Source organism: Sorangium sp. So ce834 (assembly GCF_051521425.1).
GTDB classification, from domain to species: Bacteria; Myxococcota_A; Polyangia; order Polyangiales; family Polyangiaceae; genus Sorangium; species Sorangium cellulosum_D.
Genome location: NZ_CP150351.1, coordinates 5,694,415 through 5,752,085, shown reverse-complemented (window position 1 = coordinate 5,752,085; position 57,671 = coordinate 5,694,415). Strand labels below are relative to the sequence as shown.

The following is a 57,671-nucleotide window of genomic DNA, read 5'->3' as shown; positions in this document are numbered from 1 at the left end:
CGCCCGCGCGATCTCGCTGGTCGCCAAGGCCTACGAGGAGTGCCGCCGCGCCGTCGCCTACCTGCGCTGGCACGAGGGCGGCGACGGCGACCTGGCCCCGTCGCTCCTGCAGAAGCCGCGCGGCCGCCCGCGGAACGCCGAGAAGGCCGCCGCGGCCGCGAGCGGCGCGGCCGCCGAGGCGCCGGCGAAGGCGCCGGCCGACGAGGCGGCCGCCGCGGACGGCGGCGAGCTGCCCGCCCCCGAGCCGGCGAACGACGCATCGCCCGTCGCCAGCGCCTGATCCTCGGCGCCTCGCGCGAACCCACGAGACGAGGCGCGGACGCCGCGGAGGCCCTCGAGCCTCCGCCCCGCGCCGCGCCCTCTCCGGTCTGGCGCTCTCTCCTCGACCTCGCCTCGACCTCGGCCTGCCGGCCTCGATCGTCGGGCTACCGGTTGAGGCTCGACTCCTCGATGAGCTCGACCTTGTAGCCGTCCGGATCCTCGACGAACGCGATCACCGTCTTGCCGTGCTTCATCGGGCCCGGCTCGCGCGTGATCTTCCCGCCCGCCGCGCGGATGCGGTCGCACGCCGCGTAGATGTCGTCCACCCCCAGCGCGACGTGCCCGTACGCCGTGCCGAGCTCGTACTTCTCCACGCCCCAGTTGTGCGTGAGCTCGATCTCCGCGTGCTCCGGGTTCCTCCCGTACCCGAGGAAGCACAGCGTGAACTTGCCCTCCGGGTAGTCCTTCCGCGACAGGAGCTGCATCCCGAGCACGTCCCTGTAGAAGCCGATCGAGCGCTCGAGATCGCCGACCCGCAGCATCGTGTGCAAGATCCTCATGCCGAACTCCTGCTCCTTTTCCTCTTCCTCCGGCCGCGCCTCTGCGGCGCTCAGCCGTACCGCACCGAGATGATCTCCATCTCCGCCTCGCCCGCCGGGCGGCGCACGGTGATCACGTCGCCCGCGCGCTTGCCGAGGAGCGATCGACCGACCGGCGAGCGCCAGCTGATGCGCCCGGCCCCGCTGTCGATCTCGTCCTCGCCCACGATCTGGTAGGTGTGGCGCGCGCCGTCCTCGTCCTCGATCTCGACCGTCGCGCCGAAGAAGACCTTGTCGCCGCGCTGCTCCGACGGGTCGACCACCACGGCCTTCTCCAGCCGCTTGGTCAGGTAGTGCATCCGCCGGTCGATCTCGCGCAGCTTCTTCTTGCCGTAGATGTACTCGGCGTTCTCGGAGCGGTCGCCCTGCGCCGCCGCGTCGGCGACCTCCTGGACGATGCGCGGACGCTCCACGGAACGGAGGCGCGCGAGCTCCTCGGACAGCTTCTTCGCCCCGCCGGGCGTGATGTAAGCCGGGTCGGACATGGTTCGATCGCGACGGAGCCTACGCCGCGCCGCCCGTCGGATCCACCGCCCTGGCGCCCGCCGCGGACCCGCCCGTCGACCCCCCCGGCGGACCCCAGGATCACGTCTGATTTCCGCAAGATGGCCCCCCTGTCACGGACGCATGTTGACGCGACGCGGCGGCATGCTAGGCGAATGAAGAACTATGCCGCGGCTGCGCGGTAGACCGGGAAGGGTACCGGCTGCCAGCGCCGGATGCCGCGGCAACGAGGAGGTCTCCCATGTCGAACGCCCAAACCTTCCAGAACCGCTACAAGGCTGACCTCCGCGAGATCCGCTTCCTCCTGTTCGAGCAATTTCGCCTCGACGAGCTGCTCGGCAACGCGCCGTACGACGCGTGGGGGCGCGACGAGGTCTCGATGGTCGTCGACGAGGTGTACAAGTTCGCGTGCGAGGTCTTCGGCCCGCTGAACACGGTCGGCGATCGGGTCGGCTGTCGCATCGAGGCGGGGCAGGTCAAGACCCCGCCGGGGTTCAAGGAGGCCTGGGACAAGCTGTACGAGGCCGGGTGGAAGTCGGTCTCCGTCTCGCCCGCCTACGACGGCCAGGGCGGCCCCTTCACGCTCTACACGGTGGTCGAGGAGTTCCTCTGCGGCGCCAACGCGGCGCTCAACATGTACCCCGGGCTGACGTACGGGGCGGCGGAGCTGATCGAGCACTTCGGCACGCCGCGGCAGCGCGACATCTACCTGAAGCGGATGTTCGGCGGGCAGTGGAGCGGGACGATGTGCCTGACCGAGCCCCAGGCCGGCTCGGACGTCGGCTCGTCGCGGACGACCGCGGTGAAGCAGAAGGACGGCAAGTACCTGATCCGCGGCACGAAGATCTTCATCTCCGGCGGCGACCAGGACCTCACCGAGAACGTCGTGCACCTCGTGCTCGCCCGCGTCGAGGGCGCTCCGCCCGGGACGAAGGGCCTCAGCCTGTTCGTCGTGCCGAAGTTCCGGGTGAACGACGACGGCTCGCTCGGCGAGCCGAACGACGTCCTCGTCGGCAACATCGAGCACAAGATGGGCATCAACGGCTCGTCGACGTGCGTGCTCAACTTCGGCGAGAACGACGGCTGCCTCGGGGAGCTCGTCGGCACCGTCGAGCACCAGGGCATGCCGCAGATGTTCCGGATGATGAACGGCGCGCGCATCTCGGTGGGCCTGCAGGGCGTGTCGGTCGCGTCGTCGGCGTACCTGAACGCGCTCGAGTACGCGAAGGACCGCAAGCAGGGCTCGTCGATCCTCCAGTGGAAGGACGCGACCGCGCCGCGCGTGCCCATCGTCGACCACCCGGACGTGCGGCGGATGCTGCTCGACATGAAGAGCCGCGTCGAGGGCATCCGCGCGCTCATCATCAAGCTCGCGCGCCACCAGGACGCGGTCGCCGTCTACCAGGGCAAGGACGACCGCGCGGCGGCGTACAACCAGGGCCAGGTCGATCTGCTCGTGCCGCTCGTGAAGGCCTACTCGTCCGATCAGGCGTTCCGCGTCTGCGAGACGGCGATCCAGACGTTCGGCGGCGCCGGGTACACGAAGGACTACCCGGTCGAGCAGTACTGCCGCGACGCGAAGGTCTTCTCGATCTACGAGGGCACGAACCACATCCAGGCGATGGACCTCGTCGGGCGCAAGCTCGGCCAGGCCGGCGGGGCCAACCTGCAGGCCTTCCTGAACGACGTGGCCGAGTTCGTGAAGGCGCACGAGAAGCACCCCGTCCTCGCCGCGAGCGTCAAGGAGCTCCGCGAGGCGCACGAGGCCGTCGCCGGCTCCGCGATGCGGCTGCTCTCGTGGTTCCAGATGGGCAAGATGCCGATGGTGCCGCTCGCGGCGAACCGCTTCCTCGAGATGATGAGCGAGCTGGCGATCGGCTGGCTCCTGCTCGACGGCGCGGTCATCGCGCTCAAGGCGCTGGAGACCTTGCCGCAGGGCGACGCCGGCGCGAAGGACCGCGCCTTCTACGAGGGCAAGAAGCACGCGGCCCTCTACTTCGCGTCCAACGTGCTCCCGCACGCGAAGTTCTCCGCCGAGCTCCTCGGCCGCGAGGACTCGTCCGCCCTGGACATCCCCGTCGAGTCGTTCGCGACCGTCTGATCTCGCCCATCCCGATCGAATCGTTCGCCGCCGTCTGACCGCCCTCCCCCGCGCCGGCCCCGCCTCGAGGCGGGGCCTCGGCCGCGCGGCGCGGGCTCACTCCGGGACCGTGAGGCGCTCCGCCAGGTCCCGGATGGGCACCGGCATGGTCGGGTCGCGCGACACGGCCACGATGTCGGCGCGGAGCGCCCGCGCCTCCGTGAGCCGGAGCCACGCGAGCGCGAGCCGCGTCATGCTCGGCAGGCCCCGCGCGAGCACCGCCCGGACGACGTCGACCGCGGGGAACGAGAAGGCCACCTCCTCGGGGGGCAAGCCCGCGGCCCTCGCCGCCGCCTCGATGCTCGCGTCGAAGTCGTCCCGCTTCGACTCCAGCACCTCGAAGAAGGCGCGCCCGCGCTCGGGCGCGAACGCCTGAGCCGTCCCGCCGTCCTCGGGCGCGAAGACCCAGGCCCCCGCGCCGTCGAGCCCCACCCGCGCGCCCGACTCGAGCGTGACGAGCGGCAGGAAGCGACCGCCTTCGAGCGGCTCCCCGCCGCCGGCATCGAGCAGCTCGCGCACGCGGTCCTTCAGGTTCGCGCTCATGAGCCGATGTTCGCACGGAAACCACCGCGATGGGCAAGCGCGATGGGCGACCGCGATGGCAGCTCGGCAGATACACCTCTTTCCGGCGGGGGACGTCGCGCTCCACGCCCCCGCCGCGCGCGGCGCTGAAACCCCGCGGCGACCGCGGCCGCGACGAGAACAGGCGTGGAGAGCGCGCCGCGGGAGGCGCCATGTCGCTTTGCTTGGAAATCGCCCCGGGGTGGCCGGAATAAGAATAGTATGGGGATTCAATTCAAAGCTGATGCATTCGTATTGCTGGGATTCATTTCGGTTGCCGCGGCGACGGCCAGCGGCTGCAACATCGGCAATGGTGATTACATCCAGATACCCGTCGATGATGGGCCGTCGGACGACGCCTGCGTCCCGAGCAAGGCCGAGGGGAAGATCGCTTCGTCGTGCGGCCTGTGGGTCTCCCGCACCGGGCACGACGGCAACGCGGGGACCTCGGGGGCGCCGCTGAAGACGCTCTCGAAGGCGATCGAGCTTGCCTGGAGCAAGGGAAAGCGCATCTACGTCTGCGCCGAGGAGTTCGACGAGGCGGTGCTCGTGCCCTCGGGACACAGGATCTTCGGTGGGCTCGATTGCCGCGACGACTGGCGGTGGATAGGTGACAAGAAGAAGACGACGCTCACCGCGCCTGAAGGCGAGACGCCGCTCAAGTTCCACGGCGGCAGCGGCGCCTCGACGGTGGTCGTCGAGGACCTCCACGTCATCGCGCGCTCGATCTTGCCGGCCCACACCGAGCTGGCAGGCCGCTCCTCGATCGCCGCGAACACCTCGGGGATCCCGGTCGACTTCACGCGGTGCATCCTCGAGGCGGGCGACGGGGCGCCGGGCAAAGAGGGCGAGTCGTTCGCGAGCGACCCCGCCGAGGCGGGGCAGTCCGGCAACTTCGGCAACGCCGCGTGCACGTCCTCTGCGGTCCTCGGCGGGGCCCCGGTGATCAACACCTGCGGTACGCCCGACGACCGCGAGGACGACTCGCGCAGCGGCAGCGGGGGCGTCGGTTCGGTTACGTCGGGCTCCGATGGGGGCGACGGGGATCCGCGCGGCGCGGAGAACGGCGGGAGCGGCGAGTCCAGCAGCAGGGCCTGCACGCCGGGCGACGCGGGCGCGGACGGCGCAGATGGGCGTCCCGGCGCGGGGGCGGTCGGCTTCGGCGACGTGATCCTGGACGGGTACACCGGCCCGCTCGCCGGCAACGGCACGCCGGGCAAGCCGGGCCAGGGCGGCGGGGGCGGCGGCGGCGCCAAGGGCGGCGCGGGCGCGATGATGTGCCCGTTCGAGAGCACGGCGGGAGGCGCCGCCGGCGGCTCCGGGGGCGCGGGCGGCTGCGGTGGGCTCGGCGGCAACGGCGGGGGCGCGGGCGGGGCGAGCATCGCGGTGTTCGCGGGGAGCGCGCCGGTCCATTTCAACGACGTGGTGCTGAAGACCGGCCGCGGGGGCGACGGCGGAGACGGCGGCAGGGGCCAGGAGGGCGGCGAGGGCGGTCAGGGCGGGCCAGGCGGCATCCTGGGCGAGGCCACGGGGCTGAACGCCGCCTGCAGCGGCGGCGCGGGCGGGCGAGGCGGCCGGGGCGGCCACGGCGGCGGTGGGCTCGGCGGGCACTCGATCGCCGTCGCCTACGCGGTCAGGGCGCCTTCCCTCTCGAACACGACCGTCGAGATCGGCGAGGCCGGGCTCGGCGGGCGCGGGGCCTCGGCGCGGTACAACGGGCAGGACGGCGTGGCGGCCGAGATCTACGACATCGAGCAGTCCTTCAGGCAGTAGCGCGCCGCGCCTACTCCGGCGCCGGGGGCGCGGGCCAGCTCCGGTCCTCCTGCATGCAGCGGAGCTGCGTCACGCGCCGTCCCTCGGCGGTCGTCACCGCGCTCTCCCGGACGGGCGCGTCGCGCCGCGCGCGCCGGCTCAGCTTCTCGACCACCAGGAACCCCTCCCGCTCGCCCGCGAGGCGGAGGAACTCGTCGAACAGCGCGACGTGCCCGCCGGGCGCCCCGTCCTCGGCCGTCGCGATGCGGCGCTGCGTGGCGACGCCGATCACCAGCGCGCCGCCCCGGGCGCGCACGACCATCGCAGGATCGAGCCCGCGCTGGCTCTCGTCAGGCAACGTCCAGAGCTCCGCGACCCCCGCCTCGGCGAGGCGCCGCTTCATGTAGTGGAAGGCGGACTCGAGCGTGTTGTTCCGGTACGGGACCGCCCTCGACTCCATCGGATCGACGTGGTTCCGCCAGAACGCGATCAGCGCGTGCGCCCAGCGCCTGCCGTCGGGCCGGCGGTCCTGGAACGGCCAGTCCCCGGCCATCGCCTCCGCGCAGGCGAGGAGCAGCGCCCGCTCGTCGATCCCGCGCGTCGCAAGGCAGGGCGCGCAGTGCATGTACGCCGTGCCCCGCTCGAGGAGCGCGCCGCACATCGAGCAGACGTCGTTGCCGTAGCCAGGGCCCATGTACCGGAGCCAGCCGGCGTTGAGCGCCAGGTGGGCCGCGCGGCGCTCGTCGAGCCACGCGATCTCGCGCAGCCCGTCCGCGAGGGCCCTCGATGCCGCGCGCCGCTCGTCATCTCGCTGCGTCATCCGCCGTCCTCCAGCGTGGGCCCCGTCCGCGCCGGCCCCGCAGTGTAACGCCTGGGCCTCCACCGCGCTTCGCGCGGCGATGCGAACCGTCCGCGCGCGATCCGCAGCGGCCAGCGCGGCTCTCCGGGTTGTTGACATTGACTTTCATTTACCCTTACGCTACGCGTCGACAACATGTCGCGATTTGCCTCAGTTCTCGCGCTTCCTGTGCTCTTCATCATCGGCTGCGGCGGAGAGCCTGCGCCCGCCGACCCGCTGCTCGGCCTCCAGCTGATCGGCGATGATCTCAGCGATATCCCGCTGCACGGCGCCTCCGCGGAGCAGGTGGCCCGGTTCAAGGACGGCGACGCGCTCTTCGATTTCGTGTTTCGCGAGCGCGACGGGCTCGGGCCGCTGTACATCCGCTCCTCGTGCGCGGGGTGCCACGAGGGGGCCGCGCGCGGCCCGGGCGCCGTCCAGAAGATGGTGCTCGTCGAGGCCGACGGCGTGACGCCGGCGGTGGATCAGGCGGCGCTCCCCTACGGGCACACGATGCGGCCCTACGGGGTCGCCGGGGCGACGACGCTCGCGCGGCCCGAGCTCGAGGGGACGATCAAGCTCTCGCAGCGCCTCGGCCCGCCGGTGTTCGGGCGCGGGTACATGGAGGCGGTCGACGACGCCGAGATCGAGCGGGTCGCGGCCGAGCAGGCCGCGCGCGGCGACGCCATCCGCGGGCGCATCAACCGGGTGGTGTTCCACTCGAAGAAGAACGCGGACGAGTCGTTCCACACCTTCGGCGAGGGCGACGAGAACCTCATCGGCCGCTTCGGGTTCAAGGCGCGGGTGGCGACGCTCGATGACTTCACGGCCGACGCCTACCAGGGCGACATGGGCATCACCTCGCCGCTCCGCCCGGACGAGCTGCCGAACCCGGACGGGCTCACGGACGACGCCAAGCCGGGCGAGGACGTGGCGCTCGACACGGTGAACGCCGTCGCCGACTACATGCGCTTGCTGGAGATCCCGAGGCGCGCGCCCGCCGACGAGCGCGGTCAGGCGCTGTTCGCCGAGGTCGACTGCGCCGCTTGCCACGTCCCCTCGCTGCGGACGCGCGCCGACTACCCGATCGCGCAGCTGGCGGACATCGACGCGCCCGTCTACACCGATTTCCTGCTGCACGACCTCGGCCCCGATCTCGCCGACGGGCTGGCCGACGAGTCGGCGAGCTCCGTCTCCTGGCGGACGGCGCCGCTCATCGGCATGCGCCACAGCACCTCGTACCTCCACGACGGCCGCGCCAGGACCCTCGAGCAGGCCATCCTGCTCCACGACGGCCCGGGGTCGGAGGCGGCCGATTCGGTCGCCGCCTTCCGCGCGCTCTCCCGCGAAGATCGCGAGGCCCTCATCGGCTTCGTGCGCTCGCTCTGATCGACGTTCGCCGGCGCGCGCTCGCGCCAACCGACATCCCGCGCTCGCTCCGGGCGAGCCGCGAGAAGGAGCTCGAAAGATCCATGCATATCCCCGCCTGCCTGCGGTCCGGTCTGGCCATCGCCGCCGCCGCCCTCTCGCTCCCCGCGTGCGGGAGCGACAACGAGACGCTGTACACCGACGCGGATTACGAGCGACGGGCAGTGCTCGAGGTGAAGGCCTTCATCCAGGACAACCTCGACGAGTTCGCCGCCGCCACGGCCGCGCTCCAGGCGGCCGCGCCCGAGCCGGACGAGGACGGGTGGAGCGCGTCGAGCGACAAGGCGGCCGTCGACGCGATGAAGGCCGCGTGGAAGAAGGCGCGGCAGTCCTACGAGCGCGTCGAGGGGGCCATCGCGGTCGTCTTTCCGGACCTCGACTACTCGACGGACGCCCGCTACGACGCGTTCATCGAGGTCGCGGCCGACGACGATCCCTTCGACGACGAGGGGGTGACCGGCGTGCACGCCGTCGAGCGCATCCTCTGGGCGGACGAGATCCCGGAGCCCGTCCTCGCCTTCGAGTCGGCGCTCACGAACTACAGCCCCGCGGCCTTCCCGGCCACCGAGGCCGAGGCGGCCGCGTTCAAGGGCGAGCTCTGCGAGCGGCTCAAGGCCGACGCGGCGAAGATGAAGGCCGATTTCGAGGGCCTCGCGCTCGACGCGCCGTCCGCGTACCGCGGGGTGATCAGCTCGATCCTGGAGCAGGTCGAGAAGACGAGCAAGGCGGCGACCGGAGAGGAGGAGTCGCGCTACGCGCAGTACACCCTCGCCGATATGCGCGCGAACGTCGCGGCCGGCGAGCAGACCTACGCCGCCTTCCAGCCGTGGCTGCTCACGAAGGGGGCCGAGGGCGCGAAGGTCGACGAGGCGGTGCTCGCCGGCTTCGACCGGCTGTCGAGCGCGTACGACGCGATCGAGGGCGACGCGCTGCCGCCGCTGCCGGAGGGGTGGAGCGAGGAGGCGCCGACCGAGGAGCAGCTCGCGACCCCGTTCGGGAAGCTGTTCTCGCTCGTCGAGCGCGAGAGCGACGACGCGACGCCCGGCACGCTCGCGTACGACATGACGAGATCCGCAGACCTCCTCGGCATCCCCTCCCTGCCTTAGGCGCACATCCGTCGGGGGGGAGAGCGGGCGGTAGGGCGCGGGGGCGTCAGGCGGCGGGGGTCCAGCGGATGAGGACGCACGTCACGTTGTCGGGGCCGCCGTGCTGGTTGGCGCGGTCGATGAGAGAGCGGGCGGTCGCGGCGAGATCGGCGCCCTGCGCGAGCAGCTCGGCGATCTCCGGCTCGGGGACCGGGCCGGAGAGGCCGTCCGAGCAGATGAGCAGGAGATCGCCGGCCTCGGGTCGCTCGATGCGCGTGGCGACGTCGACCGTCTTCCCCATCCCGAGCGCGCGCGTCACGACGTTGCGGGCGAGCAGCGGATCCACGTCGTCCGGCAGCTGCTCGCCGCTGTGCAGGTGCTCGTTCCAGAGCGAGTGATCCTCGGTGAGCCGCTCCAGCCGGTGGTCGCGGTACCGGTAGACCCGGCTGTCGCCCACGTGCGCGATGCACGCCGAGGTCGCGTCGACGTACACGCCCGCGAACGTCGTCCCCATCCCGTAAAAGCGCGGGTCGCGCTGCCCCACCTCGAAGATGCGCTCGTTGGCGCGCCAGATGGACGAGACCAGGCGCAGCTCCAAGGGGCCCGCGGCCTCGTCGTAGCCCGTGGGCTGCGTGATCTCGCCCTCGCCGTCCTTGCAGCTCGACTGCACGATGTCGACCGCCATCCGCGACGCGATCTCCCCTCCGGCGGCGCCGCCGATGCCGTCCGCGACGACGAAGAGGCCGAGATCCAGATCGACGGCGAAGCTGTCCTCGTTGTGCTCGCGCTGGCGGCCAACATGGCTGTCACCGGCGGCTTCGATGCGGAGCGGAGGGTTCACGGAGCTTCCTCGTCGGCGAGACGCGTGTCGACTCCGGGCAGCATCCAGCGGCTGGACGCCTCGCGCAAGTCAGGAAGGGGCTCAATTCGAGCGGGGAGCGCCGGGCCGCTCGAGCACGCGCGCACGCGCACGCGCGCTAGGTGCGCAGCGCCGCGGTCGCGGGCGACCGCAGCGGCGGAGGGGCGCCGTGCGGCTCGCGGAGCTGCTCGGCAGGGGGCGGGACGCTGGCCGTGCGGGCCTCGAAGCGGCCGTTCTTCCAGGTCACGAGCCCGCCCGAGAGGCGCGCGGAGCTGCCCGCGCCGGGCTCGGACCGCAGCCAGACCAGGGGGCGCGCGGCGAAGACCGGCTTGGTGCAGGCGATGTCCTCGAAGGCGGCGGACCAGGAGCCGGTGTTGCCGAAGAACAGCCCGCCCTCCCAGCTGCCCTCGGGCGTGTGCGTGTGGCCGAAGACGACCGCCCGGGCCCGATGGGCGCGGGCGACCTGGCGCGCGGCGCGGCTGACCCGCTGCCAGGTCGCCTCGAGCGGGAGCTTCGGCACGAGGCGCTCGTAAACGACGAGCCCCGCCGGCGCGACGAGCGCCGCCGGCGCGAGCCAGATCGGCGCGAGCAGGAGCCACACGAGGGCCACGGCGACCGCGAGCAGCGCCAAGGCGGCCCGGTCGAGCCAGAGCTCGCGCGCGACGAGCCCCAGCCGGTCCTCGGCCGGCGGCGCGAACAGGCGGGCGTGGCGGGCGACGGCGCGGAGCGGAGCGCCCGTCTCCTGCGCGGCGGCGGCGAGGCACTCGCGCAGGCGGGCGCGCCGCTCGGGCTCGCGCCGGCGCACGAGCTCGACGACCGTGCGGAGCGCGCCGAGCGCCCACGCCCCCGCGAGCGAGCGGCGCGAGAACAGGTAATAGCGCGCCCAGTGCGCGAGGTAGCCGAACGCGGACAGCATGAACGAGGAGTCCACGTGCGGGTTGAAGTACCCCATCCGCGAGACGAGCAACCGGCACACGAGCGAGCCCATGGTCGGCTGGATCTCGCCCGGCTTCCGGCCGAACGGGACCATGGGGTAGCGGTAGCTGCAATAGGCGTCGTACTGGTTGCCGTGCTCCACGATGATGCCGTCCGGCGTCTTGTGGAACCAGGCGCGGAACACGACGCGCGCGCCCAGCGCCGCGCGCGCCCGCTCGGCCTCGGGCGCGCCCGCGGGCGAGCTGGACCCGGCGCGCGACGCGCCGCCCAGCGCGGCGAGCGCCGCCTCGACCACGCGGGACCGGACCAGGTCGCGCACCTCGGGCAACGTGAGCTGAACGTCGTGGTTGCCGGAGATGAACACGACGGTGTGCCCATCCGCGACGACACGGCCCAGCGCCTCGATGAACACCGGGTGGTCCGCGAGGATCGCCTTCATCGCCGGGACCGCGTGCTCGGCGCTGCGCGGCAGGTCGTGGAAGACGCTCTTCTGATCGATCACGCGCGGCGCGTCGAGGTCGAACACGTCGCCGTTGAGCACCAGCGTGAGCTCATGCCGCCCGGCGCCGCGCGCCGTGCCCTGCTTCATCTCGTCCCGAAGCGCGTCCAGCATCGCCGCGACCTCGCTGTCGGGGGAGTAAGGAGCCTGACGGTAGCGCATCCACAGACCGTCACCCGGCTCGAGCTCGCAAAGATGGATATCTGAGATTGCCACCGTATGGAGCATCCCTCAAGGTGACACACGCGCCTGACCACGGCTGTCAGGGAACGGTCACGACCGGGGGTCGGGCGGTGGCGGAGGGCGCGGCGATTGCCCTGGCTGCAAGGCTCGGCGCGGCTGTCGGTGGTTGTGGTGTCTCGGGCGTTGTGGCGCGGCGAGGTCGCAATCACGACGACCTCGCCCGCTCGCTACTGCTGTCCTTTGCGCTTGATGATCACGAACTGGACGCGGCGGTTCTTCTGGCGCCCTGTCTTGACGCGGTTGTCCCCGAGCGGCTGCTCGAAGCCGTAGCCCCTGGCGACGAGCTTCTCTCGCGGCACCCCGGCGGCCACGAGCCACGAGAGGACCGCATCCGCGCGCTGCTGGGACAGGCGCAGGTTGTACTCCTCGGTCCCGCTGTCATCCGTGTGGCCTTGCACCTCGACGAGCTCGATGTCCGGGTTCTGCTGGATGGTGTCGCGCACCTCGTACAGGATCTCGTCGGAGACGGGATCGACCGTCTGGGCGCGGGTCTTGCCGTACACGACGAACTGCACCGGCTTCGACGTGGTGATCTCGTCGGCGTTCACGCGGACGAATCTCGGGCAGCCGTTCTGCCGTGGATCGGGATCGGCGAGCCCCCGCTCGTTCGGGCAGGCGTCCGCGGCGCCGCGGACGCCGTCGCCGTCCGGATCGTCCGGGCAGCCGTTCTGCTTCGGGTTCTGGCTCGCCGGCCCCTTGATCTTCGGGCAGGCGTCCGAGGCGTCGGCGATGCCGTCGCCGTCCGCGTCGCCAGGGCAGCCGACCTTCTTCGGGTCGTCGCTCGCCCCGCCGCGTACGCTGGGGCAGGCGTCGATGCCGTCGTGGAAACCGTCGTCGTCCGAGTCTTCGGGGCAGCCGTTCTGGGTGGCGTCGGCGCTGCGGGCGCCCGGGGTGTTCGGGCACGCGTCGTCGATGTCGAGCACGGTGTCGCCGTCGCGGTCCGCCGGAGGGCAGCCGTCCTTCGCGGGATCGGGCGACGGGTCGCCCTTGACGTCGGGGCAGGCGTCGATGTGGTCGTCGATGCCGTCGTCGTCCTTGTCGCCCGCGACGGTGGCGGCCTGAGCGCGCTCACGGGCCGGCTTCGGGAGCGGCGTCCAGCCGACCATGCCGACCGCGCGGATCGGCGGCGTGCCGATGGCGCTCGTGAGGCCCGGGCCGACCGCGGCGCCGAGCGTGAGGCCGTCGAGGACGCGCAGCTTGGCGCCGAGGAGCAGCTCGGCGTTGACGCTCGCCTCGTCGCGCTGCACCGGCGTGCTCGAGAGCAGGAGCTCCTCGCCGAGCGGCGCGCCGCCGTATGCCTCGGCGCCGAGCTGGAGGAGATCGTCCGCGATGAGGAGCCCCGCGGCGCCGCCGAACGTGAACAGCTGCGGCCGGTTGGGGCCGCCCCCGAGCTCGACGCCGCCGCTCGCGCTCCACAGGAAGCCGAGCGACGAGCCCGCCGAGCCGACGCGCCCGCCGAGGCTCGCGTGGACGGCGCCGCGGGCCTCCGCGTCGCCGGTGTACTGCGCCGGCGAGCCGGTGGGCGCGAACAGGTAGCCGCCGATCCCGAGCTGGAACGGGCCTGCGTCTTCCCCGAACACGCGGAAGCGCGCGCCGAAGCGGAGGTCGCCGAGCTCGGGCGCCGTCAGCTCGGTGAACACGACGCCGGGGATGCCTGGATCGTCGCCCCCTTGCGCGACGGCGAGGGGCGCGTCGATCGAGAGCAGCAGGCGATCCCACAGCGCGAGCGAGGCGTCGAGGCGAAGGAACGCCTGCGAGGAGACGAGGTCGACGGGGTTGTCGCCGCTGGAATGGATGGGGCGGTGAGCGAAATCGAGCCCCACGTAGGCGCGCGGCGCGAGGTGGCCGGGGGCGGCCGGAGAGGGCACGCTGAAGAAGGCGTCGCCGGCGGGCGCGGGCTCGAACCGGTCGAGGGAGAAGCCGCCGGTGGATTGACCGCGCGAGGCGCCGGCGAGCGTCATGAGGACGGCCGTGGAGGCGACCGCTGCGACGGAGGAAGACCTCATCGGCTGGGCACGATAGCGGGGGGGTGAGGTGGGGGGCAACATCCGCTTTCCAGGGCGGGGCGCGGCGACGCCGGGCAGGTTCCCGGCGGCAGCCTGCGCCGCTCTTCCTCGACCCTGAACAGCTTTGCCCTGCACAGCTTTGCCATCCTGGCCGCAGGACGGCCTCATGTCCCGTGGCGCGATCCCTCACGGCGGGCGCGCCACGCACCGAAAATCGCGAACGGCCATGCGGTGGCCGAGCGCGGCGACCTCACGGACATTCGGCGAAGTTGGTGTTGCCTTGGACGCTGCGCTCGATATTCGCGGTGACGGTAGGGATATCCATCTTCCAGACGTCTTCGGTCGCGTCGCACTCTCCATTTCTGTGGCTGTCCACATACCAGTATATCGTATAGGCTTTGCCGCCGGGCACCTTCCCTGTCACGAACACGCTGAACGTGCCGTCGGGCCCGATGGCATCGGATGCGTGCAGGGTCGCCTCGGTAGCGCCGGCGGCGTAGAGATCCACATAGACCCTGTCGCCGTCTTCGTAGCCCGTGTAGCGGGTGCCGCGCAGGCTGAAATCGAAGAGCGGGTCCATGGTGCCGCCGGCGCCGCCGGTTCCCCCCCCGCCGCCGGCGCCGCCGGTCCCTCCCCCGTCGCCGGCGCCGCCGGTCCCTCCCCCGCTGCCGGTGCCGCCGGTTCCCCCCCCGCCGCCGGTGCCGCTGGTCCCCCCCCCGCCGCCGGTCCCAGCGCTGGTTGAGCCACCCGCTCCCGTGCCCTGAGCGCCGCCGGTCCCCGTGCTGCTCGTGCTGCCCTCACCGGTGGTGGTCGCCGTCGCGCTCGTGGTCGCGTCGTTCTGGGCGCTGTCTCCTCCGCACCCCGCACCCGCGCCGGCGACGCCGAGCGCACCCACAGCAATCCACACCGCGATCCACCGAGATGCCTGCATAAGGGTCCTCCTTCAAGCTCTGTTATCGAATCGACGAGCTCGGACGGCTGCGGCGAAGAGAGGCCGTCGCGCTCGCGAACGTGGGTCTCGAGAGAACGTGCTCCGGCCGCGGCGGGGCGGCGTCACGCCGCCCGCCGCGCCTGCCGCCGCCCGCGCCGCCGGAGCGCCGCGGAGAGGAGGAGCAGCACGCCCCATGCCTCCCGGGGGATCGGCGCATGGCCCATACGGCAGTCGCAGCCACCCTTGAAATCCGGAGGTGTGCCGCCGCCGCTGGTCGCCGTCGCCGCCACAGCCTCGCCCCCGGTGCCGTCCATGCCGCCCGCGCCGCCCGCGCCGCCCATGCCGCCCATGCCGCCACCGCCGGTCGGATCCGGCGCTTCGCATGCGTCACCCACGCCATCCCCGTCGGTGTCCACCTGGTCGGCGTTCGCGACGTCCGGGCAGTTGTCGCGGTCTGTCGCCACCCCGTCAGCGTCGGCATCGCAGGCGTCGCCGATGTCGTCGCCGTTCGCGTCTTCCTGGCCGGCGTTCGCAACGAGCGGGCAGTTGTCGCAGTCGTCGCCGCGATGGTCGCGGTCGGCGTCTTCCTGGCCTGCATTCGCAACGAGCGGGCAGTTGTCGGTCATGTTCGATATCGTGTCGCCGTCGGTGTCGTCGTCGCAGGGATCGCCGAGGCCGTCGGCGTCGAGGTCGGCCTGCGGCTCACCCAGCGCAGGCGGCGGGTTGGCGATGAAGTCGCAGTTGTCTTCCTCGTTGATCACTCCGTCGGCGTCCGGGTCGGCGTCCGGGTCGCACGCATCGCCGGTGCCATCGCCGTCGTCATCTTCCTGTCCGGCATTCGCGACGAGCGGGCAGTTGTCGTCGACGTCGAGCACACCGTCGTTGTCCGAGTCGCCGTCGCACACGTCGCCCTTGCCGTCGCCGTCGGTGTCGATCTGGGGCTCGCCCGGACGCGCCGGCGGGTTCGCCATGAGCCGGCAGTTGTCGTCGCCGTCGAGCACCCCATCGTCGTCCGAATCGGTGTCCCGGTAGTCGGGAACGCCGTCGCCGTCCGTGTCGACGGCCGGCGTATTCAGCAGGGCGTCCCCTGCTTCTTCGATGTCGAGCACCCCGTCATTGTCGCTGTCCGGGTCCAAGGCATCGATGTACGCGTCCCCGTCGGCGTTGTTGTCCGGATCGGCGGGATCGCTGCGGTTCACCACCTCCTCGATGTCGGCGATGGTATCGCCGTCCGAGTCGCGGCTGGTCGGGTCGGTCCCGAGGGCCGCCTCCTCGGCGTCCGTGAGGTCGTCGTCGTCGTCGTCGTCGTCGCAGACATCCCCGTCGCCATCGCGGTCCGTATCGAGCTGATTCGTGTTGACGTCGTACGGGCAATTGTCGTCGGCGTCGAGGATGCGGTCGTTGTCGTCGTCGTCGTCGCACTCGTCGCCGAGCGCGTCGTCCGGACCGTTCTTCGGGTTGTTCGCCTGTTCGGGGTTCGGGGTGGTGATGCAGTTGTCAGCGCCGTCCGGCACCCCGTCGGCGTCATCGTCGTCGTCGCACGCGTCGCCCAGGGCATCGCCGCCGGGCAGCCTCTGGTCGGTGTTGAGCTGGGCGCTGTTCGACACGAAGGGGCAGTTGTCGGCGTCGTCGGGCACGCCGTCGGCGTCGTCGTCGTCGTCGCACTCGTCGCCGAAGGCGTCGCCGCCCGGGAGCGTCCGATCTGTGTTGGCCTGGGCGTGGTTCGGCGTCGTGACGCAGTTGTCGTTCACGTCGGGCACGCCGTCGGCGTCGTCGTCGTCGTCGCACGCGTCGCCGAACCCGTCGCCGTCGACCCAGCCCTCGTCGGTGTTCGTCTGATCGGCGTTGGGCGTGAGCGGACAGTTGTCCGTGGTGTCGGGTACGCCGTCGGCGTCGTCGTCGTCGTCGCACGCGTCGCCCTGCATGTCGCCTCCGGGCAGCGTCCGGTCCGTGTTGCGCTGGTTCGTATTCGGCACGGTTGGGCAGTTGTCCGTGGCGTCGGGCACGCCGTCGGCGTCGTCGTCGTCGTCGCACACGTCGCCCAACGTATCGCCGCCCGAGAGGTCCTGATCGGTGTTCCTCTGGTTCGCATTCGGTGTGTCCGGGCAGTTGTCGCAGGAGTCGCCTATCCCGTCGACATCGATGTCGCCCTGGTTGTTCGTGTCGCTCGGCCCGTTCGGTGTGTCCGGGCAGTTGTCGCAGACGTTGCCGACCCCATCGCGGTCGCCGTCGGCCTGGCCAGCGTTGGCGATGCTGGGGCAGTTGTCGCAGACGTTGCCGAGGCCGTCGCCGTCGCCGTCGATCTGGTTCGTGTTGGCGACATCCGGGCAGTTGTCGCAGACGTTGCCGACCCCATCGAGGTCGCCGTCGGCCTGGTTCACGTTGATGAGAAGCGGGCAGTTGTCGCAGACGTCGCCGAATCCATCTCCATCGGTGTCGATTTGGTCCAGGCTCGGGACGTTGGGGCAGTTGTCGCACACATTTCCGAAGGCGTCGCCGTCCGCGTTCTGCTGATCGTTCGGGTGGCTCGGGCAGTTGTCACAGGCGTCGCCGAACCCATCGCGGTCGCCGTCAGCCTGGTTGCTGTTGGGCGTAGAGGGGCAGTTGTCACAGGCGTCGCCGATCCCGTCGCCATCGCTATCGGCCTGGTTCTCGTTCGGGTGGTTCGGGCAGATGTCGCACACATCGCCAACCCCGTCACCGTCCGTGTCTGTCCGGTTGTTGCTGGATGTGCGAGGGCAATTGTCGCAGGCGTCGCCGGCGAGGTCTCCGTCAGCGTTGCTCTGATCGGGGTTCGGAACGTTCGCGCAGTTGTCGCAGGCGTCTCCGATGCCATCGTTGTCCGTGTCCCGCTGATCGTTGTTGTATGCGTCGGGGCAGTTGTCGCACGCGTCTCCGTAGGAGTCGCCATCGCCGTTGCGTTGGTTGTCGTTGGGAACGTTGATGCAATTGTCGAAACCATCGGTGCGCGCGTCGTTATCGTTGTTGTCGTCGCATATGTTCCCGATCCCGTCGCCGTCGCTGTCGAGCTGATCTTCGTTGCTCGACGTGTCGCAGTTGTCGCAGACGTTCGGCACGCCATCGTGGTCGGTGTCGGCGTCCGGATCCGCGGCCATGGGCGTGGGTATCGTCGGACACTTGTCGTCGACATCCGCTATCCCATCGTTGTCGTCGTCGGGGTCTTCGTCGTCCGGGATGCCGTCGTTGTCGTCGTCATCGTCGCAGGCATCGCCCTGACCGTCGCCATCGCCGTCATACTGGCTCGGGTTGCTGACCCCAGGACAGTTGTCGAGCTCGTTCGCGACCTGATCGTTGTCCGTGTCCCACAGCGCCGCGCCCGCCGGCCGCGGCGTGAGCGCCACGAGCGCGATCAGACCCGCGAGCAGCGGCAAGATGCCGCGTCGCGCGGCGCCGGCGTGCGCGAGGTGGCGGGACATCCAAGGCAAGGCGGGGAAGGTCATCGCGGCTCCTCCAGACAGATCGCGCCGTACACGACAGCGCCCCCGTAAGCCTACCCAGTTTCGCCCTCCTCCTGGGGAGGTTTTCCATCGCCGCGCGCTCGACGAGCCGGCGATCGCCCGCCGCCGCCCGCCCCCGGTCGGAGGAGCCCCCTCGCAGCCCCCGCCGCCCCGGCAACGCGCTGCCTCCTATTCGGCTGCGGGCCACCTTCTGTTAGGATGGCCCAGATCCGCCACCTCACGTCGCGCGCGCCGCGCCGACCACGGAACGACCCCTTGCGAAACCACCGCGTGCTGCGACTCGGCTTCAGGCTGCGAACGGCTGCGCTGCTCTCTGCGTGCGCCATTCTCCCCCAGGTCCTCGGCTGCTCCGACGAGGGCGCCTCGCGGCGCTCCCCCGCGCCAGGCGCTGCGTCGCCTCAGGCGGCGTCGCCCGGAGCGCGCGCCCGCATCGCCGCGATCCGCGCGCGCTTCGCCGACACCATCTCACCCAGCCCCGTCAAGACGGTCGCGCGGACCCCGGCCGGCGCCCTGCGCGCCGCAAAGCCGGAGGCCGACGCTGCGTCCGTCGAGCTCCCGGCGCGCGCCGCCGGTCCGGTGCGCCTCGCCGACGGCGCGTCCCGTGTGTCGATCGCCTTCTCCCTCACCGACGCCGCCGACGTGCCCGCGGCTGTCGACGGCGGCCTCGTCCTCTACGCGGGCGCGCTGCGCGAGGGGGGCGCCGCCCGCGACGTCCTGCACCGCGTCCTCCCGCACGGGACCGAGGACTTCATCGTCTTCGAGCAGGAGCCAGCGCGCAAGGAGCTCCGCTACCGCGTCGATGTCACCGCCGTCTCGGGCCTCCGCCTCGTCGAGCGCACGCTCGAGTTCCTCGACGCCGGCGGCTCGCCCCGCCTGCGCGTCGCACCTCCCTACCTCGTCGACGCGACCGGCGCGCGCCTTCCAGCTTCGCTCTCCGTCGAGGGCTGCGCTGTTGACACGAGCCCTCGCGCCCCGTGGGGCCGGCCGGTCACGCCCCCGGGCGCGCCGGCGTGCACCGTGATCGTGGGATGGCAGCCCGCCGGCGTTCGCTACCCGGCGCTCCTCGACCCGCAGTGGACTGCCACGGCGAGCCAGATGATCACGCCGCGCACCCGTCACACCGCGACCGTGATCGACCCGGCGAACCCCGCGAGCCCCGTGCTCATCGCCGGCGGCTTCGACGCGTCTGGCGGCGCGCTGGCGACGGCGGAGCTGTACTTCCCCCTCGACCGCACGTTCGCGAGCACCGACGCGATGGACGTCGCGCGCGGCGCCCACACCGCCACGGGGGTCACGAAGCTCGCCCCGCCGACGCCGTCGGATCCTGCGCCCCCGCCGCCGGCGGTCGTCGTCGTGGGTGGCAGCAGCCAGCGTACGAGCGGCACGCCGATCGCCGCCGTCGAGGTCTACAACCCGACCACCGGCCAGTTCGTCAGGGACTCGGTGGCCTCGCTGGGCCGGTTCGACCATTCGGCCACCCTCCTCGATCCAGGCGTGGTCCTCGTTGCGGGCGGCCTCGCGGATCCGCTCAACCAGCCTACAAGCACCGCCTCCCTCTACACCTTCACTTCCTTCGGACCGAGCGGCGGCGCGCCCATCTCGAGCACGCTCGTCCCCGTCGGCGGCATGGCGACCTCGCGCCATGCCCACACGGCTGTCCGCTTGAAGGCCGGAAACGTCCTCATCGCGGGCGGCTTCGTCCTCTCGGGCGCCGCGCTCACCTCGGCCGAGATCTTCGACGAGGACACGCGGGCTTTCCAGCCGATCTCCGTCCTATCGCCGCCTGGGATGACGATGAGGGCGCAGATGAGCGCCCTCCGCGGCTTCCACACGGCGACGCTCATCGATCGCACGGAGACGCTGGGCGGTGAGGCGGCGACGTTGCTCGATTCAGGCGAGGTGCTCCTCGTCGGCGGCACCACACGGCTCTCTGGAGGCGCTTACACCAGCACCATCGACATCTATCACGATGGCGTGGCCGATCCGACCAAGCGAGGCTTCGAGCTCCAGAGCACGCCGATCCCGATGAAGAGCGCGCGCGCCTACCATACGGCGAGCCTTCTGCCAACGGGAGACGTCCTCATCGCCGGCGGGTTCGACGGCACGACCTCGCTCGCGAGCGCCGAGATCTATGATCCGCTGACCAGGGCGTTCACCCTCCTCAGCCCCCCGAACGGTTCGCCCGCTCAGGAGGCTCGTCGGGAGCACGCCGCCGTCGTCGTCAACGCCGGCGCCGACCGCGCGGCAGGGCGAGCCGTGCTCGTCGCGGGTGGCATCGGGGCCACGAGCGCGCAGCCGCTCGCCAGCGCCCAGCTGCTCATCAAGGCCAACGGCGAGCCGTGCGCGCGCGATCAAGAGTGCGCGTCAGGGCACTGCTCCGATACGGAGAAGGTCTGCTGCGACCGAGCGTGCACCGGCGTGTGCACCTCGTGCACCCAGGAGGGCAAGGCGGACGGCAGTCCGAGCGGCACCTGCGGTCCTACGAAATATGGGATCAAGCTCCCCGTCGCTTGCCTCAACGAGATCGAGGTGCACACCCAGTGCGACGGCGCGGGGAACGTGATCGCCCACGAGGCCACGAGGGACTGCAAGCCGGGCCGCTGCGGGCGTGACAACGTCTGCATCTCCTATTGCTTCAACGATTGCGAATGCTCCGAGACCGGCTGGTGCAATGCGGAGGCGGGAGATCCGGGCACCTGCGATGTGGGCAGCACCTCGTCGGCTGGCGCGGGGGGCGCCGGTGGAGGGGGAGGCGCTGCTGGTTCGGGCGGTACGGGCGCAGGTGGTGCGGGTGGCGCAGGTGGTGCGGGTGGCGCAGCTGCCGGCTCGGGCGGCGCCGCTGCCGGCTCGGGCGGCGCCGCTGCCGGCTCGGGCGGCGCCGCTGCCGGCTCGGGCGGCGCAGCTGCCGGCTCGGGCGGCGCCGCTGCCGGCTCGGGCAGTGCCGCTGCCGGGTCGGGCGATGCTGCTGCCGGATCAGGGGGCTCCGCTGATGGATCGGGTGGCTCTGACACCGGCTCGGGGGGCGCGCCCCCCGGCTCGGGCCTCTGCGTCGATCGGCTCGCCAACGGCGCAAAGTGCACCCGGGATCGCCAGTGCGACTCTGGCCACTGCGTAGACGGTTTCTGCTGTGAATCCCTTTGCGAAGGCCAGTGCCAGGCGTGCAACGTGGTGAACAACGTCGGCAAGTGCACGCCCGTCGGGACGCCTGTCGACCACGAAGCCCCGCACCCCAACGAAGGCGGCACTTTCCGGCGCGAGGCCTGCCCCGGCGAGGGGGCGTGTGCCGGTTACTGCGGCGGCGCTATCGATGCCGAGTGCATGTTCCCAGTGGAAGGGGCGGTCGCGAGGACCTCCACGTGCTCCTGCCCGGACGAGGGTTGCGCCGTCGGCCCCGCGACGCTCACCCGCTTCTTCTGCGGTAAAAAAGGCAAAGAGCAGGATCCCGTGACCGAACGTTGCGGCGGGTTCAAGTGCGCGGACGAGACCGCCTGCAAGACCTCGTGCGCCTCCGACGCCGACTGCATCCAGGACTTCATCTGCCAGGACGGCGTCTGCGCCGACCTCAAGGAAGTCGGACCGAGCTGCGACGGCGAGCACACGCTCCGAGCCGCCGGCGCCGACACGGATTGTACCCCGTACAGCTGCCCTCCGGGCGGCAGCGCCTGCGCCTCCCCGTGCAGATCGGTTGCCGACTGCGTCGACGGCTCCGTGTGCAACCTCGCGGGCGAGTGTGTCTCGCCGATCGAGCCGTTGGAAATCCCCTCCTGCTCCTGCCGTATCGTCGGGGCCTCTACCGGGAACAACACCGCACGAGTCTCGGTCCTGCTCGCCGCCGCCGCGGCGGTGGCCGGGCTTCGCCGCCGACGGCGCGGCCGGTAGGCGTTCCAGCCTGCACGCTCCCGGCTCTTCGCAGGTGCCCAGCGCGCACCGCGGAGGCCGGGCGCAGGTGCAGCGCGATGAGGCCAAGCCTCCAGCCGCACCTTGTCAGGCACACGCCGCGCTGAGTGCCGAATCGTGACGGCATCCAGCGGACCGGCGCATCGGCGCCGAGCTCCTCAGAACTGGTATCGCAGGTTCGCCCCGGGCGAGATCATCAAGATGAAGTCCCCCATGAGCGACTCGGCGTCGTAGGTGGCGATCCCGTCGCTCGCCGCCGCCAGCTCGATCGTCCTATCCCACTTCGGCTTGCTGAGGCCGATCAGGAGCAGCAGCTTCAGGCTGCCGGACACCTCCCACCGCTCTCCGAGCCGCAGGCCGAGCCGCGCTTCAGGATCCGCGTAGAAGTAGGTCGCCGAGGCAAAGTCGACCACCGGGAACGTGTTGAACCACTCCCCGCCCGTCGTCCTGAACCTGCCGGTCCGCTCGTCGCGGACCTCGCCCACGAGCACCCCGGCGCCCAGCCGGAGCAGCGCCGGCAAGTCCTCGCCGAAGTGGTATCCGAACGTCGCGCCGGCCAGGAAGCCGCCCAGGCGGAGCGTGTCGCTCGCCGTGCCGTCGAGCGGATCCCGGTAGCCGACCGGCCTGAGCGTCGCCGAGCGTCCGTCGAGCTTCTGCGCCGCGAACAGGCCGCCGAGCTCGATCCCGACGCCGATCCCCGAGCCGAGCTCGTAACCCCCGTGGATCATGCCGAGCCCGCCGAGGCCGAGCGAGATCGAGCAGCCCGCATCGCAGCCGTCCGTGATCTCGCCGCCCAGCGTCGGCGCCAGCAGGAACGACGCGCTCACGTCGAGCGTGATCTTCGGCGGCTTGCGCCAGATATCCGCGTCCTCGTCGCGCTCGAGCCGCATGTCGAGGCTCTGGCGCTGGCCCTTCTGCAGCGTCACCGTGCGCGTCCCGGTGACGAACCCGTCGGCCTTCACCTCGACCCGGTGCGTGCCGGCCCTGAGCCGGCCGAGCCAGACGCCGTTGCCCACGTTGACCGAGTTGATCCACACGCTCGCGCCGGGCGGCGTGGGGTCGACCCGCAGCGACGCGTCGAGATCCTCGGCGAGCAGCGACAGCGTCGTGAGCTCCTGCGGCTTCACGGGCGCCGCCGTCGGCTGCGTCCCGAGCTTCCCCGCGCCGCGCAGCGCCACCATGTGGTCGCCGACCGACAGCGCGCCGATCCACGGGGTCTGCCCCACGACGACGTTGTCGACGAGCACGTCGACCGTCTTGCCGGCGCGCTCCACCACGCGCAGCCGGCCCGAGCGCGTCAGCCTGCGGAGCTTCGCGTTCACCGTGACGGTCTGCCCCCCGGCGACGTCGACGCGCGTCTCCACCGGCTCGTAGCCTTCCTTGAAGACGCGGACGACGTGCGGGCCCGCCGCCACGCGGATCGGCTTGACGGGCGGGTACTGCCCGCGCTCCTCGCCGCTCACCACGATGGACGCCCCGGGCTCCGCGTTCGTGATGTCGAGCGTCCCCACGAGCGCCCGCAGCTCGGCGATCTCCCGCTGCGCGGCCGCGCGCTCGGCGGCCGACATGGTGAAATCGCGGAGGAAGGTCTCGAACATCTCGAGCGCCTCGTCGTACCGCTGGAGCTTGCGCAGCGCGATCGCGGCGTTGTTCGTGGCCACGCGCGTCGGGAAGAGCTTGCGCGAGAGGAGGAACTCCGCGAGCGCAGGGCCCCACGCCTCCTCGCGCAGCAGCGTGAGCCCCTTCTCGAAGTGGAGCCGCGCCACCTGCCGGTCCGTCTCGGAGACGGGCGCCTCCTCGGCCGGCACCGCGGCGCCCGTGGCCGGCGCGGCGCCCTCCCTCGCCGGCGTGGCGGCCTCCTTGACCGGCGCGGCGGCCTCCTTGGCTGGCGGCGCCGGCTGCGCGAGCGCCGGTCCCGCGGCGACCGCGACCGCGACCGCGGCCGAGAGCGCTCGCAGCCGCGGCGCTGCGCGGGGGCGCCGCGCGAGGGAGAGAGGACGAGAACCGCCGCGCCGCGTACGCAGATCCATTCGATCGAGCACCGTACTCAGCCTGTCGTTCCGCTGCTACTTTCCGAACTCGTCGGTGTTGTCGATGATCCCCTTGGGGGTCGTCGGCGCCGGAGCCGGCGCCGGCGCCGGCGGCGCGGCGGAGGCGCCCTTCGCCGGAGGCGCCGGGGCGCCCTTCGCCGGGGTCGGCGCGAGCTCGATCTTGAGCGGCCGCGCGCCGCTGGTGGTCACGATCACGTCGGTCACCGCCTCGTTCGCCCCCTTGAACACGCGCACCCTGTGCTCGCTCCCGAGCGGCCCGGTGATCTCGAGGATCCCGTTCCTGGTGGTCGTGCGCACGCCTTCGACCTCGACCGAGGCGTCGGACGGCAGGATGACCACCTGAACGCGCCTGGGCTGCGGCTCGGCCGCGTCGGCCTCCGACGTCCCCGTCGCGGCCGGCGCCGGCGTCGGCGCGGGGGGCGGCGCCGGGGTGGCCGCCGCCGGCGGGAGCACCTCGGGGATCGCCGACGCCGCCGCCGGCGCGGCGGGCTCGGGCGATCGGTCGCTGACGAAGTACACGCCGGCCGCGATGCCCGCGGCGAGCAGCGCGGCGCCGGCCACGACCGGCACCCGCGAGGCGCCGGGCTGCGTGCCGCGATGCGACTGCGTGAGCGCCCCGGTGGTCGCGGCGCCGGCGTGGTTGGCGGCCGGCGCGATCGCGCCGTGTGGCCCGCTCGGGTTCGGGGGCGGCGCGAACGACGGGTACCCTCCGCCGCGGTGCTCGCTCGGGACCGCGGGGTACCCTCCGCTCTGGTAGGCGGGCGACGCGGCGGCGTACGCGCCGCTCTGGTTCGCGGGCGAGGCCGCGAGCGCCGGGTACCCTCCGCTCTGGTTGGCGGGCGACGTGGCGGCGTACGCGCCGCTCTGGTTCGCGGGCGGGGCGTTGCCGTTCATCGAGAGCCGCGGCGCGGACTGCCTGCGCACCGCGTCCGGCAGCGGCACGAGCATGCTCTCGTGGATGCCCCAGCCGTAGGGGAGCAGCGGCCGGATGGCGCCGAACATCTCCTGCGCGCTCTGGTAGCGCTGCCCGGGCGCCTGCAGCAGGCAGCGGTGCACGATCGCCGCCACCTCCGGCGGCACCCACGGCGCGAAGTCCTGCACCGGCGGCGGGGGATCCGAGCAGATGGCGATGATGAGCTCGCCGAGCGCGGTGATGTGATGGTACGGCGTCCGCCCGGTGAGCGCCTGGTAGAGCACGGCGCCGAGCGACCAGATGTCGGTGCGGTGATCGATCTCCCTTTGCCCGCGCGCCTGCTCGGGCGACATGTAGAGCGGCGAGCCGATGAGGTTCCCGGTGCGCGTGAGGTCGGCGCCCTCGGTCTCGTTCGCCCGGTCCATCTTGACCTTGGCGATGCCGAAATCGAGCAGCTTGACGAGGATCTCGCCGGCGTCGCGCCGCGAGAGGAACAGGTTGTGCGGCTTGATGTCGCGGTGGACGACGCTCGCCTCGTGCGCCTTCTGGAGCCCGAGGCACGACTGCGCGACGATGCGCAGCGCGAGGTCGGGCGCGAGGGGCCCGACGCGCTTGATGAGCTGGTTGACGTCCTCGCCGGCGAGGTACTCCATCGCGAGGAAGGGCAGCTTCGAGTCGCGGTCGACGCCGGCGTCGAGCACCTGGGTGATGTGCTGCGTGTCGATCGCGCCCGCCGCGCGCGCCTCGCGCTGGAAGCGGCTGACCACCTTCGGATCGCGGGTGAGATCGGCCGAGCTGATCACCTTCACGGCGCAGCGGCGGCCGGTCCCCGTGTGCTCGGCCTCGTAGACCGACCCCATGGCGCCCTCGCCGAGCAGCTTGCGTATCTGATACTTGCCGTCGATGATCGTGCCGATCACAGCGTTCCGGCCACTCTAAGGGATCGCGCACGGGGGGGCAATGTCCGCGAGCGCGCGCCGGCTCGCGGCCCAGCCCGTCGCGGATGCGCGTACAGTCTCGCGGGACACGCCGCGCTCCCGAGGGGGCGCGGACCTGGAGCGGGGCGCGGCCCGGCCGCGCCCGTCAGGTCGCGCCGGCGGCCCACCCGCCGCCGTCGCGTCCCGGCGTCGCCGGCCGCCTGGGGCGGGTGGGCCCCAGGCGGCCGCGGGGATGTCTGTGAGAGGGCGAGCGTCGGAGGGCCGATGCCCGATCGGCCATCGAGGTCGAGCGACTCGCGCTCTCCCGTGCCCCGCGCGCCTGCGGAGGCGCGTCCTCAGGCGGTCGCGAGCGCCGCTCTGGTCGCGTGCGCGTGCGCGGCGCTAGCAGCCGAAGCCCGAGCCCCCGCCCCCGCCCCAGCCCCAATTGTTGTTTCCTCCGCAGCAGGGGCGGTGGGGGAAGCAGGGGCAGAAGCGGTTGGAGAAGGGCGGGCGGCAGTTATTGAACGTGTTGAAACCATCGCGAGGGAAGTCGTTGAAGCCGTTGAAGCCGTCGAAGCCGTCGAAGCCGTCGAAGCAATGATGGGGGAAGCGGCAGCAGTCACGGAAGCGGTCGCAGTCGCGGAAGCGGTCGTCGATGAAGAAGTTGTTGTTGATGATGTTGATGAAGTTGGGGCAGCAGCCGAAGCCGCCGAAGCCGCCGAAGCCGCCGAAGCGCGAGCCCACGGCGCCGAAGCCGGGCGCGCCGAAGCCCGGCACGCCGAGGCCGAGGCCCGGCACGCCGACGCCCGGCAGGCCGGCGCCCGGCAGGCCGGCGCCCGGCAGGCCGGCGCCCGGCAGGCCCGGCGCGCCGACGCCCGGCACACCCATGGGCCCCTGGCCGATCGGCGCCTGGCCGACCTGGCCAATCGGCGCCTGGCCGACCTGGCCGATCGGCGCCTGGCCGATCTGGCCGATCGGCGCCTGGCCGAGATCGGCGGGCCCCTGCATGCCGATCGGCGCCTGGCCAAGATCGGCGGGCCCCTGCACGCCGAGCGGCGCCTGCTGCCCGAGCCCCCCCTTGCTCGGACCGAGCCCCCCCTTGCTCGGACCGAGCGGCGCCTTGATCGGCGCCTGCTGGAACCCGCCCCGCGCGTCGTCGTCGGCCTCGAGCGCCTCGGCGGTCGAATCCACCTGCCCGACCTCGTCGAGACCGGCCTCGTCGAGCTCCACGTCGCTCACCGAGTCGACGGCGCACCCCGTGCCCAGCGCCGCCATCACCACCGCGAGTCCCAGCACCTTGCCATGAATCGAGAGCATGTGTTGTCCTCCTCAATATCCCGTGATGGCCGGAAGGCCCGCGCCATCTTGGGCTCATCGAAGAGCAGGCTGTGTGCCTCATCGCTCGTGTGCAGACACTGCCGCTGCTCGCTCGCGCCGCCGGCCTCGCCGCGCCCGCGAAAAGGCATTCTCTGGATCAGCGCCGGCGCTGGTTTCCCGGGTTCTCCTCGCGAAGACCGGCGGGACGGCCACCGCGCGGCGGGCCTATCGCGCGCGGGCCGCGCGCGTCCGCTGGAGATGACGAACTCACCGCTTCCGCGGCCGTCGCTCGCGCGGCGCGCAAACACCTCTCTCTCTCTCGTTCGAGCAGATCACGTGCGCTCCCGCCCGCGCCGCGGCCGTCGTGAACGAGAGCGGCGGCGCAGGTCCGGCGGCGCGAGGGCGGCCGGCGCGCGCCGCGTCCCGTGCCGATCGTCTGACCCGGCCAGAAAACGCCCGCGCCGCAGCGGAGGCCCGGCCCCCTGCGCCTCACCTGCTCAGGATGCGCCGTTTGTGACCAACGAAGGCAGGACGCGAATCGATCGACTCGGGCCGTAACCATCCGCCTCCGTCACCGCGGCTCCGCGGTGGGCGCTCGAACTCTGCAGCTCCGCCGTGCGCGCTCGAGTCCGCCGCGCCAGAGCAAACCTGCGCCCGTAGACCACCAGATGCGTGCAAGTGGGCTCATGTGAGTGGGCCTGTGTTGCGGGGAGCCGGACGGCCGTTTACGTGCGGTCAGCGGGTTGGTAGAACTTTTCTCCGGAGGACGCATGAGCGACGAGCCGAGCGAGACGGAAGGGACCGACGCGGGTCGCCGCGGGGGGCTGCGCGCGGCCGCCACGACCGCCGGGGCCATCGCGACCGGCGCCGCCGGGGGCGCGCCGTCCGCGGCGCCCGCGGCCCCTCGAGGCGCCGCGGCGGCGCCGCCCCGCACGCTCGGGCGGACCGGCGCGCAGGTGGAGCCGGTGTCGCTCGGCGGAGAGGGGATCCTCCGGACCACCGGCCGGCATCGCGAGGCGGTGCCGGTCATCCTGGAGGCGCTGCGCCTCGGGGTCAGGTATTGCGATACCGCGCCTGCGTACCAGCAGAGCCAGGACTACTATGGTGAGGCCTTCCGCGCCGCCGGGCCGAGGGCGCGCGAGCAGGTCTTCCTCGCCTCCAAGACGCACGCGCGCGATCGCGACGGCGCGCTCAGGCTGCTCGACGACAGCCTGCGCCGCCTCGGGACAGACCACCTCGATCTGTGGCAGTTGCACGATTTGCGCGAACTGGACGAGCTCGACGCCATCTTCGGCAAGGGGGGCGCGATCGAGGCCGTGGAGCAGGCCAGGGCGGACGGCCGCGTGCGCCACGTGGGGATCACCGGGCACCACGACCCGCAGATCCTCGTCGAGGCGATGCGGCGCTATCCGGTCGACACCGTGCTGTGCGCGATCAACCCCGCGGATCCGGCGCGGCTCCCGTTCCTGACGACGGTGGTCGAGGAGGCGCGGCGGCGCGGCGTCGGCGTCATCGGCATGAAGATCATGGCCGCGGGCCGCCTGCTCCAGGATCGCGCAGCGAGCCCGAGCGAGCTCATCCGCTATGCGGCGAGCCACGCCGACACGGTGATCATCGGCTGCTCCTCGATCGCCGAGGTGCGCGAGAACCTCGGCGCGAGATCCCTTCCCTTCCCCATGCCGCCCGCCGAGCGGGCCGCGCTGGAGGCGCGCGTCGCGCCGCGCGCCGGCCGCTACGACTCCTTCAAGGCCTGATCTCCGCCAAGGCCAGATCTCCGCCCCTCCGCCTCATCGCTCCTTCACCGCAGCCGCCGCCGCTTCCTCGGCCAACGCCGGCGCCGCGGCGGTCGACCCGCTCGGGGCCGCTCTCGGCTCGATGTCGTTGCAGCAGCGGAAACCCAGGTGGTAGTTCGCGTGGCTGCTCTTGCTCATGAGCCGCGTTGCGTGCCAGTCGGGCGCGCGCCACCTGCAGTCGTCGGCGTGGACCTCCATCGACGAGAACGCGAACCAGCTGCCCTTCATCTCGGTGAAGCCCCGGTCGCCGCGCCGCGCGAGCTCGTCGGGCAGGATGGGCAGGCTCATGTGCTCGGCGACGTTGCCGTGCAGATCGAAGACCCCGAGGCGGCTCCGGCACGCGGGGAAGGCGCCGGCCGGATACGTGTTGGAGCCGCAGCGGTCCCACCCGCCGCCCGGGCAGCCCGGCGTGCGGGCGCTCCCCGTGCCGCAGAGCGCGTGGTTCTTCTCGGGACCGTAGCTCCACACCTTCTCGCGAAGGAGGTTGTGATGCCAGCTCGCCTCGTTCCGGGGCCTCTCCCACTCGTACTCGACGTCGGGCTCCCTCAGGGCGCCGGCGCACGCCCCTTCCCACTCGTGCGCATCGCAGATCCGTTTCCCGATCGCCCTGCAGAGGAGCGCCGCTTCGCGCGCCCGGACGTGCACGACCGGATACTCGCAGGGGATGTTCGGGAACTCGAGCTGATCGATGCAGACCGGCGCGCTCTCCGCGGTCTGCCCGCGCGTAGGATCGAAGAGCGGCACCATCCCCGGCGCGCCGCAGGCCGGCTCGCGCGCCGGCGCGACGCCCGCGAGCTCCCGGGCGCGGCGGCACTCGGATCGCGACATCGGGTGATGCGATAGCGCCGGGTTGCCCTGGCCGAGCACCGGCGACGCCGCGAAGATCGCCTCGACCTCCCGCATCGCCTCGTCGGAGAGCGCGAGCTCGCGTCGCATCCGCGCGAACAGCCGGAGGCGCTGCTCCTCCAGCGTGTCCGGCTCGACGTCCTCGTCGTCCCTCGCGGGCGCCGCGCGCCCCGGCGGCGCGGCCGACGCGGCGAGCGCGCGCTCCTGCAGCGCGCCTGCGATGAGCGGCGCCGCGGCCCGCGCCGCGGGCGCGTTCGCGTGCGCCGCGGTCTCCACGGCGGCGGCCGCGCCGAGCGCGCCCGCGCCGAGCGCGCCCGCGGCGGCGAGCGCCGCGATCGAGCCGTCGCCGCGCGCGCCGCGCGCCGGCGCGCGCGGCGCAGGCGCGGCGCGCAGGCCTGTCGAGAGCGCCGACGGCGGATCGCTCGGCGCGGACGGTCGCGGCGCGGAGGCCGGGTCGTTTGGCGTCTCGGGGCAGGACATCGGTGGGACAGCTCGCGCTTACTGCTACGGACATCCATCCATTTCGGCAACTTTCAGGGCGCGCGCGGCCGCCGGCCCACCCGAGCGGCTGCTTGACGGTCCTGCCCGGGGCACGTCAAATGAGGCATCGTGCGAAGGGCGGCCCTCCGAATTCTCTACCTGGCGCTCCTGCCGGTGCTCGTCCTGTCCGCGCTGCTCGTCGCCCCCGCCGTGGTCGTCTCGCGCATCGCGAGCCGCGGCCGCGTGTGGCGGCCGGAGACGTGGAAGAAGATCTCCTACGGGAGCCGCTATTTCCGCTCGTCGTTCCGGGGGCGGCTCGGCGAGGTCGTCGACGTCATCGACGTCGTCCGCGATCGCCTGATCCTGCTGTTTCTCGTCCTCGCCGCGATCTGTCTCGCCGGCGGGCTCATCGCGCATCTGCTCGAGATCGGGGTCCCGAGCTGGGTCACTGCGTGGCTGGACGGCTCGATCCTCTCGTCCATCGGGTCCGATCTCGCGTGGTTCCCTGCGGGCGGCAGCGTCTCCTTCGGCGGCGGCGCGGCGTTCGTCCTCGCCGGCTGCATCGCGCTCGCGCTGCTCGCGCTCGGGCTCTCGCTGTATGCCTGGCTCGCGTTCGCCCTCGGCGAGGCGACCCGGGTGATCCTGCGGTATGGCGGCGCGGCGACGCTGTTCCCCGACCCTGGGGACGCGATCCCCGGCGGCCGGCTCGTGCTCTGCCAGCTCTCCGATCTGCACCTCACCGCGGGCGGCCGCGAGCCGTACGAGATCGAGGAGGGCTCGGCCGCGTGGCCCGAGGGGGTCGCTCGCCCCGACACCGCCGAGCTGACCGGCCGTCTCCGGCGGCTCGTCGCGGAGATCGCGGCCATGAAGCCGCCGCTCGTCGCGCTGACGGGCGACATGACCGATCTCGGGGAAGAGGCGCAGTGGGCCGAGCTCGAGGCGGCGCTCTCCGGCATCCCGGCCTCATCGCAGGTGCTCATGGTGCCTGGCAACCACGATATCGCGATCAACGTCGGCACGTCGCCCGACCCGTACCTCAAGAAGCGGGCGGAGCGCGAGCAGCGCTTCATCGAGGTGCTCACGCGGGTCGAGCGCGGCCGCTTCCAGCCCCCCTTGCACATCCCCGCCCGCAAGCGGGCGCGGCGCCGGCTGCGCGCGATCGCCGGCCTGTATCCGCGGCGGCTCGATCTCGAGGGGGGAATCCGGATCTTCGGGCTCAACTCGAACCGTTACCGCTCGCGGTTCGTGGGGTCGAACGCGATCGGGCAGATCGGCGGCGGCCAGCTCCGGCGCCTGGCCCGCGCGCTCCGGCGGGGCTCCGGCCCGGTCATCGTGCTCTTGCACCACCACGTGGCGCGCCTCGCGGGGCCGATCTCGCTCAACGACACGTTCATGATCGCGATGGATGGCCCGCGCCTGCTCGAGATCCTCGCGGCGTACCAGCAGAAGAACCCCAAGAAGAACAGCGCGCTCGTGCTGCACGGGCACAAGCACCTCGCGTTCTTCGGCCACTACCGCTCGAAGAGCGGCGGTCGCGTCAGCGTCTACGCGCACCCCTCGTCGACGCTCGGCCACGAGACGGACGGCCACCTCGACGGCGTCGCCCGGTTCGCGGCGGTCCGGCTGACGGACGAGGGCATCTGGCGGGTCGAGACGCACCCGCTCCGCCCCGCGCGCGCCGCCGTCGAGGCGCCCCCGGCGGCCGCCGAGGCGACGGTGTCCTGAGAGCACGGCACGCAGCAAGAGGAGAGACCGCAAGGGCGCAAGAGGCGCAAGGGGACAGAGATGGAGTTCTATTCTTCTCCTCCCCCTGCGTCCCTTGCGCCCTTGCGGTCCTCTTCCCATGAATCGGTTCTCATCGAACGGCTGAACCGCCTTGTCGCGTCCGGCCCCTTCCACGTCGAGATCGCCCGCCGATTCCCCCTGGCCCAGGCCGCCGAAGCCCACCTCGCCCTCGGCCGTCACCACCTCGGCAAGCTCGCCCTCCAGGTGCATTGAGCCGATAGCGCCGCGCGCGGGAGCGCGGCGCTCCGGGCCCCCCTCCCCCCTCCCCCCTCCCCCCTCCCCCGCACCCCGGCGCCGCGCAGCCGCGGGCGTGAGACACGCGACCACAATCCAAGGAATGCTGTGCCGCGGTGGTCCCATTGCCGCGCCTCAATGCCGTGGAGCATCATTTCGCGGTCAGACGTCGGCCGGCAGGTAGCTGCGTCAGCTATGCTGTATGGACCGCGGGATCTCGAAGCGAGCTTCGCGGCCGCGTTTCCCTTGAATGTGTCACGCACCATCGACGGCTCCGCGCGTCAACCTGCGCCCGGACCGCGCTCATGGAGGATCCAGCTCATGAAATTGCCCACGAAGACCATTGTGTTGCTGACAGTGGGTGCGATCGGTGTCGCATGTGGGAGCAATGGCGCCGGCGACAGCGGCGGGAGCTCGCAGTCCGGCCCCGGAACTGGGAGCGCGACCACGAGCGGCGGCCCGGGCGAAGGGGGCGCGGGCCAAGGGGGCGCGGGCCAAGGGGGCCTGCCGGGGTTCGGCGGCGATCTCGGGCCGGGGGGCCCGGGCAGCGGCGGCTCCTCGGGCGAGGGCGGGGCGTGCGCCACCCAGAGCGCCGAGGCCGATCTCGAGCCCGTCTACCTGGCCTTCGCGTTCGACGTGTCCGGCAGCATGGGCATGGGCGACGCCCCCTGGCACGACAAGTCGCTCAAATGGGATCCCGTCGTCGCGGCGACGAAGCAGTTCTTCTCGGACCCCCTGTCCGAGGGGCTCAACGCCTCGCTCCGGTTCTTCCCGAGCGAGGGCGATACCGAGACGAAATGCGACGCGGACACCTACAGGACGCCGGAGGTGCCGATGACGCCGCTGCCCTCGCCCGCCTTCGCCGCGGCGATCGACGCCATCACGCCCGAGGTCGCCAACGACTGGCGCGGCGGCACGCCCACGCTGTTCGTGATGCAAGGGACGATCTCGTACGTCGAGGCGCAGCGGGACACCACGCCGGGGAGATATGCGATCGTCCTCGTCACGGACGGTTATCCGCAGGGGTGCGGCTCGCGGTACAACAAGATCTCGCTCGTGGCGGACGAGGCCTCGAGCGCGCTCTCGAACGGCATCCCCACGTACGTCATCGGGGTCGCCAACCCGCCCCTCGCGGGCGCGCCGGAGACCGTCAGGGACATGGACGATGTCGCCGTGGCGGGCGGCACCGACCACGCCTACCTGATCGACACCGGCAACCCCGCGGCGACCTCGGCCGCCTTCAAGGCCGCCATCGACGCGATCCGCGGCGCGGCGGTCTCCTGCACGGTCGACATCCCGCCCGCGCCCGACGGGAGGACCTTCGACGCGCAGAAGGTCCGCGTGACGTACACGAGCGGCGACGGCGACCCGACCGCGCTCGCGTACGACCAGGAGTGCGCGGCCGAAGGCGCCTGGCGCTACGACAGCCCCGAGAATCCGAGCCAGATCGTGCTCTGCGACAGCACCTGCGCCACGATCCAGGCGGACCCGCGGGCGGCCCTCGGGGTCGACTTCACCTGCGAGGACGTGATCACGATCCCCCAGTGATCCGCGGCCGGCGACGGCCCCTCCGCCCCGCGCGCCGCGCGCTCCGGCGGCGCGGCCCGCCGACACCGCCGCAGGTCCTTGACACCCTGCGGCAATCCCGCCCACGATGGATCGGGTGATCCCCCGCACGCCGAAGTCGCCCGCGGCATTCGCGGCCCCCCGCGCCTCCACCCGCTCCGCCGTCGCCGTCGCGCTGTCGCTGCTCGCCGGCGCGTGCCAGAGCTCGTCGACGAGCACGAGCCCGCCTGCGGAGAAGACCGCCGCCTCCGCCGCGGCCGCGGGGAGCGCGTCGGCCGCCGCGCCGGCCGCCCAATACAAGGTGGGCATGATCCTGGTCGGCCCCTACAACGACAAGGGGTGGAACCAGGCCCATTACGACGGCCTCCGGTCGGTCCTCGCCAAGATGCCCGACGTCGGCTTCGAGTATGTCGACAAGGTCAATCCGGCCGATCGCCCCAACGTGAAGGGCTCCCAGGTCGCGGACGACCTCATCTCCCGCGGCGCCAAGCTCGTCGTCTACAACTCCGACGATTACAAGGACGACGCCCTCGAGACCGCGCGCAAGCACCCGCAGATCACCGTCCTCCACGTCTCCGGCGATTACGCCTGGAAGGATGGCAAGAACCACAAGCCCCAGCCCAACCTGGGCAACATCATGGGCCGCATCGAGGCCGCCAAGCACATCTCCGGGTGCGCCGCCGCGCTCGGCACCGAGACCGGCAAGATCGGGTATCTCGGCCCGCTCGTGAACGACGAGACCCGCCGGCTCGTCACCGCCGCGTACCTCGGCGCGCGGTACTGCTGGGAGAAGTACCAGAAGAAGAAGCCGGAGGAGCTCACCTTCAAGGTCGCGTGGATCGGCTTCTGGTTCAACATCCCGGGCGTCACCCTCGACCCCACCAAGGTGGCCGACGACTTCTACAGCAGCGGCTTCGACGTGCTCCTGACCGGGCTCGACACGCCCGAGGCCGCGCTGCAGGCCAAGAAGGCGAGCGGCGCCGGCAAGAAGGTCAAGTACGTCCATTACGACCACAAGGCCGGCTGCGACCTGGCGCCCGACATCTGCCTCGGCGTCGCCTACTACAACTGGGCGCCGCTCTACCGCGACGCCATCGAGAAGGTGCGCGCGGGCAAGTACACGAGCGAGTTCGTCTGGGAAGGCCCGGACTTCCGCGATCTCAACGGCGACGCCTCGGTCGTCGGCTTCCTGCCGGGCAACGCGTTGGGCGAGCGCAAGGCGCAGCTCGGCGCGTTCGTCCTGACGCTCGCCAATGGGCTCGACCTCTGGAAGGGGCCGCTCAAGTTCCAGGACGGCACCGACTTCCTGAAGGACGGCGAGGCCGCGACGCCCCAGCAGATCTGGTATCTGCCGCAGCTGGTCCAGGGGATCACCGGGCCGAGCAAGTAGCCGCCTCGGGGCGGTCGTCCATGCGGATCGAGATCGAGCGCGTCGCCAAGCGGTTCGGCCCGGTCAGGGCCAACGACGACGTGTCGCTGACGATCCGGGCGGGCGCCGTCCACGGCCTGCTCGGCGAGAACGGCGCCGGCAAGAGCACGCTGCTCCGCATCCTCGGCGGGCTCCTCCGCCCGGACGCCGGCCGCCTGCTCTTCGACGGCCGTCCGGTGGCGCTCGCCAGCCCGGCCGACGCCCTCGCCGCCGGCGTCGGCGTGCTCCACCAGGAGCCGCTCGACTTCCCTCCCCTCACCGTCCTGGAGAGCTTCCTCGTCGCCCGCCCTCGCCCCGCCGCCGCGGCCGGCGGCGCGCCCTCCCCCGCGCCGCCCTCGCGCCGCGCCGCGGGCGTCTTCCTCCCCCGCCGCGCGGCGCGCGACGAGCTGCTCGCGCTCGCGGCGCGGTTCGGCTTCTCCGTCGACCCGGACGAGCAGGTCGGGCGGCTCACCCTCGGGGAGCGCCAGCAGATCGAGCTCCTGCGGCTCCTCTCGCTGGGCGTCCGCGCGCTCCTCCTGGACGAGCCCACGACGGGGATCTCCGGCGCGCAGCAGGACGCCCTCTTCTCCGCGCTCCGGCGGCTCAAGCAGGACGGCAAGGCGATCGTGCTCGTCTCGCACAAGCTCTCGGACGTCGAGGCGCTCTGCGATCGCGTGACCGTGCTGCGGCAGGGCAAGGTGGCCGGCGAGGCGGAGATGCCGGCCGGCGCCGAGCGCCTCGTCGCCCTGATGTTCGGCGAGGCGCTCGCGCCCCCGGAGCGGCCCCCGACGGCCGGCGACGGCGTCGCGCTCGCCCTCGACGACGTCGGCGTCGGCGATCACCGCCTCGACCTGCGGCTCCCCCGCCTCGCCGTGCGCCGCGGCGAGGTGCTCGGGCTCGCGGGCCTCGAGGGGAGCGGCCAGCGCCTCCTGCTGCGCGCCTGCGCCGGGCTGCTCCGGGTGCGGCAGGGCCGCGTCGCCATCGGCGGGGCCGACCTGACCGGCCGCCCCTACCCGGCCTTCCTGCGCGCCGGCGTGGGCTACCTGCCCGCGGACCGCCGGCGGGAGGGGCTCATCGCGGGCCTCTCCCTCGAGGAGCACGTCGCGCTGCGCGCCCCCCGGCCGGGGGTGTTCCTCCGCCCGCGCGAGATCCGCCGCGCCGCCGAGCGGGTCATCGAGGCGTTCCGGATCCGCGGTCGGCCCGAGACCCGGGTCGAGGCGCTCTCCGGCGGCAACCAGCAGCGCACCCAGCTCGCGCTCCTCCCCGCGGGCCTCGCGCTGCTGCTCCTGGAGCAGCCGACCCGGGGGCTCGACCTCGCGTCGGCGCGGTGGGTCTGGGAGCAGCTCCTCGCGCGGTGCCGGGCCGGGACGGCGCTCGTGTTCGCGTCGTCCGAGCTCGACGAGCTCATGCGCTACAGCGACCGGGTCCTCGTGTTCAGCGGCGGGCGCGTCTCGCGGCCCGTCGACGCGGCCGACCTCACCCTGGACCGGCTCGGCCGGATGATCGGCGGCGAGCTCGACGAGCCCGCCCCGGCCCCGGCCGCGCCCGCGGGGGCCGGCCCATGAGCCCCGGTCCGCCCGCCACGAGCCCTGGTCCGCCCGCCACGAGCCCCGGTCCGCCCGCCATGAGCCCCGGCCCGGCCGGCGGCTCGGGCCCCGGGCCGGCCGGCGGATCCGGCTCCGGCGCGCGGCCGGCGTGGCCGCGCGGCGTCGCCGCCCGCCTGGCGCCGCTCGCGCCGCTCGCCCTCGCGCTCGCGCTCGTCGCGGGGCTGTGCGCGCTCCTGGGCGCCTCGCCGGCGGCGGTGGCCGCGGGCCTGTGGGAGGGCGCGTTCGGCACCGCGGATCAGGCCGCGCGGGTGCTCGCCACCCTGGCGCCGCTGCTCCTCTGCGGCAGCGGCCTCCTGTTCACGTTCCGCGCCGGCCTGTACCACCTCGGGGTCGAGGGGCAGCTCGTCATCGGCGCCGTCTGCGCCACCGGCGCCTCGCGCGCGCTCTGGCCGGGCCTCCCCGCGGGGCTCGTCGTCGCGCTCTCGATCGCCGCGGGCGCGCTCGGCGGGGCGCTCTGGGGCGCGCTCACGGGCGCGCTGCACACGCGCGCCCGGGTGAGCGAGATCTTCGCGGGCCTCGGCATGAACTTCGTCGCCCAGGGGGCGGTCCTCTACCTCGTCTTCGGCCCGTGGAAGCGCCCTGGCGTCGCGTCGATGGCCGGCACCGAGCCGCTCGACGGCGCGCTCCGGCTCTCCACGCTGGGCGGCACCGACCTGAGCCCGGCCGCGCTCCTGCTCGCGGCGCTCGCGCTCGTCGGCGCGGCGGTGGTGCTCGGGCGGACCCACTTCGGGCTCCGGCTGCGCGCGGTGGGGCTGAGCCCGGAGGCCGCGGCGGTGCTCGGCGTCCCGGCGGCGCGGGAGATGCTCGCCGCGTTCGCGATCTCGGGCGCGCTCGCCGGCGTCGCCGGCGCGCTGCAGGTGCTCGGCACGTTCCACCGGCTCCTCCCGAACGTCTCGAGCAACCTCGGCTTCCTGGCGCTGCTCGTGGTGATGCTCGCGGGCCGGCGCGCGGCGCTCGTCGCGCCGATCGCCCTGTTCTTCAGCGCGCTCAACGTCGGCAGCCTGAAGCTCCCGATGACGCTCGGCCTGGAGTCCTCGCTCGCGGGCGTGCTCCAGGGTGCGCTCGTCCTGCTCGCGCTGCTGTCGCCCTGGAGCGCGCGCGGGGCGCGCGGCGGCGGCCGGCCGGAGGGGGCCTGATGGACGACGGCGGCGGCGAGCTCCTCTCGCTCCTCGCGACCGCGCTCGCGGCCTCGACGCCGCTCGTGGTCGCGGCGGTCGGCGAGACGATCGCCGAGCGGGCCGGGGTCATCAACCTCTCCGCGGAGGGCTCGATGATGCTCTCGGCGATGGTGGGCTTCGCGGCCGCGCTGACGACCGGCAGCGTCCTCGTCGGCTTCGCCGCCGCGGCCGCGACCGGGGCGCTCGTCGCGCTCGTCGTGGCGATCGGCGGGATCTTCCTGCGCCGCTCGCAGATCGCGGTCGGCTTCGTGCTGGCGATGCTCTGCGCGGATCTCTCGTCGGTGCTCGGCGGCCCGTTCGTGCGGGTGCCCGGCCCGACGGTCCCGGCGCTGTCGATCCCGGTGCTCGGGGACGTGCCGATCCTCGGCCCGCTGTTCTTCCGGAGCGATCCGGTGGTGTACGCGAGCTACCTGCTCGTCGCCTGCGCCTGGGTGTTCCTGTACCGCACGCGCGCGGGGCTGCTGGTCCGGGCCGTGGGCGAGCAGCCCGCGGCGGCGCACGCCCGCGGGGCGCGCGTGGCCCGGGTGCGCACCGCGGCGACGCTCGTCGGCGGCGCGCTCGTGGGGATCGGCGGCGCGGCGTACTCGCTCGACTTCAAGGCGGGCTGGAGCCACCGCCACACGGCCGGCTACGGCTGGATCGCGCTGGCGATCGTGATCTTCGGCGGCTTTCATCCGGTGCGGGCGGCGCTCGGCGCGTGCCTGTTCGGCGTGCTCTCGTCGATGGCGAGCCTCGGCCAGGGCGCGCTGCCGTCGGTGCCGACGCAGGTCTTCAGCGTGGCGCCGTTCGCGCTGATGATCGTGGTCCTGGGGCTCACCTCGAGCGGGCTCCTGGAACGCCTCGGCGCGCTCCTGCCCGACGCGGCGCGCCGCCCGCTCCTGCGCGCGTTCGACGCGACGCCCCCCGCGGCGCTCGGGAGGCCCTACCCGGCGGAGGACGGCGCGGAGGAGGCGCCGCGCGGCGCGGATCAGGGCGCGAAATAGCAGACCTCGAGCCAGGGGCGGTCCTCCTCGAGGGGGTGGTCGCTCGAGCGGTACGACGTGCGCCCGGTCGGATCCTCCTCGACGAGGAAGCCGTGGTTCGGCGCCGTGCCGTCGACCCACGCCTGGACGAGGCCGGTCAGATCGGCGCTCATATCGTACGGTCCGACCCAGGTGAGGTGGCTCTCGACGTCCGCGTCGTAGCTCGCGGCGAAGTTGTTCCAGGTGACGGCGTCCTCGCTCCAGGGCGCGGTGACGCGGTGGATTCGAACGCTCTCGTCGCCAGGGCCGTAGGCGGCCACGCCGAAGTCGGCCGACGTGATGGTGGCGCCGGCGGGGATGCCGTCGAGCCCGAACCGGTAGAGCGCTTGCTTGCGGAAGCCGTGGGCGTTGCCCGACGCGTTGTAGGGGACGCGGCCGTCGTTGTAGTCGGGGAACGCTTCCCAGATATCGGCGTCCGCGACCTCGCCGAAGGAGCCTCGCTGCAGGGTGACGCAGGCGTGAGCGCACGCGTCCCCGTGGCCGTCGCCGTCGCTGTCGGCCTGGTCCGGATTGGCGGCGGCGGGGCAGTTGTCGCAGGCGTCGCCGATGCCGTCGCCGTCGCTGTCGGTCTGGCTCGGGTTGGCGGCGGAGGCGCAGTTGTCGGTCGCGTCGCAGACGGCGTCGCGGTCGCGGTCGCCGCGCGGACAGGGGTCGCAGGCGTCGCCGATCCCGTCGGCGTCCTCGTCGGCCTGATCCGGGTTGTACGTGACGGGGCAGTTGTCGCAGCCCCTGCCCAGGCCTGGCGCGATGCCGTCCCTGTCCTGGCTCCCGAGCGACGTCAGCCCGACGCCGTAGCCGTCGCAGACGTCGCGATCCGCGCACGGGATCGGGCCGCGCTCCGCGTCGTACAGGCACAGGTACGACGAGCCTTCGGTCGAATCGACGTGGATGCGCGCGAAGCCGACGAGCAAGCCCTGGCCTTTGTCGATGTCGACCCGGACATCGTTGCAGGTGTTCGGATCGTAGAGGGCCAGCACCTCGGGCTCGGTGAACGCCCTCTGGAGCGTCTCTGTGCGGCATTCGCACCCGTTCTCGCTCGGGACCGTGTCGAGGAGGACCCCGTTCAGGTACAGCGAGAACTCGGCGTTGCCGCAATCGGCGTGGTTGATGACGAACGTGATCGCGGTCGTCGCCCCGAACGCCGTCCCGGGGAGCGCAGCGAGCACGAGGAGGGAGAGGCAAGCGCGCGCGGCGCTTGTACGTATGTATCGCATGATTCACCTTATATTCCTCCTTCGCACGGTATACAACGCTCATTGCGCCCTTCTTGGTCGGGCGTGTTCACGCGTCGGGCGCGGGGGGCGGGAGCGGGCCTGGCGGTGCCGGGGTGGTGCCGGGTCGGCCACGGCGGTTGCGTCGGCCATGGCGGTTGCGTTGGCCACGGCGGTTGGGTTGGCCACGGCGGTTGGGTCGCGGATTCGCGGTGATGTCGCGTTCAGCTGAACGTGGTGTGAACGCGGCGTGGGCGTGGCGCGCGTTCAGGGTTCCGGGGGCATTGACGGTTTCTTGCGCAGCATTGCTCCGACGGGTGGGGTCGCTGGCGAGGGGCGGGCGGTCGGGATATACGGTGACGTCCGGGGGAGCGCTTACATCGCCCACAGATGGCCAGGAGATGACCAGGAGAAGAGGCAGGCATGAAACGAACGTTCACCGCCGTTGATTTGGTTCAGCTACCGAAGCTGGACGCGCCGTCCGCCCAGGCGCTGGGCACCGAGGTGTTGACCGCCGCGAAGGCCGTGCTGGGGGACAGGGGCGCGGCCCGGAAGGTCCCCGAGGGGGTGATCGAGGCGCACGAGGATCTGATGTCGGCGCTCGCGACCTTGAACCAGGCGGTCGCGACGCGCCTGCCTTCCCTGCCGACCGAGGACACCGCGCGCGCGAAGGTGGCCGATGTCACGGTGGACGCCATCTGGAGCGGTCTCTACGACGTGCTGGGCGGCTGGTCGAAGATCCCCGGGCTGCCGGAGGCCGAGATGGCGTCGTCGCTGCGCGCCGCGTTGTTTCCGAGGGGGCTCAAGTTCACGCAGATCGCGTACAAGCTCGAGTGGGCCGAGAGCAATACGCGCATCTTGATGATCAAGGACAACGAGCTCGAGACGCAGCTGAAGCGGCTGGGCGCGGGGAAGATCCTCGAGCGGCTCTACGAGGCGCACGAGGCGTACGGCGCGGCGCTGGGGATCACGTCGCCCGTGGAGGGCGCCGAGGTCGAGGTGACGAACGTGCGCGCGGCCCTGGACGAGCTCGTGGACGCGCTGCGGACGTATGTGGTCCGCGTGTCGGGGATGGTCAGCAAGCGGGATCCGAGGAAGACGGAGATCGCGCAGCAGCTGCTCGCGCCGATCGAGAACTGGCGCCCTGCGGCGGCGCGGGGCAAGGCGGCGGACGCGCCGGCCGAGGCGCCTGGGGCGGAGCCGAGCGGGGAGCCGGGCAAAGCGCAGCAGCCGGGGCCGGCGGAGGCGAACCCGGCGGATGCCGGCGGGGAGCCCGGGGGGCCGTAGGCCTAGAACACCGAGCACGTTCAGAAAAAAATCAGCAGATGTGAAGAGGACCGCAAGGGCGCAAGGGACGCAAGGGAGAGAGGGAACGATTTTATCTCTGCTCCCTTGCGTCCCTTGCGCCCTTGCGGTCCATCTCCTTCCCGCACTCCGTGTCCTGTTCCCGCACTTCGTGTCCTGTCAGCTTTGTCCCCGGCGTTTCCGGCGGGGGGCGCATCCTATCGAATTCAGGCGAGTTTTAACCTGTTCGGCATGCTAGCAGGACGGGCGCGACGTGCGGGTCGGCTGGGGATGGTCCGGACCAGGCGGTCGCGACGCGCGGGTTGGCTGAGGGGTGGTCCAGACCGGGCGGGCGCGACCTATGGGTCGGCTGGGGGCGGTCCAGACCAGATAAGCGCGACGTGCGGGTCGGCTCGGGGCTGGTCTGGACCGGGCGGGCGCGACGTGCGGGTCGGCTCGGGGCTGGTCCAGACCGGGCGGGCGCGACGTGCGGGTCGGCTGAGGGGTGGTCCGGACCAGGCGACCGATCGGCGCGCGCGCTACCGTCCGACGCGCGCGCGGATGGTGGCGCGTGTCTCCTTCGAGAGCGAATCGAGGTAGGCATCGGAGAGCGCTCGAAGCACATCGTCGGGCAGCGCGGGCAGCACCTGCTCGGGCGGGAGGTTCACCAGGAGCTTCCGGAGGACCTCATCGAAGCCTTCCAGGTCCTGTATCCCCGTGCGAACCTCCATGGCTCCAATCTGTTGCAACAGCCACCGGCGGGCCCTGGGTGTCGCGACCTCGTCGTGCCCGAACAGGCGCAGCAGATCGTCGTGCTCCGCCTCGGCCACGATGTCGACCTCGGCGACGACCAGCGCGAACACGCCGCCCCTGAGCTGCCAGTAGCCGTCGCCGAGGTCGTACCAGGTCAGGCCGAGGTCCGCCGCGTCGGCGTCGAGCGAGGGGGTGCGCGACGGGACGAGCAGCACCCCGCAAAGGTCGCTCCGTTGCTGCATCCGTTCCGGCTCGCTGGCGAAATAGAGATGAAGGAAGCCGCACAGCCGGTCCAGGCTGCGCCCGCGGTACGGCCGACCGATGCTCTCGAGCTCGACGAGCGTGTGCCTGGACAACAGGTCCCACAGCCTCCGGAGCGTGCCGGCCGGCTCGGTCGTCTCAGCGCTCTTGCGCCGCAGCACGCAGGCGGCCCGCAGCGGCTCCACCGACGGTGGCACGGCGCTCCGCACCTCGAACCTGCGCGGGCCGCGCTCGCGCAGCAGCGCTGCGAGCAGCGCGTCGTCGTGACCCTTCGTGTCTTTCAGAACCGGCATGTGCGTGCTCCTGCTGGAATGATGTCTGCTGGCACCACCGCCTCTCGGAGCTCGTCACGGGCGATGAGGGAAGAGCTCCAGGGAACAGGACGCCGGAGCGCGACGCGCCCGGCGGCGCGCACGGCTCCGATGCGGTGGTCCGGGTCGGCGTTCCTCATGGAGTAAATTCCGGGCAGGGCTCCGGATCCGTCTCATGAAGGACGGGCAGCCAGCGGACAGGCGCTCGTCCGCGATGCCGCGCGGCGCTTCATCGGACGGCGCGAGCAACGGCTGCGCGGGCGCGAGCCCGGAGAGCCGCTCCTTGACCGGTACCTCCGCGGCGCGATGCCGTTCCCCGCGGGCTCCGGGCCGAGAGGCGGCGCGAGATCACCGCGGGCCATGCGGAGGCGCCTCCAGCCGGGCCGCGCCTGACGGTCGGCCGCCAGCGTCGCGCGAGCTCAGGCGCCGAAGCGCTGGTCCAGGCGGGCGATCAGGTCCATCCGATCGATGCTGCGCCAAGCGGCGCGCGCGGCCTCGACGTGCCGGCGCTGGGTCGTGAGGTCGAGCGCGATGGCGGCGAGATAGTAATGCGTACAGCCGATCGAGTACGGCGCCGGGATGCGCTGGTACAGCGCGAGGGCTTCCCGGTAGAGAGCACCGGCAGCGCCGGCATCGCCGTGGGCTCGCGCGATGTTTCCGAGGCTCAGGATGCAGTTGGCCTCGCCGAGAACAGCCCCCACCTTCTGGTAGAGCGGCAGCGCTTGCTCGTAGCGCGCTGTGGCCTCGGCGTGCTGCGAACGCGCCAGCGCGACGTTTCCGAGGCTCTTGATGCTGTTGGCCTCGCCGAGCACATCCCCCACCTTCTGGTAGAGCGGCAGCGCTTGCTCGTAGCGCGCTGTGGCCTCGGCGTGCTGCGAACGCGCCAGCTCGATGTCTCCGAGGCTGTGGATGCAGTTGGCCTCGCCGAGCACATCCCCCACCTTCTGGTAGAGCAGCAGCGCCTGCTCGTAGCGCGCTGTGGCCTCGGCGTGCTGCGAACGCGCCAGCTCGATGCGTCCAAGATACTCGACGCACCGCGCCTCTCGCCGCCTGTCCCCGGCGCGCCGCGCCGCCTCCAGCGCCCGATCGAGGGGCAACGGCGCTGCATATCCGGAGAAACGCGCGAACTCGGTCAACGCCGCCGCCGCGTCGATCCATCGCCCAGCGTCGGCCTCCGCGAGCCCCCGCCGGATCATCGCATCCAGGTTCGCCGTCTCCGGCGCGAGCCGCGCGGCCGCCTCGGTGCCGCCGGGCCCCCCCGGCAGCGGCCCGAGCGTGCGCGCGAGCTCACCGTAGTGCTCCATCACCCGCCCGAGAGCCTCGGCAGCCGGCGGATACGCCGCGCTCACGTACTCGCGCACGGGCGAGAGCATCTTCAGCCGCCCTCCCTCGAAGTAGGCCAGCCGGAGCTGCGCCAGAACGCGCGCCGCCGCGGGCCCCGCCCCCGGCAGGACCGCCGCGAGGTCCCGCTGCGCGATCCCGTCCGGCAGCACCGCCAGCGCCGCGAGCAGTCCATGCGCTTCCGCGGTCATCCGCCGCGAGCCGATCGACAGCTCCAGCGAGGCCTTCCAGCTCCGGAGCCGATCGCGCGCCCCGCCCCCACGTTCCAGCACCGCCGCCCGGCTGAGCTCCCACTCCTCCCTCAAGTTGACGAGATCGTTGCCCTGCGCCGCGCTCGCGAGCAGATCGATCGCCAGCGGAACGCCCTCCTGCAGCGACAGGAGCTCGGCGAGCGCCGGCTCGCCCCGGTGCTCCTCGCCCGCGATCGCGCAGAACATCTCCTCCGCCTCGGCCGGTCCGAGCGGCCGGAGCTCGACCGGCGCGCTCCACGCAACGCGCCCCGGCCGACCCGCGCCCCGCACCGACGCCATGAGCGCGAGCTGCGGCATCGCCGCGAGCTCCGCGAGCAGCGCCTCGGTCCCGGCCTGGTCGCCGCCATCCCAGGGCGTTTCCAGGTTGTCCAGCGCGAGCACCGCCGGCCCCGCGGCGAGGAGCGACAGTGCCCGCTGCCGCAGCTCGGGTCCGGGCGGGACGCGCAGCGCGTCGGCCAGCGCGACGGCCGCGGATGCCGCGTCCGGCGCGGCGTCGAGCGCCACGAAGAAGCGCCGCTCCCCGAAGCGGGCCACGACCTCGGGCCGGTGCAGGACCGCCCGGCTGACGGTGCTTTTGCCAATACCCGCCGCGCCGAGGAGCAGCACGCGCCCGGGAGGATCGCGCGATACCGCCGCGGCGAGCGCCTCCACCACCGCGTCCCGGCCGATGCACCGCCCCACGTCGGGCAGCCCCGCCGCCCCCGGACGCGGGCCCCCGCCGGCCGCTCGACGCCGCGTCACCTGCTCGGCGAACTCCAGCAGGCCGCGCGTCACCTCATTCCAGGGCTCGTCCCGATCCGGCCAGGCGTTGACGGCCCGCCCACCCGCCGGAAGCGGTTTGAGCCGGCCGAACCCCGTCCAGCTCCAGTCGCAGTGCCGGACAGGCACCGGCACGACCACCACCTCGCCCGCGGCGCTCCGGGCGAGCGCGCGCGCTGCCTCCTCGTGGTGATGGCGATCCGAGGCGAGGAGATCAGGGCTCACCAGCAGCGCCACGATGTCCGCCGCCTCGAGCCTCGCCCGCGCCTCCGCCGCGGACTCTTCGCCGGCGCCGACCCGCCCCTCGTGCCAGACGTCAATCCGCCCGATGCGCTCGTGGGGCTTGAGGCAGACGTCGAGCTCGTCACGTAGCGCGGCGTCCTTCGGGGCAGCTGAGATGAAGAGACGAACCGGATCCGACATGCGCGCGTAGGGCTGCAGTCTGCTCCGGCGAGCTTACTGCCGTCGCGGTGCGCTGGATAGCGAATGGCGCCCGCGCGGCCCACGACGCGTGGGCAGGAGAGGCCCGGAACGCTCCCTTTCCTGGCACTCCCCCTCGGCGCCGCGCGACGGTGGAGCTCATCACCCGTCGCGCAGGCCGCGAGCCACCCTCCCCCTCCGCCCCGCGCGCCGGAGCGGCGCGAGCGCGGCCAGGAGCAGCAGGGCGAGCCCCGCCTTCGGCGTGGTACTCCGCGAGAACGCGCAGCCCGACGCCTCGCGCTCGACCTGGAGCACCTCGCTGCGCTCGCTCTCGTTGCCGGCCTCGTCGATCGCCGAGACCGCGATGTACACGTTGCGGCCCACGTGGTCCTCGTCCACGTAGAGGAACGTCGAATCGCCCTCCAGCCACGCGTCCGGCTGCGACTTGGCGAGCGCTTGCTCCGGGCTGAAGCCCACGTACACGGCGTAGACCAGCGCCTCGGCGGGCGTATGATCGTCCTCGCTGGGCCCGGCCAGATCGAACGTCAACGTGGTCATGTCCGGGCAGCTGCCGTAACCGCACGCAGGCTCGTTCGCGTGGAACTCGACGTCTCCGCCCGCCAGCACCGGCGCGCTCGGCGGGGAGCCGTCGACGATCTCCGACGTCCGGACGACGCGCTCGACGGACGGCCTCAGGCGCAATCGGTACGTGGTATCAGGCGCCAGCGTCTCGGCGGGGCGAATCACGCTGTAGCCCGGCGGGGCCACCGGAACGTCGGAGCCAGCGCCGGCGACGGCGGCGCCGGTCGCCTCTTCGACCAGCAGGTGCGAGAGCTCGGGGAGCCCGCCCCAGATCACGATCGCCACATTGCGTGGCACCGTGGCGGGCTCTCCCGGCGCGGCAGCGCGAAGGAACCCCTCCGAGACGCTTGTATCCACAGGGTCGCAGGCGCTCGCGGGGCCGCCGGCCGTCAGCACGCCGAGCGCGGTCGCGAGGGTGAGGCACGTTCCAAGCTTCATGCGGGGCGAGCAGAGCAAGCCGCACGCCACGCGCGCGTGTACGTGAACCGGCGTGGCCCGGTGCCACCGGGGTCTGATCGCCGCGTCGCGTCCCGACCGCGCCGCGCGCCGCAGCGCGCCTCACTCCTGGCGGGCGGTGGAGAGCGCCGCTTCGGGCGCTCTCCACGGCGCAGCGATCAGGCCGAGGGCCGGCCGATCCGGCGCCGGATGGCGTCCTGGACCTCGGCCGGGAGCGAGCGCAGGTACTCGTCCGGGAAGGCGCGGAGCGCCTCGTCGGAGAGCGCCAGCAGCCGATACGCGGGCGGCAGCCCAGCCAGCCGCTCCTCCGGCGTCAGCCCGGCCAGCCGCCGCTCGATCGGCAGCGAGTCGAGCAGCTTCTGCAACATCTCGTCGTAGCCTTCCATCTCCTCCACGTCTTGCATCGTACCCTCCTTCGCTGGCCTCACCCACTGCCGCAACCACTGCCGCGCCTCAGGGCCGAGCACCGGGCGATGGCTGAAGATCCTCAAGAAGTCGTCCTGCTCGGCCTCCGCCACCTCGTCCGTGACGACAAGATAGGTCGTGTACACCGCGCCGTCGATCCGGCCGTAACCTCCGCCCAGGCGCGCGAGCGTCCAGTCCATTTCGTCGAGCTCCCGGACCAACGTGCGCGTAATGCTCGCGACGACGAGGACCAACGTGAGCTCGCGATAGCTCGACAGCCGATCGATCTGAGCCACGTGATGCTGCACGCCGTAACCCCACAGGCGCAGGAGATCCCCGCGGCGAAACGCCGACCGGGCAGGGCTCTTGTACTCGAGCAGCGTGTCCGTTCCGAGCAGCGGCCAGAGGCCGCGCAGCACGCGGGCGTCGTCGCCCTCGCGCGGCGCGCCCTCTTTGCGCAACAGCAGCATGTCCGCGCGCTGCGGCTCGATCGTGAGCGGCACGTCGAGGTGGACGGAGATGTTCGCGGGCGCGCGGGCGCGAACCAGGTTCGCGAAGCCCAGGTGCCACAAGTTCCGAGAGGTCGTCGCCATGAAAGGCCACCCAGAGGACGCCGGAGAGCGGCGCGCGAGAGTGCGCGCGGACTGCCGCTGCAAGGCAACGGGTCGACGTCGTTCATGGGTTCCGGGCAGCGATGCGGGGCTGTCTCGGAGACGACGCGATTCCGGACAGAGATGCGGAGCTGTCTCGGATACGACGCGATTCCGGACAGAGATGCGGAGCTGTCTCGGATACGACGCGGGCCAGGATGACGATGTCGGACGAAGACCGCAGCGCCGAGGCCTGGCGACACCGGACGGCTCTCGTGTACCATCGCCCGGCGCGGCACCCCGAGGGGGACCCACGACGGGTCCGCCCCGACCTGACGCCATGGTCGACCCCAAGCAGCAGCCACCGTCGCCCGGCGGAAACGAGGAGACGGTGGTCCGCTCCCCCCCATCGCCGGGGGTGCCGGACACAACGCCGGCAGGCACCACGCCGGCAGGCCGCGCCGGTGAGCCAGGAGAAGGGCGCCGCCACCACAGCAGCGGCGCCGCCATCGATCCGAGCTCCCTCCGCCGCGTGCGCATCGCCGTCGCCGCCGAGACGCGCTCGCCCGCCGCCGCGGACGACGCGACCCACTTCGCCGGCCACGCCCCGCCGAGCTCCAAGGCCGCGCCGAGCACGCACATCGGTCCGTACCAGCTGCTCGGGAGGCTCGGGCAAGGTGGGATGGGCGTCGTCTACCGCGGCAGGCACGCAGAGACCGGCCAGACCGCGGCCATCAAGACCATCTTCAGCGCGAGCGAGCTGACCATCGCGAGCATCCGGCGCGAGATCTACGCGCTCGGCCGCCTCCGCCACCCCGGCGTCGTGCGGATCGTCGACCAGGGCGTCTCCGATGGACTGCCCTGGTACGCCATGGAGCTCCTCGAAGGACGGACCCTCCAGAACTGCATCCAGGAGATCTGGCACGAGGTGCGATCCGCCGAGACCACGCCGCTGAGCGCGCCCGGCACCCGGCCCGGCGCCGCCGCCCCGCGCTCGGCCGCGCCGCGCGAGGCGAGCCGCCACATGCTCACGCTGATCCGGCGGCTCTGCGCGCCCCTCGCCTACCTGCACGGCCAGGGGATCGTCCACCGCGATCTCAAGCCGGCGAACGTCTTCCTCCGCGACGGCGACCTGCCCGTGCTCGTCGACCTCGGCATCGCCGGGAGCTTCGGCGGCGCCGAGGGCCGCGAGGAGCTCGCCGTCGACAGGGAGGTCATGGGGACGCTCGCGTACATGGCGCCCGAGCAGATCCTCGGGAAGCTCGCCGACGCGCGCGCCGACCTCTACGCGCTCGGCTGCCTCCTGTACCAGTGCCTCACCGGCTCCACGCCGTTCCCGTCGACCCCCGAGTCCGAGCTCGGCCGGCACCACCTCAGGACCGCGCCCGAGCCGCCCTCCAGCCGCGCGCCCCACGTCCCCCCGGAGCTCGACGCGCTCGTCCTGCGGCTGCTCGCGAAGGAGCCGCGCGACCGGCTGGGCTACGCGGAAGACGTGGCGCGGGCGCTCGAGGCGCTCGGCGCCGACCCGCACGATCCGCTGCCGCTGCCGCGGCCAGCGCCGTACCTGTACCGGCCCAAGCTCACCGGGCGCGACGCGATCCTGCGCCGCCTCGGGCGGGAGATCGACGCGCTCATCGACCGCCGGCGCGGCGGCAAGGTGCTCGTCGGCGGCGAGAGCGGCGCCGGCAAGACGCGGCTCATCATGGAGGTCGCGCGCGACGCCAAGATGCGCGGCGCCGCCGTGATGACCGGGCGCTGCGTGGCGATCGGCACGGACGACGGCGCCGTCAAGGCCGCCCCGCTGCACCTGTTCCGGTCGTGCCTCATCGAGGCCGCCGATCGCTGCCGCGCCCTCGGCGCCGCGGAGACCGAGCGCATCTTCGGCGACCGCGGCAAGGCGCTCGAGCTCTACGAGGCGAGCCTCGCCGACCTGCCCTACGCCAAGGAGCGCCCGCCCCTGCCGCCGCTGCCGGCGCAGGCGGCGCGCGCGCGGCTCTTCCGGTGCATGCGCGAGGTGCTGTGCGCCATGGCCGAGGCCGCGCCGCTCCTCCTCCTGCTCGACGATCTGCAGTGGGCCGACGAGCTGTCGCTGGGCCTCCTGGCCGAGCTGTCCGTCGGCTCCCTCAGGGCCGCGGGCGTGCTCGTCCTCGGCGCCTACAGGATGGACGAGCTGCGCCCCGAGCTCGACGACATGGCGCGCGCCCCGGAGGTCCTCAGCGTGGAGCTCGGCCGGCTCACCCAGGAGAGCGCCGGCGCCATGGCCCGCGAGATGCTCGCGCTGCCCGAGTCGCCCAGGCACTTCGACGAGCTCCTGTTCCAGCACTCGGCCGGCAATCCGTTCTTCATCGCCGAGTACCTGCACATGGCGATCGACGCGGGGCTCCTCTCCCGCGACGCCGCGGGCGCATGGCAGACCGAGGCGCTCGAGCGGGCGATGGCGATGCCGATGCCGCGCTCGCTGGAGGGCCTGATCACGCGGCGCCTGCGCGCCCTGCACCCGGCCAGCGCGGAGCTCGCGCAGATCGCCGCGGTGCTCGGCCGCGAGCTCGACGGGGCGCTGCTCCTCGGCGTGGCCGGCGTCGACGAGGAGGCGTGGATGGAAGCGCTCCGGGAGCTCCGCATGCGCCAGATCTTCGAGGAGGCCGGCGAGGGGCGGCTCCGCTTCGTCCACGACAAGATCCGCGAGATCGCCTACAAGCAGATCCCGGAGGAGCGCCTGCGCGCGCTGCACCGGCGGGCCGCCGAGCGGATCGAGGCGACCCTCGCCGAGGACGCCGCCGATCGCGCCCCGGTGCTCGCGCACCACTTCTCGAGGGCCGGGGTGCACGACAAGGCGATCGCGCACCTGACGGCGGCGGGCGATCGCGCGCGCTCCGTCTACGCGAACAGCGACGCGATCGCGCTCTACCGCGCGGCGATCGCCGAGATGGGCCGGCGCGCGGAAGCGGGGGGCCCGCCGGGCGTCCAGCGCGACGCGGAGCGCGCGGCGCTCGAGGAGCGGCTCGGCGACGTGCTGGCCATCACGGGCAAGCAGGACGACGCGCGGCGGGCCTACGTCGAGGCGCTCGCGCGGCTCGATCCGGCCGCGCGCGTGGACCGGGCCCGGCTGCACAGGAAGCGCGGCAAGACCTGGGAGACGCACCTGGAGCACGCGCAGGCGCTCGCCGCCTACGCCGACGCCGACGCCTCGCTCGGCCTCGACGAGCCCACCGAGGGCCGCTCCGAGGCGTGGTGGCACGAGTGGATGCAGGCCAAGATCGACCGGCTCGAGGTCTACTACTTCATGGGCCAGCTCGACGCGCTGAGGGCCCAGGTCGAGGCGATCCAGCCGATGGTCGAGCGGTACGCGGCGCCCGTCCGGCAGGCGCAGTTCTTCTACGGCCTCATGCTCATGCAGATCCGCATCGAGCGGTACCAGGCCTCGGAGCTCACCGTGCGGCACGTCCGCTCGTTCGTCGCGGCCAGCGAGGCCACGGGCGATCCGGAGCTCATCGCGTCCGCGCACTTCTCGGGCGGCTTCGCGCACCTGTGGCACGGCGCGCTCGACGCCGCCGAGGCGTACCTCGTGAGCTCGCTCGAGGCCGCGGAGCGGATGGGCAACGTGATCGTGCAGTCGCGCGCGCTCACCTACAGGACCATGATCCGCAGGATGCGCCGGGAGCGCGCGGAGGTGCGGGCCATGGCGCTGCGGAGCCTCGCGGTCGCGACCGCGGGGCACATGCGCGACTACATGGGCGCCGCCGAGGCCCACCTCGCCTGGTGCGCTTGGTCCGAGGGGGCGCCGGAGGAGGAGATCGTGCGCCGCGCCAGCGCGGCCCTCCACTTCTGGACGGAGCTGCCGGCGCCGTTCCCGTTCGAGTGGACGGCGCGCCTCGTGCTGCTCGCGGTGCACCTCGGGCGGGGCCGCCTCGCCGCGGCCGCGGAGCAGGCCGCGGCGCTCCGGGACGTGAAGCAGCACCGCTTCCCGGGCGCGCTCGACGAGCGGCTCGAGCAGGCCGTGGCCGCGGCCGGAGGAGGAGGGCCGCCCGAGGCGAGCCGGGCCGCGCTCGAGGCGCTCGTCGCCGCCGCCCTGGATCACGGCTACCTCTGACGCAGCGAGCGCGCCCGCTGCCCGGGCGTTCGTCCTATGCTGCGGGCCTGCGAGCGAGAGGAGGAGCGATGATCCTGATCGTCGGGGCAACAGGGGTTCTGGGCACGGAGATCTGCCGGCGTCTCCGCGAGGCCGGGCGCGCGGTGCGCGGGCTCTACCGCGAGGGCTCGGACCCGGCGAAGGTGGCGCGGCTCCGCGAGATGGGGGTCGAGCTCGCGCGCGGCGATCTGAAGGACCGCGCGTCGCTCGATCGCGCGTGCCAGGGGGTCCGGGTGGTGATCGAGACGGCCAGCTCGACGCTCTCGCGGCAGGAGGGCGACTCGATCGCGTCCGTGGACCGCGACGGCTCGCTCGCGCTGATCGCCGCGGCGAAGGCGGCGTCGGTCGCGCAGTTCGTCTACGTCTCCTTCCCGGAGATCGCCGACGAGTTCCCGCTGCAGGACGCGAAGCGCGAGGTGGAGCGGGCGCTCCGGGCGAGCGGCCTGCCCTTCACCATCCTGCAGCCGACGTACTTCATGGAGATCTGGCTGAGCCCGGCGCTCGGCTTCGACGTGGAGGCGGCGAAGGCGCGCGTCTACGGCGCGGGAGACGGCCCGATCAGCTGGATCGCGCTCGGCGACGTGGCCGCGGCGGCGATCGCCGCCGTCGACAACCCGGCGGCGCTGAACCGCTCCTTCGAGCTGGGCGGCCCGGAGGCGCTCAGCCACAACCAGGTGATCGCGATCTTCGAGGCGCTGACCGGCCGCGCCTTCGCCGTGGAGCGCGTCGACGAGGCCGATCTGCGGGCGCGCCGCGCCGCGGCCCGCGACCCGCAGCGCGGCGTCGACCCGCTCGCGCAGTCGTTCGACGCGCTGATGCTCCACTGCGTGGAGGGCAAGGTCATCGACATGCGCCCGACCCTCGCGGCGCTGCCCATCGAGCTCACGCCGCTCCGCGCGTACGCCGCGCGGTCGCTCGGGCAGAAGGGCGCGTGACCCGTCACCCGCCGGCCGGCGGCCTCGCGCGCCGCCGGCGCTCGTGCTCGCGGGCGAGGACGAGGAGCAGCTCGTCCTGGTCGTCGAGCCCCAGCGAGGCCGCGTAGCCGTCGAGGTGCGGCGGGACGGGGCGGCCGGCGACCTCGCCGAAGTACCAGTCGAGGAGCGCCTGCCGCGTCAGGCCGAGGTCCTCGAGCGCGGGCGCCTCGACGCCGGCCGCGGCGAGGACCTCCTGCTTTTCGAGCGCCCGCGCGGCGAGCTCGGCGTAGCGGCCCGTCATGCGCAGGTGATCGACGAGGAGGCGCTCCACCTCGATCCCGAACACGGCCTGCGCCCAGCGCAGGCGCGCCTCCCGCTGGACGAGCAGGGTGAGGCCCTCGACGTCGAGCGCCTGCTCCGCGAGCCACGCGCGCGTGCTCTCCGAGGTGAGCAGGCCCCGCTCCCGCCGGATCTGCGCGAGGATCTCCTCGAACAGCTCGACCGGGACCTCGACCCCGTGGCGCCGCGCCTCGCTCAGGGCGAGCGCCCGCGCGAGGGCGCCGTGCACGGCGTGCGCGTAGGACAGCGGGCCTTCGAGCCGGAGCTCGTCGAGGAGGAGCTCGGGCTGCAGCGCGCCCTCGGCGCGGCGCGATCGCGCGCCGGCCGGGCCGCCGCCGGGGCGCGCGTCGGGCGCCGCGCTCTCGCCGGCGCGGGCGCCCTGCCCCGCGGCCACGCTGCCGCGGCCGGCGCGCCGGCACGCCTGGTCCCAGACGTCGGTGTAGGCGAAGTGGTACGCCACCCGGAGCGGGCCTGGATCGCGCGCGCGCAGCGCCGCGATCGCCTCCAGCATCGCGACGGCGTCGCGCCGCTTCTGGTCCACGCGGCCGTCCGGCAAGAAGCGCCGGAGGGCGTCGAGCTCCTCGGGGCGCGCCGCGCCCGCGGCCGCCCCCTCCGCGAGCAGGCGCGCGAAGCTGCGCTGCGCGTAGAACGTGCGCTTGGCCAGCGCGACGAGCGCCGCGGCGGTCTCCCGCCGGAGGGCCGACGCCGCGACGGCCGCGTCGAGCGTGGCGCGGATGTTCACCATCGCGTCGGAGAGCGGCCGGTAGCCGTCCTCGGCGGGGGCGTGCGCGATCGCGACCTCGTCGTCGTCGGTGAGCGCGCCGCTCCGGAACGCCTCGAACACGGCGCCGACGCCGGCCATGCCGAACGGGTGGAGCTCGGCGGCCCGCAGCGCGCCCATGCTGGCGCTGCCGAAGACGTGGACGCCGTGCGCCATCGCCCAGAGGATCTCCTTGTGCCAGACCGAGGGCAGGCGCTCGAAGTAGCCGTCGATGATCCCGATGGCCCAGGGCTTCTCCTGCGAGGCCCGGTACACGTCGCCCTGCGCGACCGGCGGCAGGAACACGGCGCCGTCGAGCAGCGCGGCGCCGTCCGCGGCCGAGAGCGTGGGGCCGGTGAAGACGATGACGCTCACGCCGTGGCCGCGCTCCTCGCCGCGCGCTCGGACAGGCGCGCCCGGGCGCGGGGCCCAGGGACGAAGCCGGGGACGTCGTCGATCGACTCGAGGCCCGGGAGGAGCACCCGCACGACCGAGACGCCGAGCCCGGGCTTGCTCAGGTCGACGACGACGGCGCGCTCGACGCCGGCGCGCCGGAGGCACGCGAGCTCCAGGGCGACGTCGTCCTCGAACGTCTCGCCCGCGAGCGACGGGACGTCGCGGAAAGCGCGGAGCGGGCCGCGGACGCCCGCGATCTGCTCGCGGGCGCGCTGGATGGCGTCGGCGTGGCGCGCCCGCTCGAAGCGATCGCGGTCGCCGTCGTCGCGGGAGCCGGCGATGAAGGTGAGCCGGCTCTGCGCCGCCTCGGTGAGCGCCCTCAGCAGCGCGACGCTCCGGCTCGGGTGGCAGCCCATCCCCTCGGTGGCGTAGAGGCGGCGGAACGGATCGGGCGCGCGATCGACGATCAGGCACAGGAACGCGGGCAGGCCGACGTCGGTCGTGGTCTCCCAGACGCCGACGGCGACGCCGGCCGCCTCGTACAGGTCGAGGACGTGGCGGCACCCGGGGTCGTCGACCGTGGCGAGGTCGAGCCGGCAGCCGGGGATCTCGGCCTCGCCGCCGGCGCGGAAGAGCGTGGTGGCGTCGCGCTCGACGACCTCGCAGATGCCGTGGCTCACCGCCTCGAGCAGGTGGTTGCCGGAGGCGAGGCCGTTCGAGCTCATCACGAACGAGCCGCTGCCCGCCGGCAGCGGCAGGGTGTAGTTCGTGTGGACCATCTCGAAGGGGACCCACACGGCCTCGTCGCGGAGGAGATCGCGCCCCTCGACCCAGAGCACCCGGTGGTGCTCGCGGGAGGCGCCGACCGACAGGCGCGGCAGCGCGGCGACGTCGACGACGGCGGCGGTCCGGGCGAGCTCCCGGTAGCTCGCGAGCCGGAGCGGCAGGTCGATGTGCTCGGCGTGGTACGACTCGATCGACTCCATGAGGCCGGAGGCGCGCGCCGCGTCGAGCGTGAGCCCCTTGCCCTGGGAGACCGCGAGCGAGGCGGCGTTGGGCCGGCAGACCATGACGACCGGCAGGCCGATGACGTCGAGGCCGGTGACGTCGGCCACCCGGGTGATGCCGAACGCGGCCAGGTGGGGCGCGACGCGGGCGATCGTCTCGGCCGGCGGGACCAGCCGGTGGGTGCCCTCCCGGAACCCCTTCGCGGCGCGGGCGCCGGCCCGCTCCGCCGAGGGGCCCGTCGCGCTCACTGGCCCTTGTCGCCCGCGACGAGGTGCTTGACCGCGGACTTCGCGTCCTTGACGCTCTGCTCCGCGGCGTCGACCGTGCGGGTGGCCGCGGCCACGGCCTCGGCCGGGTCGCCGAGCTCGCGGGCCAGCGCGGCCGCCGTGGCGTGGGTCGCCGCCTGGTCGGCCCACTCGGAGGCCGCCAGGAGGTCCTGGATCGGATCCGGCCCCTCCTCTTTCCACGTCGGGGGCTCGAACGGGGTCACCCTGCGCAGGCTCGCGAGGTTGACCAGGTAGCACGCCTGGTTGCCGGGCCGAGGCCGGATCCAGCCCAGCGCGACGCCCTGCCGGAGGAGCTCCATCGCGCGGTCGTAGCAGTGCCCGCAGTTCTCGGCGGTCAGCTCGTTCTCGGGCCGGATGTAGTCCTCGCGGCGCAGGTAGTAGAGCTTGCCGTTGTCCGCCGCGAGGATGACGTCCTCGTACTTGTGCCCTCCACGCGGCGACTTCGGACAACGCTCACCATGCTGTTGGTCGGCCATGTGCACTCCTTGTTCGACGGCGCGTCGGGAGACCGGCCGTGCATATCACGCGGGCGCGAGGGCTTTCAACGTCCGGGCGCCCGGCGGGGCGGGAGGGCGCGGGATCAGGCGATCCCCATGGGCGCGCCGCCCTCGGCCACGAACCGATCGGCGATGTCCACGAGGAGCGCGTCGGTGGCGGGCTTGCTCTTCACGGTGACCTGCGTCTCGTCCGGCAGGAGCACGAACGAGCCGATCACCTTGCCGTCGAGCCGCACCTCGTGGCTGCCTCCAGGCGGAGCGGGCGCGACCTCATAGACCTTGCCGTCACGTGCCTTGATCTTCATCCCCTACCGGTAGCATGGGGCGGTCGCGCGCGGCGCCCAGCGCGCCGCGGCGTACGAGCGCGGCAGCGCCTCCGCCGCGCCGGGGCGAGAGCCCCTCCACCGCGGGCGGATTGCGCGGTAGGATGGCGCCGCGCCGAGCGCGAGGAGTGTGCACCGTGCCGAGATTCGATCTTGTCCTGATCCCGTCGCTTGCATCGGCGAGGCGGGGCTCCGCGCGGAAGCGACCCGGGGGAGCGTCATGACGGCGGCCTCCTCGCGGCGGCTAGAACCACGGACCGACGCCGCGGGTCCCCCGCTCGACGCCGATTGCTGATGGCGATGCCGGACTCTGGCCAGCCCCACGAGGCCGGCGGCGGCGGGTGGATCATCCTCGGCGTCCTGAACGAGATCCTCCTCAAGCTCGCGAGCCAGCCGGATCTGCGGTCGCTCTGGGAGGAGGTCTGCTCGAGCGCGCGCTGGATCGTCCCGTCCCAGCGGCTCTGCGTGGTGCTCGGCAACGAGGGCGGCGGCGCGCGGATCGCGGCGCGGTACGAGCGCGGCAACTTCGAGTACGGCGCGCCCGAGGGCGGCGGCGTCGTCGTGGACGCGTGGATGGTCGCGGCGCTGGAGGCGCAGCGCGCCGCGTGGTTCAAGGGGCCCTGGACCGAGGCGCGGGAGGCGGATGAGGCGCGCGCGTGGCTCCTCGCGGAGGACCCGGACGTCGTCTTTCACGTGCCGATCCAGGTCTACAAGAAGACCATCGGCACGATGCTCTTCGCCCTGGAGGACCAGCGCCAGATCGACCGGAAGGCGCTGGCGAGCGCGACCACGTACGCGCTCTACGTCGGCGCCACGTACACGATGCTCAAGAACTCGCTCGACCTCGCCGCCGCGAGCGCGCAGCTGCGCGAGCAGAACGAGGAGCTCGAGCGCGTCCAGATCGAGCTCCGGCGGCAGCTCGACCGGGTGCGCGCGCAGCACGAGGCGATGCTCGAGATGTCGACGCCGATCATCCAGGTGTGGGACAGCGTGCTCACGCTGCCGGTGATCGGCACGATCGACGGCGCGCGCGCGGCGCGGATGATGGAAGAGGTGCTCGCGGCGGTCGTCCAGCACGGCGCCCGCTTCATGATCGTGGACCTCACCGGCGCGCAGGCGACCGACGCCTCGACGATCGAGCACCTCCTCAGGATCTTCGCGGCGACGAGGCTGCTCGGCAGCCGGTGCATCGTCTCCGGCGTCCCGACGGCGATGGTCGGGCGCATCCTGGAGGTCGGCGGCAGCCTGGAGGGCATCCC

At 72.9% G+C, this 57,671-nt stretch carries 40 protein-coding genes (2 of these 40 only partly in view); 18 read left to right on the top strand and 22 right to left on the bottom strand.

The window, feature by feature from the left end; translation table 11 throughout:
* Window positions 1-280, top strand: the 3' portion of a protein-coding gene (locus WMF20_RS20700; protein ID WP_129576002.1) for a hypothetical protein. 638 nt of this gene lie to the left of the window's left edge; only the last 280 of its 918 coding nucleotides appear in the window; its start codon lies beyond the left edge, outside the window; it ends in the stop codon at window positions 278-280.
* Window positions 281-425: 145 nt separating this feature from the next.
* On the opposite strand, the gene gloA is transcribed toward WMF20_RS20700, so the two are convergent.
* Together gloA and greB are read right to left on the bottom strand one after the other, a co-directional pair.
* On the bottom strand, window positions 426-821 hold the full coding sequence (gene gloA / locus WMF20_RS20695) for a lactoylglutathione lyase (protein ID WP_020736265.1): 396 nt from the start codon (window positions 819-821) through the stop codon (window positions 426-428).
* A 50-nt stretch (window positions 822-871) separates the two neighbouring features.
* Window positions 872-1,345 (bottom strand): transcription elongation factor GreB, encoded by a 474-nt coding sequence (gene greB, locus WMF20_RS20690; RefSeq protein WP_020736264.1) that lies wholly within the window; start codon window positions 1,343-1,345, stop codon window positions 872-874.
* A 260-nt stretch (window positions 1,346-1,605) separates the two neighbouring features.
* Here greB and WMF20_RS20685 point away from each other — a divergent pair, with 260 nt between their 5' ends.
* On the top strand, window positions 1,606-3,465 hold the full coding sequence (locus WMF20_RS20685) for an acyl-CoA dehydrogenase (RefSeq protein ID WP_437616139.1): 1,860 nt from the start codon (window positions 1,606-1,608) through the stop codon (window positions 3,463-3,465).
* A gap of 96 nt (window positions 3,466-3,561) precedes the next feature.
* Here the strand turns inward: WMF20_RS20685 and WMF20_RS20680 are convergent, their stop codons facing one another.
* Complete coding sequence (locus WMF20_RS20680; RefSeq protein WP_437616137.1) at window positions 3,562-4,047, bottom strand: hypothetical protein; 486 nt, start codon at window positions 4,045-4,047, stop codon at window positions 3,562-3,564.
* Window positions 4,048-4,320: 273 nt separating this feature from the next.
* Between WMF20_RS20680 and WMF20_RS20675 the strand changes: the two genes are divergently transcribed.
* Window positions 4,321-5,838 carry a PGRS family protein gene (locus tag WMF20_RS20675; RefSeq protein ID WP_437616135.1) on the top strand — a complete coding sequence of 506 codons (1,518 nt, stop codon included), beginning with the start codon at window positions 4,321-4,323 and terminating at the stop codon, window positions 5,836-5,838.
* A gap of 10 nt (window positions 5,839-5,848) precedes the next feature.
* Here WMF20_RS20675 and WMF20_RS20670 read toward each other — a convergent pair whose 3' ends face one another.
* On the bottom strand, window positions 5,849-6,637 hold the full coding sequence (locus WMF20_RS20670) for a hypothetical protein (protein WP_129575998.1): 789 nt from the start codon (window positions 6,635-6,637) through the stop codon (window positions 5,849-5,851).
* 174 nt (window positions 6,638-6,811) lie between these two features.
* Here WMF20_RS20670 and WMF20_RS20665 point away from each other — a divergent pair, with 174 nt between their 5' ends.
* Entirely contained in the window at window positions 6,812-8,044 is a 1,233-nt protein-coding gene (locus tag WMF20_RS20665; protein WP_437616132.1) for a di-heme oxidoredictase family protein, read from the top strand.
* A gap of 83 nt (window positions 8,045-8,127) precedes the next feature.
* Window positions 8,128-9,189, top strand: coding sequence for an EfeM/EfeO family lipoprotein (locus WMF20_RS20660; protein ID WP_437616130.1), 1,062 nt, complete (start codon window positions 8,128-8,130; stop codon window positions 9,187-9,189).
* A 46-nt stretch (window positions 9,190-9,235) separates the two neighbouring features.
* Here WMF20_RS20660 and WMF20_RS20655 read toward each other — a convergent pair whose 3' ends face one another.
* The 5 genes from WMF20_RS20655 to WMF20_RS20635 all read right to left on the bottom strand — a co-directional run bounded on the left by WMF20_RS20655 (window position 9,236) and on the right by WMF20_RS20635 (window position 18,103).
* Entirely contained in the window at window positions 9,236-10,009 is a 774-nt protein-coding gene (locus WMF20_RS20655; RefSeq protein WP_129575995.1) for a PP2C family protein-serine/threonine phosphatase, read from the bottom strand.
* A gap of 136 nt (window positions 10,010-10,145) precedes the next feature.
* Complete coding sequence (locus tag WMF20_RS20650) at window positions 10,146-11,624, bottom strand: hypothetical protein (RefSeq protein ID WP_437616128.1); 1,479 nt, start codon at window positions 11,622-11,624, stop codon at window positions 10,146-10,148.
* Window positions 11,625-11,872: 248 nt separating this feature from the next.
* Window positions 11,873-13,711: an OmpA family protein gene (locus WMF20_RS20645; protein WP_437616126.1), complete on the bottom strand. Its 1,839-nt coding sequence runs from the start codon at window positions 13,709-13,711 to the stop codon at window positions 11,873-11,875.
* Between the two features lie 250 nt (window positions 13,712-13,961).
* Window positions 13,962-14,642 (bottom strand): hypothetical protein, encoded by a 681-nt coding sequence (locus tag WMF20_RS20640; protein ID WP_437616124.1) that lies wholly within the window; start codon window positions 14,640-14,642, stop codon window positions 13,962-13,964.
* Window positions 14,643-14,764: 122 nt separating this feature from the next.
* Window positions 14,765-18,103, bottom strand: coding sequence for a thrombospondin type 3 repeat-containing protein (locus WMF20_RS20635; protein WP_437616122.1), 3,339 nt, complete (start codon window positions 18,101-18,103; stop codon window positions 14,765-14,767).
* Between the two features lie 288 nt (window positions 18,104-18,391).
* On the opposite strand from WMF20_RS20635, the gene WMF20_RS20630 reads away from it, so the two are divergent.
* Window positions 18,392-22,000 (top strand): kelch repeat-containing protein, encoded by a 3,609-nt coding sequence (locus tag WMF20_RS20630; protein ID WP_437616120.1) that lies wholly within the window; start codon window positions 18,392-18,394, stop codon window positions 21,998-22,000.
* Between the two features lie 176 nt (window positions 22,001-22,176).
* Here the strand turns inward: WMF20_RS20630 and WMF20_RS20625 are convergent, their stop codons facing one another.
* The 3 genes from WMF20_RS20625 to WMF20_RS20615 all read right to left on the bottom strand — a co-directional run bounded on the left by WMF20_RS20625 (window position 22,177) and on the right by WMF20_RS20615 (window position 27,216).
* Window positions 22,177-24,048 carry a PEGA domain-containing protein gene (locus WMF20_RS20625; RefSeq protein ID WP_437616118.1) on the bottom strand — a complete coding sequence of 624 codons (1,872 nt, stop codon included), beginning with the start codon at window positions 24,046-24,048 and terminating at the stop codon, window positions 22,177-22,179.
* A gap of 36 nt (window positions 24,049-24,084) precedes the next feature.
* The gene (locus tag WMF20_RS20620) at window positions 24,085-25,902 is read right to left on the bottom strand and encodes a serine/threonine protein kinase (RefSeq protein WP_437616116.1); all 1,818 of its coding nucleotides are present in this window, start codon (window positions 25,900-25,902) and stop codon (window positions 24,085-24,087) included.
* A gap of 399 nt (window positions 25,903-26,301) precedes the next feature.
* Window positions 26,302-27,216 carry a hypothetical protein gene (locus WMF20_RS20615; protein WP_437616114.1) on the bottom strand — a complete coding sequence of 305 codons (915 nt, stop codon included), beginning with the start codon at window positions 27,214-27,216 and terminating at the stop codon, window positions 26,302-26,304.
* A 770-nt stretch (window positions 27,217-27,986) separates the two neighbouring features.
* On the opposite strand from WMF20_RS20615, the gene WMF20_RS20610 reads away from it, so the two are divergent.
* The gene (locus WMF20_RS20610) at window positions 27,987-28,970 is read left to right on the top strand and encodes an aldo/keto reductase (RefSeq protein ID WP_437616112.1); all 984 of its coding nucleotides are present in this window, start codon (window positions 27,987-27,989) and stop codon (window positions 28,968-28,970) included.
* Between the two features lie 33 nt (window positions 28,971-29,003).
* Here the strand turns inward: WMF20_RS20610 and WMF20_RS20605 are convergent, their stop codons facing one another.
* Complete coding sequence (locus WMF20_RS20605) at window positions 29,004-30,335, bottom strand: SUMF1/EgtB/PvdO family nonheme iron enzyme (RefSeq protein ID WP_437616110.1); 1,332 nt, start codon at window positions 30,333-30,335, stop codon at window positions 29,004-29,006.
* 129 nt (window positions 30,336-30,464) lie between these two features.
* Between WMF20_RS20605 and WMF20_RS20600 the strand changes: the two genes are divergently transcribed.
* The 7 genes from WMF20_RS20600 to WMF20_RS20570 all read left to right on the top strand — a co-directional run bounded on the left by WMF20_RS20600 (window position 30,465) and on the right by WMF20_RS20570 (window position 39,096).
* Window positions 30,465-32,060, top strand: a complete 1,596-nt coding sequence (locus WMF20_RS20600; RefSeq protein ID WP_437616108.1) for a metallophosphoesterase family protein — start codon at window positions 30,465-30,467, stop codon at window positions 32,058-32,060.
* Between the two features lie 60 nt (window positions 32,061-32,120).
* Window positions 32,121-32,333: a zinc-binding dehydrogenase gene (locus WMF20_RS20595; protein ID WP_437616106.1), complete on the top strand. Its 213-nt coding sequence runs from the start codon at window positions 32,121-32,123 to the stop codon at window positions 32,331-32,333.
* 342 nt (window positions 32,334-32,675) lie between these two features.
* The gene (locus WMF20_RS20590; RefSeq protein ID WP_437616104.1) at window positions 32,676-33,902 is read left to right on the top strand and encodes a vWA domain-containing protein; all 1,227 of its coding nucleotides are present in this window, start codon (window positions 32,676-32,678) and stop codon (window positions 33,900-33,902) included.
* 115 nt (window positions 33,903-34,017) lie between these two features.
* Window positions 34,018-35,310: a BMP family lipoprotein gene (locus tag WMF20_RS20585; RefSeq protein WP_437616102.1), complete on the top strand. Its 1,293-nt coding sequence runs from the start codon at window positions 34,018-34,020 to the stop codon at window positions 35,308-35,310.
* A 20-nt stretch (window positions 35,311-35,330) separates the two neighbouring features.
* The gene (locus WMF20_RS20580) at window positions 35,331-36,893 is read left to right on the top strand and encodes an ABC transporter ATP-binding protein (protein ID WP_437616100.1); all 1,563 of its coding nucleotides are present in this window, start codon (window positions 35,331-35,333) and stop codon (window positions 36,891-36,893) included.
* A complete protein-coding gene (locus WMF20_RS20575) occupies window positions 36,890-38,071 on the top strand; it encodes an ABC transporter permease (protein WP_437616098.1) in 1,182 nt (393 codons plus the stop codon). The genes WMF20_RS20580 and WMF20_RS20575 overlap by 4 nt, the downstream gene beginning before the upstream one ends.
* Entirely contained in the window at window positions 38,071-39,096 is a 1,026-nt protein-coding gene (locus tag WMF20_RS20570; protein WP_437616096.1) for an ABC transporter permease, read from the top strand. The genes WMF20_RS20575 and WMF20_RS20570 overlap by 1 nt, the downstream gene beginning before the upstream one ends.
* Here WMF20_RS20570 and WMF20_RS20565 read toward each other — a convergent pair.
* Window positions 39,081-40,349, bottom strand: coding sequence for a DNRLRE domain-containing protein (locus tag WMF20_RS20565; RefSeq protein ID WP_437616094.1), 1,269 nt, complete (start codon window positions 40,347-40,349; stop codon window positions 39,081-39,083). The two genes, WMF20_RS20570 and WMF20_RS20565, sit on opposite strands and share 16 nt — an antisense overlap.
* Window positions 40,350-40,769: 420 nt before the next feature.
* On the opposite strand from WMF20_RS20565, the gene WMF20_RS20560 reads away from it, so the two are divergent.
* Entirely contained in the window at window positions 40,770-41,633 is an 864-nt protein-coding gene (locus tag WMF20_RS20560; RefSeq protein WP_437616092.1) for a hypothetical protein, read from the top strand.
* Window positions 41,634-42,169: 536 nt separating this feature from the next.
* On the opposite strand, the gene WMF20_RS20555 is transcribed toward WMF20_RS20560, so the two are convergent.
* The 4 genes from WMF20_RS20555 to WMF20_RS20540 all read right to left on the bottom strand — a co-directional run bounded on the left by WMF20_RS20555 (window position 42,170) and on the right by WMF20_RS20540 (window position 47,762).
* On the bottom strand, window positions 42,170-42,937 hold the full coding sequence (locus WMF20_RS20555) for a hypothetical protein (RefSeq protein ID WP_437616090.1): 768 nt from the start codon (window positions 42,935-42,937) through the stop codon (window positions 42,170-42,172).
* A 437-nt stretch (window positions 42,938-43,374) separates the two neighbouring features.
* Window positions 43,375-45,729, bottom strand: coding sequence for a tetratricopeptide repeat protein (locus WMF20_RS20550; RefSeq protein ID WP_437616088.1), 2,355 nt, complete (start codon window positions 45,727-45,729; stop codon window positions 43,375-43,377).
* 159 nt (window positions 45,730-45,888) lie between these two features.
* Window positions 45,889-46,746 (bottom strand): hypothetical protein, encoded by an 858-nt coding sequence (locus WMF20_RS20545; RefSeq protein ID WP_437616086.1) that lies wholly within the window; start codon window positions 46,744-46,746, stop codon window positions 45,889-45,891.
* Between the two features lie 176 nt (window positions 46,747-46,922).
* Window positions 46,923-47,762 carry a hypothetical protein gene (locus WMF20_RS20540; RefSeq protein ID WP_437616084.1) on the bottom strand — a complete coding sequence of 280 codons (840 nt, stop codon included), beginning with the start codon at window positions 47,760-47,762 and terminating at the stop codon, window positions 46,923-46,925.
* Window positions 47,763-48,099: 337 nt separating this feature from the next.
* Between WMF20_RS20540 and WMF20_RS20535 the strand changes: the two genes are divergently transcribed.
* Together WMF20_RS20535 and WMF20_RS20530 are read left to right on the top strand one after the other, a co-directional pair.
* Window positions 48,100-51,849: a serine/threonine-protein kinase gene (locus tag WMF20_RS20535; RefSeq protein WP_437616082.1), complete on the top strand. Its 3,750-nt coding sequence runs from the start codon at window positions 48,100-48,102 to the stop codon at window positions 51,847-51,849.
* Between the two features lie 68 nt (window positions 51,850-51,917).
* Entirely contained in the window at window positions 51,918-52,823 is a 906-nt protein-coding gene (locus tag WMF20_RS20530; RefSeq protein WP_437616080.1) for an SDR family oxidoreductase, read from the top strand.
* 4 nt (window positions 52,824-52,827) lie between these two features.
* Here the strand turns inward: WMF20_RS20530 and WMF20_RS20525 are convergent, their stop codons facing one another.
* The 4 genes from WMF20_RS20525 to WMF20_RS20510 all read right to left on the bottom strand — a co-directional run bounded on the left by WMF20_RS20525 (window position 52,828) and on the right by WMF20_RS20510 (window position 56,394).
* Window positions 52,828-54,276: a TfuA-like protein gene (locus WMF20_RS20525; RefSeq protein WP_437616078.1), complete on the bottom strand. Its 1,449-nt coding sequence runs from the start codon at window positions 54,274-54,276 to the stop codon at window positions 52,828-52,830.
* Window positions 54,273-55,553 carry a YcaO-like family protein gene (locus WMF20_RS20520; RefSeq protein ID WP_437616076.1) on the bottom strand — a complete coding sequence of 427 codons (1,281 nt, stop codon included), beginning with the start codon at window positions 55,551-55,553 and terminating at the stop codon, window positions 54,273-54,275. The genes WMF20_RS20525 and WMF20_RS20520 overlap by 4 nt, the downstream gene beginning before the upstream one ends.
* Window positions 55,550-56,068, bottom strand: a complete 519-nt coding sequence (locus tag WMF20_RS20515) for a hypothetical protein (RefSeq protein WP_129575979.1) — start codon at window positions 56,066-56,068, stop codon at window positions 55,550-55,552. Before WMF20_RS20515 ends, WMF20_RS20520 begins: the two co-directional genes overlap by 4 nt.
* 104 nt (window positions 56,069-56,172) lie before the next feature.
* Window positions 56,173-56,394, bottom strand: a complete 222-nt coding sequence (locus WMF20_RS20510; RefSeq protein WP_129575978.1) for a hypothetical protein — start codon at window positions 56,392-56,394, stop codon at window positions 56,173-56,175.
* A 318-nt stretch (window positions 56,395-56,712) separates the two neighbouring features.
* Here WMF20_RS20510 and WMF20_RS20505 point away from each other — a divergent pair, with 318 nt between their 5' ends.
* On the top strand, window positions 56,713-57,671 hold the 5' portion of the coding sequence (locus WMF20_RS20505; protein WP_437616074.1) for an STAS domain-containing protein. Its footprint extends 67 nt past the window's final position; the window shows 959 of its 1,026 coding nt (coding positions 1-959); its start codon is at window positions 56,713-56,715; its stop codon lies off the right edge, out of view.

Excerpts from the sequence above, each read along its gene's own strand:
- gloA (WP_020736265.1), bottom strand. The coding sequence starts at position 821 with ATGAGGATCTTGCACACGATGCTGCGGGTCGGCGATCTCGAGCGCTCG.
- greB (WP_020736264.1), bottom strand. The coding sequence starts at position 1,345 with ATGTCCGACCCGGCTTACATCACGCCCGGCGGGGCGAAGAAGCTGTCC.
- WMF20_RS20685 (WP_437616139.1), top strand. The coding sequence starts at position 1,606 with ATGTCGAACGCCCAAACCTTCCAGAACCGCTACAAGGCTGACCTCCGC.
- WMF20_RS20680 (WP_437616137.1), bottom strand. The coding sequence starts at position 4,047 with ATGAGCGCGAACCTGAAGGACCGCGTGCGCGAGCTGCTCGATGCCGGC.
- WMF20_RS20670 (WP_129575998.1), bottom strand. The coding sequence starts at position 6,637 with ATGACGCAGCGAGATGACGAGCGGCGCGCGGCATCGAGGGCCCTCGCG.
- WMF20_RS20665 (WP_437616132.1), top strand. The coding sequence starts at position 6,812 with ATGTCGCGATTTGCCTCAGTTCTCGCGCTTCCTGTGCTCTTCATCATC.
- WMF20_RS20660 (WP_437616130.1), top strand. The coding sequence starts at position 8,128 with ATGCATATCCCCGCCTGCCTGCGGTCCGGTCTGGCCATCGCCGCCGCC.
- WMF20_RS20650 (WP_437616128.1), bottom strand. The coding sequence starts at position 11,624 with ATGCGCTACCGTCAGGCTCCTTACTCCCCCGACAGCGAGGTCGCGGCG.
- WMF20_RS20645 (WP_437616126.1), bottom strand. The coding sequence starts at position 13,711 with ATGAGGTCTTCCTCCGTCGCAGCGGTCGCCTCCACGGCCGTCCTCATG.
- WMF20_RS20640 (WP_437616124.1), bottom strand. The coding sequence starts at position 14,642 with ATGCAGGCATCTCGGTGGATCGCGGTGTGGATTGCTGTGGGTGCGCTC.
- WMF20_RS20635 (WP_437616122.1), bottom strand. The coding sequence starts at position 18,103 with ATGACCTTCCCCGCCTTGCCTTGGATGTCCCGCCACCTCGCGCACGCC.
- WMF20_RS20625 (WP_437616118.1), bottom strand. The coding sequence starts at position 24,048 with ATGGATCTGCGTACGCGGCGCGGCGGTTCTCGTCCTCTCTCCCTCGCG.
- WMF20_RS20615 (WP_437616114.1), bottom strand. The coding sequence starts at position 27,216 with ATGCTCTCGATTCATGGCAAGGTGCTGGGACTCGCGGTGGTGATGGCG.
- WMF20_RS20610 (WP_437616112.1), top strand. The coding sequence starts at position 27,987 with ATGAGCGACGAGCCGAGCGAGACGGAAGGGACCGACGCGGGTCGCCGC.
- WMF20_RS20605 (WP_437616110.1), bottom strand. The coding sequence starts at position 30,335 with ATGTCCTGCCCCGAGACGCCAAACGACCCGGCCTCCGCGCCGCGACCG.
- WMF20_RS20595 (WP_437616106.1), top strand. The coding sequence starts at position 32,121 with ATGGAGTTCTATTCTTCTCCTCCCCCTGCGTCCCTTGCGCCCTTGCGG.
- WMF20_RS20590 (WP_437616104.1), top strand. The coding sequence starts at position 32,676 with ATGAAATTGCCCACGAAGACCATTGTGTTGCTGACAGTGGGTGCGATC.
- WMF20_RS20580 (WP_437616100.1), top strand. The coding sequence starts at position 35,331 with ATGCGGATCGAGATCGAGCGCGTCGCCAAGCGGTTCGGCCCGGTCAGG.
- WMF20_RS20575 (WP_437616098.1), top strand. The coding sequence starts at position 36,890 with ATGAGCCCCGGTCCGCCCGCCACGAGCCCTGGTCCGCCCGCCACGAGC.
- WMF20_RS20570 (WP_437616096.1), top strand. The coding sequence starts at position 38,071 with ATGGACGACGGCGGCGGCGAGCTCCTCTCGCTCCTCGCGACCGCGCTC.
- WMF20_RS20565 (WP_437616094.1), bottom strand. The coding sequence starts at position 40,349 with ATGCGATACATACGTACAAGCGCCGCGCGCGCTTGCCTCTCCCTCCTC.
- WMF20_RS20560 (WP_437616092.1), top strand. The coding sequence starts at position 40,770 with ATGAAACGAACGTTCACCGCCGTTGATTTGGTTCAGCTACCGAAGCTG.
- WMF20_RS20555 (WP_437616090.1), bottom strand. The coding sequence starts at position 42,937 with ATGCCGGTTCTGAAAGACACGAAGGGTCACGACGACGCGCTGCTCGCA.
- WMF20_RS20550 (WP_437616088.1), bottom strand. The coding sequence starts at position 45,729 with ATGTCGGATCCGGTTCGTCTCTTCATCTCAGCTGCCCCGAAGGACGCC.
- WMF20_RS20545 (WP_437616086.1), bottom strand. The coding sequence starts at position 46,746 with ATGAAGCTTGGAACGTGCCTCACCCTCGCGACCGCGCTCGGCGTGCTG.
- WMF20_RS20540 (WP_437616084.1), bottom strand. The coding sequence starts at position 47,762 with ATGGCGACGACCTCTCGGAACTTGTGGCACCTGGGCTTCGCGAACCTG.
- WMF20_RS20535 (WP_437616082.1), top strand. The coding sequence starts at position 48,100 with ATGGTCGACCCCAAGCAGCAGCCACCGTCGCCCGGCGGAAACGAGGAG.
- WMF20_RS20530 (WP_437616080.1), top strand. The coding sequence starts at position 51,918 with ATGATCCTGATCGTCGGGGCAACAGGGGTTCTGGGCACGGAGATCTGC.
- WMF20_RS20515 (WP_129575979.1), bottom strand. The coding sequence starts at position 56,068 with ATGGCCGACCAACAGCATGGTGAGCGTTGTCCGAAGTCGCCGCGTGGA.
- WMF20_RS20510 (WP_129575978.1), bottom strand. The coding sequence starts at position 56,394 with ATGAAGATCAAGGCACGTGACGGCAAGGTCTATGAGGTCGCGCCCGCT.